Origin of the sequence: Okeania sp. SIO2C9 (genome assembly GCF_010672455.1) — a bacterium.
In the GTDB taxonomy this organism is placed as follows: Bacteria; Cyanobacteriota; Cyanobacteriia; order Cyanobacteriales; family Microcoleaceae; genus Okeania.
Map to the genome: position 1 here is coordinate 1 of NZ_JAAHGO010000054.1, position 57,671 is coordinate 57,671.

General features: G+C 35.4%; 37 protein-coding genes and 2 pseudogenes. 21 read left to right on the forward strand and 18 right to left on the reverse strand.

Translation table 11 applies throughout. From position 1 onward, the window contains the following. Window positions 1–321: 321 nt before the first annotated feature. From F6K23_RS29045 to F6K23_RS29055, 3 genes are all read right to left on the reverse strand, one after another. On the reverse strand, window positions 322–1,776 hold the full coding sequence (locus F6K23_RS29045; protein ID WP_293162221.1) for a hypothetical protein: 1,455 nt from the start codon (window positions 1,774–1,776) through the stop codon (window positions 322–324). 746 nt (window positions 1,777–2,522) lie between these two features. Next, a complete protein-coding gene (locus F6K23_RS29050) occupies window positions 2,523–3,662 on the reverse strand; it encodes a TIGR03364 family FAD-dependent oxidoreductase (protein WP_293162223.1) in 1,140 nt (379 codons plus the stop codon). 417 nt (window positions 3,663–4,079) lie between these two features. Beyond that, window positions 4,080–4,805 carry an HAD hydrolase-like protein gene (locus F6K23_RS29055; RefSeq protein WP_293162225.1) on the reverse strand — a complete coding sequence of 242 codons (726 nt, stop codon included), beginning with the start codon at window positions 4,803–4,805 and terminating at the stop codon, window positions 4,080–4,082. Between the two features lie 489 nt (window positions 4,806–5,294). Here F6K23_RS29055 and F6K23_RS29060 point away from each other — a divergent pair, with 489 nt between their 5' ends. After that, the gene (locus F6K23_RS29060) at window positions 5,295–6,668 is read left to right on the forward strand and encodes a transposase (protein ID WP_293162227.1); all 1,374 of its coding nucleotides are present in this window, start codon (window positions 5,295–5,297) and stop codon (window positions 6,666–6,668) included. Between the two features lie 159 nt (window positions 6,669–6,827). Continuing rightward, window positions 6,828–8,669: a serine/threonine-protein kinase gene (locus tag F6K23_RS29065; protein ID WP_293162229.1), complete on the forward strand. Its 1,842-nt coding sequence runs from the start codon at window positions 6,828–6,830 to the stop codon at window positions 8,667–8,669. A 534-nt stretch (window positions 8,670–9,203) separates the two neighbouring features. Here the strand turns inward: F6K23_RS29065 and F6K23_RS29070 are convergent. Next, a complete protein-coding gene (locus F6K23_RS29070) occupies window positions 9,204–9,809 on the reverse strand; it encodes an alpha/beta fold hydrolase (RefSeq protein ID WP_293162231.1) in 606 nt (201 codons plus the stop codon). 1,358 nt (window positions 9,810–11,167) lie between these two features. Further along, the gene (locus F6K23_RS29075) at window positions 11,168–11,734 is read right to left on the reverse strand and encodes a DUF1802 family protein (RefSeq protein ID WP_293162233.1); all 567 of its coding nucleotides are present in this window, start codon (window positions 11,732–11,734) and stop codon (window positions 11,168–11,170) included. Window positions 11,735–13,297: 1,563 nt separating this feature from the next. Between F6K23_RS29075 and F6K23_RS29080 the strand changes: the two genes are divergently transcribed. The 11 genes and pseudogenes from F6K23_RS29080 to F6K23_RS29135 all read left to right on the forward strand — a co-directional run bounded on the left by F6K23_RS29080 (window position 13,298) and on the right by F6K23_RS29135 (window position 36,623). After that, window positions 13,298–14,425: a calcium-binding protein gene (locus F6K23_RS29080; protein ID WP_293162234.1), complete on the forward strand. Its 1,128-nt coding sequence runs from the start codon at window positions 13,298–13,300 to the stop codon at window positions 14,423–14,425. Window positions 14,426–14,873: 448 nt separating this feature from the next. Beyond that, window positions 14,874–15,788: a transposase gene (locus tag F6K23_RS29085; RefSeq protein WP_293162236.1), complete on the forward strand. Its 915-nt coding sequence runs from the start codon at window positions 14,874–14,876 to the stop codon at window positions 15,786–15,788. Between the two features lie 375 nt (window positions 15,789–16,163). Beyond that, entirely contained in the window at window positions 16,164–23,072 is a 6,909-nt protein-coding gene (locus F6K23_RS29095) for a tetratricopeptide repeat protein (protein WP_293162238.1), read from the forward strand. A 549-nt stretch (window positions 23,073–23,621) separates the two neighbouring features. Continuing rightward, window positions 23,622–24,209, forward strand: a pseudogene (locus F6K23_RS29100) (Uma2 family endonuclease). 13 nt (window positions 24,210–24,222) lie between these two features. Then, window positions 24,223–24,378: a hypothetical protein gene (locus F6K23_RS29105; protein WP_293162240.1), complete on the forward strand. Its 156-nt coding sequence runs from the start codon at window positions 24,223–24,225 to the stop codon at window positions 24,376–24,378. A gap of 1,403 nt (window positions 24,379–25,781) precedes the next feature. After that, window positions 25,782–29,768 carry a tetratricopeptide repeat protein gene (locus F6K23_RS29110; RefSeq protein ID WP_293162242.1) on the forward strand — a complete coding sequence of 1,329 codons (3,987 nt, stop codon included), beginning with the start codon at window positions 25,782–25,784 and terminating at the stop codon, window positions 29,766–29,768. 105 nt (window positions 29,769–29,873) lie between these two features. After that, entirely contained in the window at window positions 29,874–30,785 is a 912-nt protein-coding gene (locus F6K23_RS29115; protein WP_293162243.1) for a Stf0 family sulfotransferase, read from the forward strand. Between the two features lie 65 nt (window positions 30,786–30,850). Continuing rightward, on the forward strand, window positions 30,851–31,852 hold the full coding sequence (locus F6K23_RS29120) for a hypothetical protein (RefSeq protein WP_293162245.1): 1,002 nt from the start codon (window positions 30,851–30,853) through the stop codon (window positions 31,850–31,852). Between the two features lie 510 nt (window positions 31,853–32,362). After that, complete coding sequence (locus F6K23_RS29125; RefSeq protein WP_293162246.1) at window positions 32,363–32,497, forward strand: hypothetical protein; 135 nt, start codon at window positions 32,363–32,365, stop codon at window positions 32,495–32,497. 249 nt (window positions 32,498–32,746) lie between these two features. After that, window positions 32,747–33,616 carry a tetratricopeptide repeat protein gene (locus tag F6K23_RS29130; protein WP_293162248.1) on the forward strand — a complete coding sequence of 290 codons (870 nt, stop codon included), beginning with the start codon at window positions 32,747–32,749 and terminating at the stop codon, window positions 33,614–33,616. Between the two features lie 346 nt (window positions 33,617–33,962). Continuing rightward, window positions 33,963–36,623, forward strand: a complete 2,661-nt coding sequence (locus F6K23_RS29135; RefSeq protein WP_293162250.1) for a tetratricopeptide repeat protein — start codon at window positions 33,963–33,965, stop codon at window positions 36,621–36,623. A gap of 256 nt (window positions 36,624–36,879) precedes the next feature. On the opposite strand, the gene F6K23_RS29140 is transcribed toward F6K23_RS29135, so the two are convergent. After that, window positions 36,880–37,692 carry a Uma2 family endonuclease gene (locus F6K23_RS29140; RefSeq protein ID WP_293162251.1) on the reverse strand — a complete coding sequence of 271 codons (813 nt, stop codon included), beginning with the start codon at window positions 37,690–37,692 and terminating at the stop codon, window positions 36,880–36,882. 363 nt (window positions 37,693–38,055) lie between these two features. Next, window positions 38,056–38,829, reverse strand: coding sequence for an HAD family hydrolase (locus tag F6K23_RS29145; RefSeq protein ID WP_293162253.1), 774 nt, complete (start codon window positions 38,827–38,829; stop codon window positions 38,056–38,058). A 649-nt stretch (window positions 38,830–39,478) separates the two neighbouring features. On the opposite strand from F6K23_RS29145, the gene F6K23_RS29150 reads away from it, so the two are divergent. The 3 genes from F6K23_RS29150 (at window position 39,479) to F6K23_RS29160 (ending at window position 41,071) form a co-directional block, all read left to right on the forward strand. Further along, window positions 39,479–39,778: a hypothetical protein gene (locus tag F6K23_RS29150; protein WP_293162255.1), complete on the forward strand. Its 300-nt coding sequence runs from the start codon at window positions 39,479–39,481 to the stop codon at window positions 39,776–39,778. A gap of 15 nt (window positions 39,779–39,793) precedes the next feature. Then, window positions 39,794–40,015 carry a type I restriction endonuclease gene (locus tag F6K23_RS29155; RefSeq protein WP_293162257.1) on the forward strand — a complete coding sequence of 74 codons (222 nt, stop codon included), beginning with the start codon at window positions 39,794–39,796 and terminating at the stop codon, window positions 40,013–40,015. Window positions 40,016–40,600: 585 nt separating this feature from the next. Beyond that, the gene (locus tag F6K23_RS29160; protein ID WP_293162258.1) at window positions 40,601–41,071 is read left to right on the forward strand and encodes a GNAT family N-acetyltransferase; all 471 of its coding nucleotides are present in this window, start codon (window positions 40,601–40,603) and stop codon (window positions 41,069–41,071) included. A gap of 255 nt (window positions 41,072–41,326) precedes the next feature. Here F6K23_RS29160 and F6K23_RS29165 read toward each other — a convergent pair whose 3' ends face one another. Continuing rightward, window positions 41,327–42,532 carry a peptidase U32 family protein gene (locus F6K23_RS29165; RefSeq protein WP_293162260.1) on the reverse strand — a complete coding sequence of 402 codons (1,206 nt, stop codon included), beginning with the start codon at window positions 42,530–42,532 and terminating at the stop codon, window positions 41,327–41,329. Window positions 42,533–42,899: 367 nt separating this feature from the next. Here F6K23_RS29165 and F6K23_RS29170 point away from each other — a divergent pair, with 367 nt between their 5' ends. Further along, entirely contained in the window at window positions 42,900–43,697 is a 798-nt protein-coding gene (locus F6K23_RS29170; protein WP_293162283.1) for a Uma2 family endonuclease, read from the forward strand. 543 nt (window positions 43,698–44,240) lie between these two features. Here F6K23_RS29170 and F6K23_RS29175 read toward each other — a convergent pair. The 3 genes from F6K23_RS29175 to F6K23_RS29185 form a co-directional block, all read right to left on the reverse strand. After that, window positions 44,241–44,366 (reverse strand): hypothetical protein, encoded by a 126-nt coding sequence (locus F6K23_RS29175; protein WP_293162262.1) that lies wholly within the window; start codon window positions 44,364–44,366, stop codon window positions 44,241–44,243. Continuing rightward, window positions 44,353–45,102, reverse strand: coding sequence for a L,D-transpeptidase (locus F6K23_RS29180; protein WP_293162264.1), 750 nt, complete (start codon window positions 45,100–45,102; stop codon window positions 44,353–44,355). The genes F6K23_RS29175 and F6K23_RS29180 overlap by 14 nt, the downstream gene beginning before the upstream one ends. Before the next feature lie 91 nt (window positions 45,103–45,193). After that, the gene (locus tag F6K23_RS29185) at window positions 45,194–45,625 is read right to left on the reverse strand and encodes a L,D-transpeptidase (protein ID WP_375340795.1); all 432 of its coding nucleotides are present in this window, start codon (window positions 45,623–45,625) and stop codon (window positions 45,194–45,196) included. A 636-nt stretch (window positions 45,626–46,261) separates the two neighbouring features. On the opposite strand from F6K23_RS29185, the gene F6K23_RS29190 reads away from it, so the two are divergent. Then, a complete protein-coding gene (locus F6K23_RS29190; protein WP_293162268.1) occupies window positions 46,262–46,714 on the forward strand; it encodes a hypothetical protein in 453 nt (150 codons plus the stop codon). A gap of 585 nt (window positions 46,715–47,299) precedes the next feature. Here F6K23_RS29190 and psaK read toward each other — a convergent pair. The 3 genes and pseudogenes from psaK to F6K23_RS29200 form a co-directional block, all read right to left on the reverse strand. Further along, a complete protein-coding gene (gene psaK / locus F6K23_RS29195; protein ID WP_124146237.1) occupies window positions 47,300–47,560 on the reverse strand; it encodes a photosystem I reaction center subunit PsaK in 261 nt (86 codons plus the stop codon). A gap of 987 nt (window positions 47,561–48,547) precedes the next feature. Further along, complete coding sequence (locus F6K23_RS42975) at window positions 48,548–48,655, reverse strand: PEP-CTERM sorting domain-containing protein (RefSeq protein WP_375340796.1); 108 nt, start codon at window positions 48,653–48,655, stop codon at window positions 48,548–48,550. Between the two features lie 276 nt (window positions 48,656–48,931). Further along, a pseudogene (locus F6K23_RS29200) lies at window positions 48,932–49,747 on the reverse strand (choice-of-anchor L domain-containing protein); the annotation flags it as partial. Window positions 49,748–51,383: 1,636 nt separating this feature from the next. Between F6K23_RS29200 and crtD the strand changes: the two are divergent. Together crtD and F6K23_RS29210 are read left to right on the forward strand one after the other, a co-directional pair. Continuing rightward, window positions 51,384–52,925, forward strand: coding sequence for a C-3',4' desaturase CrtD (crtD, locus tag F6K23_RS29205; RefSeq protein ID WP_293162273.1), 1,542 nt, complete (start codon window positions 51,384–51,386; stop codon window positions 52,923–52,925). A gap of 455 nt (window positions 52,926–53,380) precedes the next feature. Then, window positions 53,381–53,575, forward strand: coding sequence for a hypothetical protein (locus F6K23_RS29210; protein ID WP_293162275.1), 195 nt, complete (start codon window positions 53,381–53,383; stop codon window positions 53,573–53,575). Between the two features lie 1,283 nt (window positions 53,576–54,858). On the opposite strand, the gene F6K23_RS29215 is transcribed toward F6K23_RS29210, so the two are convergent. The 4 genes from F6K23_RS29215 to F6K23_RS29230 all read right to left on the reverse strand — a co-directional run bounded on the left by F6K23_RS29215 (window position 54,859) and on the right by F6K23_RS29230 (window position 56,386). Beyond that, on the reverse strand, window positions 54,859–55,023 hold the full coding sequence (locus F6K23_RS29215) for a hypothetical protein (protein WP_293155918.1): 165 nt from the start codon (window positions 55,021–55,023) through the stop codon (window positions 54,859–54,861). Continuing rightward, window positions 54,966–55,238, reverse strand: a complete 273-nt coding sequence (locus F6K23_RS29220; protein ID WP_293162285.1) for a hypothetical protein — start codon at window positions 55,236–55,238, stop codon at window positions 54,966–54,968. The genes F6K23_RS29215 and F6K23_RS29220 overlap by 58 nt, the downstream gene beginning before the upstream one ends. 306 nt (window positions 55,239–55,544) lie before the next feature. Further along, window positions 55,545–55,658 carry a transposase family protein gene (locus F6K23_RS29225; RefSeq protein ID WP_293156155.1) on the reverse strand — a complete coding sequence of 38 codons (114 nt, stop codon included), beginning with the start codon at window positions 55,656–55,658 and terminating at the stop codon, window positions 55,545–55,547. A 398-nt stretch (window positions 55,659–56,056) separates the two neighbouring features. Next, the gene (locus F6K23_RS29230) at window positions 56,057–56,386 is read right to left on the reverse strand and encodes a hypothetical protein (RefSeq protein WP_293162277.1); all 330 of its coding nucleotides are present in this window, start codon (window positions 56,384–56,386) and stop codon (window positions 56,057–56,059) included. Window positions 56,387–57,231: 845 nt separating this feature from the next. Between F6K23_RS29230 and F6K23_RS29235 the strand changes: the two genes are divergently transcribed. Then, the gene (locus tag F6K23_RS29235; RefSeq protein ID WP_293162279.1) at window positions 57,232–57,474 is read left to right on the forward strand and encodes a hypothetical protein; all 243 of its coding nucleotides are present in this window, start codon (window positions 57,232–57,234) and stop codon (window positions 57,472–57,474) included. Window positions 57,475–57,671: the final 197 nt, after the last annotated feature.

Here is a 57,671-nt window from a genome sequence, read left to right on the forward strand (position 1 = left end):
TGTAAGACTAGCGCCAAGGTAGCGGCAGCCTGTGTTAGCGGAGCTTTGCGGAGCGCAAAACGTCAACCCACCCAGGAGCTAAGGCTCGGCAGGAATCCCCGTGCCTAACAGCCGGGGAGGATGTCAAAGACTACTGTAGATTCCCCTAGGCACAGCTTCTAAGTGACTATTGACTACTTCTTTCTACTTCCTCAATGATGATTTTTAGTATAGCAATAGACAGATAGGTTAGGACTTATACTGATACTGATAATGGTCTTTAGACAGGGAAATATTTTTCCTACTGTTCCCTGTTCCCAGATCCAGTGTTTCCTGCTTTTTTTAGAAAAAGCTTCCTCCATCAGGAAATTCATTGATTGGCGGATTTCCTGCAACAATTGGATCGCCTACAGTAACTCCTAATCTTACTGGAGCAAGACTAATAAAACCGTCAGGGACACTTGCATTTAAGGAAAAACCTCCAATAGGAATAGTAGGTAGCTCTGTATAAGTCAGGCGCAACAGATATTGAAATTCTGGTGCTAAAGTTAACTCCGCAGGAACACTTATGGGAGTATTGGTTCCTGGTGAAAGAATTGTTACATCTGATGGAACTCCCGGTCCAATTCTAGCATTAACACCACCACCACCATTATCGTTAGCTGCAACTAAAATAGCTTGTTGGTTAGCCTCAAGCACAGGAGTATTTGGAGGAAGTTGATAAACTTCTAATAAGGGGTCAAAACCATTATTTATACCGATCATATCGATTGTTAATGGAGTGCCTGGTGTAGCATTTAAGAGAAAATCCTCTTTAGAAACGAAACTCATGTCTTCACGATTTGTCACAACTTCATCACTTCCATCTATCTGTCCATCAAAACGGATAGTTTGTGGTTGAAGGTTAGGGTTTGGTGGTGTTGGTGGATTAGGGGGTGTTGGTGTTGGTGGATTAGGGGGTGGTGGAGTATTAATATTTGCACTTGCTGGAAACAGAGTTAAATCATAGTTACTGGTAATACCAGGAGCAGTCTGAAAAACATTGATAAAATATTCGCCGGGGGTTAATAAACCTGACTGAAATGCCTCATTTGACGCTCCTAAGTTGTTACCGCGGGCAATTAAGTTACCATTGCTATCTAATACATCTACATCAAGATTGCCAGTAATATTTTGCAAGGCAATTCCTGAAGTTATGGGTTGCTCAACTGTAACGCGATAGTAGTCTGCTGTGTCAAAATCATTAATTGTCGCCGAGCGAGTTATGGGTATTTCGGGAAATATACTACCTAAAGGAGTAGCTGTATTTATACTATTGTTACTATTATCAGTAAGACCAGGAGGATTTACTGGCGGATTGATGGGAGGGTTTACTGGTGGGTTGATGGGAGGACTTACTGGCGGGTTGACTGGCGGATTTACTGGCGGGTTATTGGAACTAATAGAGACTAAATCAAGTTGATAATTTGTACCTCCTAGAGGAAAATCATTAAGTGGTTGAAATACTAATACTTGATAGTTACCAGGATTTAGAGGAATGGTAAAATTTTCTGGGGTAGAAAGTGGTTGACCTCCTGCTCCACCAGGAATAGGATTTCCATTACTATCATTTACTAAGACATCAGCACTGGTGATAATATCGAATAAGTTAACTTCTAATAATTGAGGTTCATTGATAGTAATATCATAAGAGTCGAAGCCATCTGTTGCTCCTACAGTGCCGAATAATGAAACGGTAAATCCTGGTACAAGATTAATTTGATTAGAATCAATTTGAAGTGCTAAAATTTCTTTCATTGTTAATGTTTTTTTCTTTATGTTGATGAATTATCAAGCTTTTTAGGTATTTGCAAAGTCTTTTAAACTTAAGAAGCTACTATTATTATAAGACTTTTTTCTTGTTAAAAAGGTTTCAATGGGGAGATGGGGAGATGTTCAACAATTAATTATTAATTATTAATTATTAATAATTAGGGTCTGCTGATTAAATCTCAAATAATTGCCAGATAAAGGTTTTAGCCTTTTTAGGTATTGAAAAAGTACATGGTTTTCAGCTCTTCATGCTCAAAAAGCTAGCATTTTTAGCGCATAGTTGGGCAAAAAAATTATCCCCTACTCCCCCGCTCCCCTACTCCTGAAAAAAGACTTTTTCAGCAAACCCTAATTACCTCTCCTTGAAAAGAAGAGGATTGACAAAGAGATGAAAATTTTTTCTTCTCTTGGTCTGATGGATATGGCACAGGTTTCCTCGCCATGCTTCGACCGCTGTTTCTCCTTTAAAGGAGAGGCTTTAAACCTTAATTCTTCGGTAATCAAACATAGCATTACTATTCTTGAAGAAGGAGACAGGAGACAGGAGACAGGAGACAGGAGAGAAATTACTTGGGATTCTAACCCCAAGTAATGCGTGAACACCGTGTAGACGGTGGGGTATTAAACCCATAAAGAAAATGATAAATGGTATTAAAAATCAGGCAACGTAAGATTTTTTCTTCTTCCTTCTTCCTTCTTCCTTCTTCCTTCTTCCTTCTTCCTTCTTCCTTTTACAGCATTTTTTCCACTACTTCTGTTGCTAAACCAAAGGATAAAGTCATACCTGCTCCACTCAAAGCATTAATAATTGTGACTCCCGTTTCTGGTTGAGCGATAAATTCAGTTTTGCCTGGAAGTTTGGCATAAACTCCATGCCAAGTTTCCGCAATTTCTAATGTAGGAACCTGAGCAAATTTTTTCAAGTAATCTAATATATATTGATTGATTTGTACTCGGTCGAAAGGTTCTGGGTTCAAACCGTATTCATGGGAATCACCAATAATTAATTCACCTACTGCATTTTGTGACATCATTACATGAATTCCCCACTCAGGAAAATGGGGAGTTTCTGTTTCAATTCTGGTTTTGAGTGCTGCTAAAGATGGGCAGTGTGCAAAGGAAGTGTAATGAGTCAAGGTTAAACCGCCACATAATGCTACACCAGCACACCAGTTTTCAGGTTGAGGAACTGTTCGCATCATTTGTAATTTTACTTTCGTCATCCCACTGTTGGCAAAAGTATCAGGATATAAAGTTTCAAAGTCAGCTCCACTACAGACAAAAATACGATCTGCTTGCCATTTTTCTCCACCTGCTGTGAGATAAGGATGGGAAATTTCTGTGACGACTGTGCCGAATTTGAACTCAACATTGTATTCTGCTGATAAGAAACCTGGTATTTTTTTGATTGCTTCTCTGGGGTCAACTATTATTTCTGTTGCGCTCCACAATGCTCCTAATAAACCATCAGTAATTACGGCAGGAGTTTTTTCTGCTACTTGCTCGGGTGTGAGCAAAGCTAATGTCTCTTGTTCTTGTTGAGTTGTAGTTTCTATGAATTCCTTGATTACTTGTAGTTCATCTTCTCGGTAGGCAAGATGTAGGGAACCACATCGATCTAAATGAAAACCTGCTTTTGCTCCGACTTCTAACCAAATTTCTCTTGATTTGAGAGCGCGATCGCGTAATTCTCCATATGGCTGTCCAATTGGCCAAATCATACCAAAGTTACGAATAGATGCTCCTACTGCATAAGAGTTTCTTTCAAATACTACTACTTTGAGGCCAAGTTTGGCAACTGCTAAAGCGTGAGCTAAACCAACGATACCTGCACCGACAACGATAACATCTGCCTGATGAATTTGAGTCATATTTTATTTCCTACTTTTTCTAATAGCGTTTCTCAAGTTACTGAGATAAATTGGACTTACGCACTGACAATAAATATAGGTCTTTGTGCGTTACGCTAATGCGCTTCACACCCTACTGGACTGACACACTTTTCAAGGAGAGTAATTGTTAATTATTAATTATTAATTAGGGTTTGCTGATTAAATCTAAAAGCATTGACATATAAAGGTTGAGCGCATTTTTTAGTTAAAAAAAGTCCAAGCTTAATGGTCGTAATGGTTCAAAAAATTAGCATTTTAGGCTCATAGTTGTGCAGAATAATCCCTTGATTATTCTTCCTCCTACCTCCTCTATAATTCCCCGTTCCTCCTGTCTCCTGTCTCCTGTCTCCTGTCTCCTACCCTTACCTATAAGACTTTTTCAGCAAACCCTAATTATTAATTGTTGAACATTTTGTCTTTTAATTCTAAGAGTGAGTTGAGTAATCCATCATTGCGGTATTGTGCTAATTGTTCTTTTGTGTGAGTACCATTTGTTACACCAAAAGTATATAAACAGTTAGCATGAATTCCTGCTTCTAAGTCAGAAGGAGTATCCCCAATTTTAATGACAGTTTGTGAGTCTTTTATTCCTAGTTTGTACATTGCTTTTTGAATCATATAGGGTGTGGGACGACCTTCGTTATTATAAATTTCTGTGGGAGTAATAGAGGCTTGAATAATTGATTTTTGGTCTCCAATATAATCACTATTTAAATTTTTATCCCATCCTAAACGGTGTAATATAATGTTAGTTACTTCTCGATAAAATCCAGTTGTTAAAGCTATTTTTATATCTTGCGATCGCAACCAAGTGAAAATTTCTAAACACCCGTTTGTTGGTTCTACAAGCTGAGTTTTGTAGTGATTTTCCAGGATTTCTTTAAATTTAGTAAAAGAGGTTTCAACTTTAGTGGAATAATCAGGATGTTCTTGACCTATTTGTGCTTGCCAAAGTGTTTCAAGAACTAATTTTTTCGACCATCCCATCATTGAATTTACCTGTTCTGCTTTTGCGTCAAGTCCTGTAGTTGCAGCAGCTTCTAAAAAACAATTTTGGACTTCATTTTGGTCTTTGACAGTAGTACCTGCCATATCAAAGACTACTAATTTAACTTTTGACATAAGTAAATTATTTGGAATTAATATAAACACTATAATATACATTTACAGGGAACAGGGAACAGGGGGGAATAATTGATGACCTATCATAATAATTGATTTTATTTTTGATTTATGGAGATGTCTAATAGAAATTATCATAAATTACCGAATAATTAATAATTAATAATTAATAATTAAATAATTCTGGTTTAAAGCCTCCCATTTTAAGGGGAAAAAAAGCGGTTGAGGGATGGCGAGGTCTCCTCGCCATATCCAATCGACCAAGAGAATAAATAATATTTCTTTATCTTCAATCAAGAGCGGTTTTAACCAGAGGTAATTATCAATTATCAATTATCCATTATCAATTATCAATTAATGAAATCAGCCTTTTTTTAATCGTTGTTTTATAGAGTTATCCTCATAAAAGTCTCTTGATTAAGTTTTCATTTGACATTAAAAAATACAGTCATTATAATAACCGATGTAGAGATAAAGGTCGATTCTTCTATGCTTCTGAAATACAAGTACAAGCTAAAACCTCATAAGAGCCAAGCGGTTATTATTGCTAATTGGTTAGAAATGGCTAGAAAGCAATATAACTACAGGTTAGCTGAAAGGTTGAATTGGTTTGAATCAACGCGCACACCAGTAAACGCTTGCCCACTGAATGTTTCAGTAGTAGGGACGTTGCATGCAACGTCCGTACACCGGATTTATCAAAACATTCCTGAGTTTAGAACACAAACACGCGACGGTAGAAAAAAGGACAGTAACGGTAATCCAATAACCAACAAAGGCGATAAACATCCGAATATAATTAATGGGTATGTTTTGTGGGAAACTGTACAACTAGCAGATTTAGCACAAACCAAAAATTTTTTCCCTGAATATAAGTCTATGCATTCTCAGGTTTTACAGGATGTTATCCAAAGAGTACAAACCACTATGGATAACTTCACTAAACCTGATAAAAACGGTAAAACCAGCGGTAGACCTAGATTTAAAGGAAAACATTACTACAATTCCTTTAGCTATCCTCAATTATCCAATACCAACATTGTCAAAAATGCTAACGGTCTTACCAGTGCCAATTTACCAAAGATTGGATTAGTTCCTTTTGTCTATAATCGCCAAATAACAGCAGGTTTCAAGGTTAAGACAGGTACAGTAATTCGAGAAGCAGACGGGTTTTATATTAGCTTCACGATAGAGGATAAGACCGTACCTGTAGAGGTTGCAGGAATTAAACCCACCTTAGATAACTCAAAAGGCATTGATTTAGGATTGTTATACTATGCTGTTACCAGTGATGGTGAATTCTTAGAAGTACCAAAATTTTTCAGAAAATCTGAACATAGATTATCTAAACTTCAGGTTAGATTAGCCAAGAAATCAAAGCATTCTAAGGCGTGGAAAATACTCAAGCGCAAAATATCTAAATTGCACCAACTGATAGCTAGACAGCGTTTAGACTGGCAATTCAAGCTGGCTTATCATCTGTTTTCAGATGTAAGTGTGATTTTTGTAGAAGACCTGCAAATAGCTTCTTTAGTCAGACGTTGCAAAGCCAAATTAGGCAAAAATGGTCAGTTTTTACATAATGGTCAATCAGCAAAATTAGGATTGAATAAGTCTTTACAGGATGCAGCTTTTGGTCAGTTTGTTCAGGTTTTAGAATATGTTGCCTGGAAACTTGGCAAGAGAATGATCAAAGTAGACCCAAAAGGTACATCTCAACATTGTTGGGAGTGTTTGAATAAAGTCTCTAAAAGCTTATCAGAACGATGGCATTCATGTATTGAATGTGGACAAGAGCTAGATAGGGACTATAACTCACCCACCCCTCTAGCTCCCCTCCCAGGAGGGGATGGGGGTGGGTAGGATTGCTATCAACACAGAGGGAGGACATCACCTCTGTCAAAACTGCGGTCAGGGTTTCTCTGGCTGAAGAATCCCGCGTTGTTGTAAGCGCAACGTCGGGAGTATGTCAAGGTTCAATTTTCTGTCCAATGTATCAAAGGTCTAAAAAATTTACTAATTATGACGAATCTACCAGAGTTTTTTAACCAACGTTATCAAGTTCAACAAGAACTAGGTTGTAATCCAAATGGGGGTCGCATTACTTATTTGTCAACTGATACTATGACAAAAACACCTGTTGTAACTAAACAATATCAATTTGCTAATTGGGCAGAATACGATAGTTATCATCGAGAAATTGAACTACTGCAACAAATCAATCATCCTAGTATTCCGCGTTATTTAGATTCATTTGAAACAGAAAATGGCTTTTGCTTAGTACAAGAGTACAAAAATGCCCCCTCTCTTGACCCAAAACAACATTGGACAGTAGCAGAAATTAAACAAATTGCTCAAGCAGTATTAGAAGTTTTAGTTTATCTACAACAGCAAGTACCACCAATTATTCATCGGGATATTAAACCAGAAAATATCTTAGTTGAACGCAACGTTACTCAACTAAAAGTTTACTTAGTAGATTTTGGATTTGCTCGCAGTGGGTATGGTAATGTAGCAATTAGTAGTGCAGTCAAAGGCACTTTAGGATTTATGCCACCAGAACAATTGTTCAATAGGGAACTCACAAAAGCATCAGATTTGTACAGTTTAGGTGCAACTTTAATCTGTTTATTAACTAATACAAAATCCAGAGAAATCGGCAAATTAATTGATGATAGTTATCGAATTAATTTTAAAAAATTGTTGCCAAAATTAGAACCAGCATTTGTTAATTGGTTAGAAAAAATGCTGGAACCAAATTTAAAACATCGCTTCCCCAATGCTGATATTGCTCTCAAAATGCTGAAATCTATTGATGATGCTGGAGATATGAAAACTAAAACAATGCAATTTGGGATGAAAAAAACTAGGAAAATATTTGCTGGGGTGGCAACAATTAGTTTGTGCTTAATAGCATTTTCTAGTACCATAGCAGCACTAACAACCTGGGGTGAAAATAAATGGTTAAATTCTCGGATAGAGCTAGAAATATCTCGTTCTAATGCGAGGAAGCAGCATTTGCAGCAAGTTTTATTGCAAACAGGTCAGTGTCCTCGGTGTGAGTTAAACAATATTAACTTAGCTTATGCAAACTTGAAAGATGTCAACCTCAAAGATGCTAGTCTAGAAGGTGCGGATCTCAATAATACTAACCTTGAAGATGCCGATCTATGGAAAGCAAGTTTGGGAGGTATTAACCTTTCATCTGCTAACTTATCAAATGCTGACTTGAGAGGTGCTAAACTCAGATACGCAAATTTACAGTCTGCTAACCTCTGGAGTGCTAATCTCGGATATGCTAATCTGTGGAATGTGAACTTGAGTCAAGCAAATCTTCGAGATACTAATTTGTGGGGAGCTAACCTTGGTTATGCCAAGCTAGAAAACGCTAACCTGAAAAATGCTAATCTTTTAGGAGCAAATTTATTTAGTGCTGAGTTAGAGAATGCCGATCTCGAAAATGCGAATTTGAAGAATGCCAAGTTAGATGGTGTTAATCTCAAGGGTGCTAAGTTAAAACAGGCTAATCTTAAAGATGCTGTACTTGCAGGATACAAAGGTCATGGTTATCGCAGTGTGAATTTAGAAAATGCCGACCTCGAAAGTGCTAATCTCGAAGGTAGTAATCTCGAAAATGCTAATCTACTGGGTGCTTATTTGAAGAATGCTAATCTTAGGGAAGCTTCTCTCGAAGGTGCGGACTTACGGGGTGCTAATCTTACGAATGCTAATCTCAGCAAAGCTTATTTACGAGGTGCAAATCTTCGTGGGGTCAATCTTAGCGGTGCTAAACTGGATACTGCAAATATTCGAGATACTGACCTCAAAGGTGCAATCATGCCTGACGGAAGTATTCATCCTTAATGAGAAGTCAAAAGTCAAAAGTTAAAAGTCAAAAGTTAGAAGTTAGAAGTTAAGAGGTCATTTCAGTTATCAGTTATCAGTTATCAGTACCTATAGCTTAAGCAAAAGGCTTGAGATCGGGAATATTCTATTTTTTTATCCCCTTAAAAGGGGCTGGATCATAATTTTTTGCTAAAGAAGAAAGGTAAAGATAATTTTAGTATTTCTTAGGTACTGTCAGTTCTTAAATTTTATTTATAACTGACCCGTCCGAACTGGAATTAAAGGTATTTGATATATAAAGAGGCATGATTTAGATATTTTTTATCTATTTTTTCATATTTTTCAAAATTACTTATAATTACCAGGTTAGGGGTATTTAATCATAGAAATTAATTCAGGTTTAAACATTTAAAACTTTATTTCAATTATCAAAATAATTGGATATAAAAACCAGCTTTTTAAGGTTAAATATTTTTGGAGTCTTGCTCAAATCCCCGTTAAAAAAATAACTTCTGACTTCTAACTTCGTTAACCCCTATATATTAATATAAATTACTCACTTCTACAGCTTTCAATAAATTTCATGAAATGTTCGTGAAATTCTTCGGTTTCTTTCATATAACAAGCATGACCAGCATCAGTTAAAATAACTTTTTGAGAATTTGGCATTAGTTTGACTAACAGTTCTGCTTGTGCTAAAGGTACGATACGATCATTACTTCCCCAAATAGCTAATGTGGGTAATTCAATTCCTTTTAATTGATTCTGAAAACGTTGAATTCCGACGGTTGCAATTGCTACAAAACCTGCTAATTTATCTCCATGATTAATGACAAAAGGTAAGCTATAACTTCCACTCATAGAAGGAGACACTAAAACTGGAAAATTTAATTTTAAAATATTTAATAATTCTAGTAAAAAACTTAAGCTAGAAACAGATGTTCTTTTAGAACGACCATACCCGGGAATATCTACAGCAACTGCTCGATAACCTGTCATAGCTAAAAGTTCAAGAGTCCCAATTTCTTGCCATGTCTGAGCACTAAAACTTGCCCCATGTAACAAAAGTACACTAACCGAATTTTTTGGGCCTGTTTCAAGATAATGAATCCGAGCGTTTTCCAGATTTATATATTGAGAATTAATATTGGTATTCATAATTTGATTGATAATATTTCATTATCTTACATTAGTTTGTAACTTAATTAGGTACTAGGTACAAAGTTATATCTGGAGTTTGAGGGAACAAAGATTAAGATTAAGAGTAGTCCTGTAGATGTAGTAATATCAGTTACTATAACCTTCTCTGCATAAGGAGAGAAAGGAGAGATATGGCAAAAATCACTATTTGTACACCACTACCCTTAAATTATCTATTTGACTTTTTTTAATAAGTTTTACTCTGAGTATTAGACTTCAGAAACATCTAGTACATTAGATGTTGTTTTCATCAAAGATAAGGTTTTGTATATTTTGTGGAGCTATTTTACGCGATCGCACTTGATAAATTGTAATCAACCTGCAATATCTCTCAAGTTTTGCTTTTATTATTGGGGTTAAGCTTAATAGATCGGGACTTACGCAAAGGCACTACATATAGTATATAAAAGCTATAGCACTATGGTATATATAGTGTTTATTTCGGAAAAATGCGTAAGCCCTGTAAATATCTTGATTGTGCTATTATTATAAGTAGAAATGAGTTCTCTACTGCAATAGAGAACTCATCTTCACAAGCAAAATTTTACTTGCTTAGGAAAGGCATCAGTAAAATTTTTTATTTAACTCAACCCTTAATTTCTATTTCAAAGATTACACTTGAGGGACACAACAACAAAAGAAAAGGTATAACCAGCCTATAGTAGCATATTAGGCTGGTTTTTTTTGCGTTCACTTTAGATGTATTCACTTGGTTTCTGGTATATACTTTCTCTTTTTCAATCAGTTTTTTAGAGGCAATATTTTTATTTCTAGTCATCAATAGTCTGCCATGATTCACATCATTAATTGTATCTTTTCATCATAAACTTTAATTGCCCAAAATCTTGTTAAATTTAAAAAAAATTACAATAAAAATATTCAAAATTTTGATGTTAATTTATTTCAAAAAAATCTTACTTATGAATATATTATAGTATTGATTTTTTTTGAAAAAAAATCTTATTTTTTATCCGGATAGGAAAATCCGGATAAAAAGTCTCAATCAATATAAATATATTTTATTTTGATCGCCAAAAAATATTGCAAATTTTGAATTTAATTTATCCGGATAAGAAAATCTGGATAAAAAGCTTCAATCAATATAAATATATCTTATTTTTGTCAGCAAAAAATATTGCAAATTTTGAATTTAATTTGGGAACTTGGTTTAGGAAGACTGTTATTAATATAATAACTATTCTTACCAGTAGAATTAGAAGAGAAAATTTTATTAAACCAGTATAATTAGAAAAAAATTGTTTTTGACAGATAAAAACCGCTAATTAATAGTGGTATAAACCCGCTATTAATTTTAATTATTCTGTAAAAATCTGACAAATTTTTGCCGAGAGTATCTGATAATTATTATCAGTAAAAACAGGAACTGAATTAGCAGTACTAATTGGTTGATTTAACTCTATCCAGGAACGACATCCTCCATACTCGCGACGATAAAAAATCTCATAGTTCTGGGAAATTTGATAAGTTCTTAAAAGTAAAATATAAAGTGGTTGTTGAGGTTTCCATTTTAGGCGATCGCTGACAAATTTTTCATTCCAAATATGATAGACAAACAACTTATTTAAGATAGATTCATCGCTGACTGGCAAAATATGAGTAATCTCAGCAAAACTACTAATTTTAATTTTCTCAGGATGCCAACCTGAATCTACAACTTGCACCTGAGTTGCATATTCTGGTTTCAGTAAATCTGGCTGTTGATGTTCAAAAGTTGGATAGAGTAATACCTGTTTATACGCAACAGCAAAACGACCGCCCTGTTCCCGAATACCACCCTTTCTTAACAACATAATTGTGTTGCCTTTTTCTAAAGCATTAATAGCAATATTCCACTCCTTAAGAGCAGCAGTAATAGTTTCCATAATTACCTATTTCTAGCAATTGATAGTGATATGCAATCTAGTTAATTATTTATTATAAAACTAACTTTCCTATTTCTGGCTCCTAGAATTATGTGAAATAGAGACTTTGGAGAAACACTTTATGAGTTCAAATAAACTTTTCTGCTTTAATAAAAGATTAGACCTGTTATATAGTATCCAGATAATTAGTTATCGTATGATGAGCGGAAGACCGAGTCAGGAAGAGGAGTCCTCGGATTAGCGATCTACAGGAGAAAGGAAAGATGATAGTGGGAATTATCTGGAGATATTCCGGAATTTTATGTCTGCATTGAATGGAAACTGCTGCAAAGTATAAGAAATCTAAATAATGACTTTTTTGTATAACTTAAATAAATTAACCGGAAATTACGAAAAATCTTAGAATAATGATCAGAGGAGATTTTTAAGCATCTAGAAAATCTACTGAAAAAATCTTTACTCCCATTTTAAAGTGGGGTAAGGAGAGAACAATTAAAGAATAGGAATGTATCTACAAGTTTTATAGACCACTTTAAAAAATCTGATCTAAATATTCGGTAAATCAACTTCAAACTCTAAGTATATTTAGGGCAGTTTATCAATTTCCTAAATACCTAATATATAAGTCTTGTTGTAATTACAAAAGCATAGGTACAAGAAATATAGATATAACTAATCGCTTCTACCAAAAAGGTTCATCTTGCAACTTATAAATACTGAAGTTAAATGTTAATTGTATTTGACATTCTGCACTTCAAGGGTACTGCAAGAGATTTTCAACGAATAAAGTTGATTTCATTCTTGATTCTTGAGAATAGAGTCAATAAGCTTGTGTAGTATTATAATTAATTCTGACAGTTTTAGTTTTTGTTATATAAAACTCTTGGCCATAAATAATTTGTACTACAAAATTAAGTGCGGAATGTGACCGATATAAGTACCGAAACAAAATAAGATGATTAAACGTCTACTTGACTAAGTTAATATGTAAATAAAATAGGTCAGGTCAGGTCAGGTCAGCTTAAGCAACAAAAGCAAATAATATTTTTTGAAATTAATTTTCAACTTGTAGATACTGAAGCAAAACTAGGACATCAAACATCTATTCTACAAACATCATAGATTAGGCTTAATCAATAACTAAGAAGATATTTCATTAATGAATAATGGATAATGAATAATGGATAATGGATAATTACCTCTCCCTTTTAGGGAGAGGATTGACGCTCAAGGAAAAAATTTATTCTCTTGGTCAATTGGATATGGCGCAGGTTTCCTAGCCATCCCACCCTACGGTTCGCTTTGAAGATCGACCGCTTTTTTCCCCTTGAAAGGGGAGGCTTTAAAGCGTGAATTATTTAATTATTTAATTATTAATTATTCGGTAAATATATTTGTGTTATTTTATTTGAGGCACAGAATTTTGATGTCTAAATTATTGCACGAATATACTGTGATGAATGTTATGATTCGATATTTTTTGCCTAATTTATAGTTGAATTGATTTTACTGTTTGAATCCAAAAAGTCAATATTAGTTAATGAAAATCAATAAAAATTTACTATGTCAGAAATTACTCCTAATCCAATTATTCCAGATTTCGGCGACGAGGAACCTATTATTAATCAACCACCAAGCGATCCTGCTGAAATTGGTGATAATGTAACAGCTATAATTGACTCTCCTAACAATAACAACGAATCGTTGTTTGGTGGAAATGATAGGGATTTGATCCTAGGTCTTGATAGAGATGATTTGATAGAAGGTAGAGGTGGCCAAGAAACTATATTTGCTGGAAAAGATAACGATACTGTCTATGCAGGAGGAGATGATGATTGGGTTAGTGGAGATAAAGGAGATGATGAACTTCACGGTAACCGACAGTCTGATACTATATTTGGCGGTGAAGGTAGTGATACGGCCTACGGAGGAAAAGATAATGATTGGGTAGATGGTGGAGAGGACAATGATGAACTTCATGGTAACCGAGGGTCTGATACAGTTAGAGGTGGTGAGGGAAATGATACTGTATATGGAGGTAGAGATAATGACTTGGTGAGAGGTGAGGAAGGAGACGACCAAGTTTTTGGAGGTCAGGGGTCTGATAATGTCAGAGGCGGTACTGGAAATGATAGTGTCTACGGTGGTAGAGATGATGACTTAGTTGCTGGAGAAGAAGGAAACGATCTAGTTTCGGGAAACCGCGGTAATGATACTGTGCTTGGTGGAGCAGGTGATGATATGGTTTTCGGAGGTAAAGGGGACGATATCATTGAGGGTGGTGCCGGTAATGACATCCTAGAAGGCGGTCAAGGAGAAGATATTTTCCATTTTGAGTTTTTCGAGTCAGAGACATTGATTCCAGATGGCACTCAGATGTTTGGTTTAGATACTCTCAACAATTTTGTTCCTGGAGACTCTGGAGTAGACACTCTCACTGACTTTACTCCAGGAGAAGACAAGATACAGCTTGATGCTAATAGCTTTGACGAGTTAATTGGGCCTGGTGGTACTTTCAACCCTAACGAATTTACTACTCTTGATGAATTCGATCAAAATCAAGATGCCAACCTAGTCTACGACTCAGACCAAGGTTTGATGTACTATATTGACGCAGACAATAATTCTATACAATTCCTGGAATTAGACAGTAATTTAGATATTACTGGTGATGACTTTGAAACTATCTAGTTATAATTTGAGAAAAAGCTGAAACTAGCTAACCATGCTATTGAGTATCTGTGCAAAATTATTTAACACTTGATTAGTAGGGGACAGAGAATAGGGAATAGGGAATATGAAATAAAATATACTTTTGTGCTTGGGCAGTAGATATAAAAAAATTTCCTACCTATTTATCTGATCATTAAATATACAATGAATGTTGCTTGACTATTGAAAAGGCAATATTTATTCAATCTGAAATCCTAAATCTGGTAGTGTTAATGATTGGGAATAACGATTATTTATAATAGTTGTAGTTGACCTGTTATATCATGTCCGATGGAATACTTATAAATCTCTTAAGAGAGGGGATGAAAACGGACACGACGGGATTTATCCCGCAGTCTCTACGCAATCTTAACATTACAAATACACAATCAGGAGATAATTCATAATATATATTAAGGATAAGGAGGTGATTTATTTGTATGGTTGTCAGCAACATCTAATCAAGCCCGATGGTGACTTAAAATCAATTCTGGAGTTTATTTGTTCCGGGTCTCACAAACTAACCAATTGTGGTATTTATTATGGTCGTCAATGGTTTTTCAAATCAAAAAAAATAATTGGCAAGTATGACCTAGAAAAAGAGTACAAATCAAATAAACATGTGTCAGCTTTGTATTCACAGGCAGCGCAGCAAATATTAAGGTCTGTCGCTGAATCTTTTAAGTCATTTAAAGAGTTAAACAAAAAATACAACAAAGGCAATCTGCATTTTCAATCAAGAATTCCTAAATACCGAAAAAAAGATGGTTTAGCAATGGTGACTGATCCCAAGCAAGGTTTAAGACTTATTGAGGATAATATAAGAATTCCTCTGGGAACAACGATAAAACGATGGTTTAAATTAGACAGCTTTTTAATACAAATGCCATCTAATCTACAGTTTTCAGATATCAAAGAACTGCGGATACTACCACGCAATAAATGTTTTTATGTAGAGTTTGTCTACAAGAAAAAAATTGTAGTTCCAGAAGTTTTAAACCCTAAAAATGTCTTGGGTATAGACCCCGGAATTAATAATTGGTTAAGTTGCGTTTCTAACCTTGGTACTAGCTTGATTATTGATGGACGCAAGGTGAAAAGCCTGAATCAGTGGTATAACAAACGAGTTTCCATACTAAAAGAAGGTACGGCCCAAGGTTATTGGGATGAGAAATTAGCCCACATCACAGAAAAGCGTAACCGTCAGATGAGAGATGCAGTTAACATTCGCTGCAAAAATAGTTATCAATCATTGTCTGAAGCATCAAATTGGTACAGTAGTTTTTGGGTGGAATCAAGGACAACGACAAGAGTTCAACAATTAATAATGAATAATGAATAATGAATAATGAATAATGAATAATTACCTCTCCATGAATTGAAGAGGATTGACAAAGAGATGAAAATTTTTCTTCACAGGAGTCGATGGTCGGACAGCGAAAAGACCTCGCCATCCCATCCTAGGTCATGCTGCGCAAACGACCGCTTATTATCCCCTATCCAAGGGGAGGCGCATACCCACAATTTTTCGGTAAATTTAGGCAAACAGACTCAATCATTCGTACAAATACCCACAGCTAAACTTAAGCAACGAGTCAAACAATTGTGTGAGGAACACAACATTAAATTTATTGAAACAGAAGAGTCATCAAACCCAAAATTCCAAATTGTATAAACTCAAAGTTCAAAACTCATCACAATGCACTACTATTCAAATATGAGCAGCGAATCCTCAAAAGTATTGAAGTTAGCTGAAGAAAAAGCTTCAAGAGGATTGTTATATCAAAAGCAGGGAAAACTAGAAGCCGCCATATTGTTATACCAAGAAGCATTAACTTTAGTACCAGACCTCCACTACATTCAGTATAACTTGGGAATAGCTTTTCAGCATCAAGGAAATCTATCAGCAGCTTATATTCATTATCAACAAGCGATCGCTCATCATCCACAGCATATTCAAGCTTACTATAATATTGGCATTGTTTTACAACAACAAGGTTTACTAGATCGAGCAATTTCCAGTTATCAAAAAGTCATTAATTTATCCCAAGGTAAGGCGGAAAATATTTTAATTCAAGTTCAAGCTTATAGTAACTGGGGTAGTATTTTAGTTAAGGAAGGTAGAGCTAAGGAAGCAATCGAAATATTTCAACAAGCTATTAATTTAAAACCAGATGATGCTTCTCTCTATAATAACCAAGGCCAAGCATTTTTAGAGCTTGGGAAAGTAGAAAAAGCTATTACTAATTATCGTCAAGCACTGGCACTTAAGCCTCAATTAATAGTAGCTCGTCATAACCTCGGAAAAGTTTATCAACAACAAGGTTTGCACTCAGAAGCTATTGTTTATTTTCAGGAAATAATCAAACAGTATCCAGAAAATCTTTCTGCTCATAGTAACTGTGCTTTTTCTTTTTTGGAGTTAGGAAAGTTGGCAGCAGCAATACCCCACTTAAAAAAGGTAATTAATCATAATTCCTTTGTGGAAAGTTATTGTGAAAAAGCAGATTTTTTAACAGGGTTAGATGAATTAGAAAAAGCGAAAAGAGCTTGTGCTAGATTTCTCGTCACATTACTTGAAGAAGGAAGATGGAAGATGGAAGATGGAAAATGGAAAATGGAAGAGGGGAGAAGGGAAAAGGAAGAAGTCAAAAGTAACAAGGAAGAAGGAAGAAGGAAGAAGGAAGAAGGAAGAAAAAAGGAGTGGATGGGCACTGAAATTACTACCAGTCAAAATTCTGTAGAAGGGGGGATATTAAACTCAAAAGAAATAGATAATTTATATTTAGCACAAGAAGTCACAACTCAAAACTCACAACTCAAAACTCAAAATTTAAAAGGAAGAAAAAAGGAGTGGATGGGCACTGAAATTACTACCAGTCAAAATTCTGTAGAAGGGGGGATATTAAACTCAAAAGAAATAGATAATTTATATTTAGCACAAGAAGTCACAACTCAAAACTCACAACTCAAAACTCAAAATTTAAAAGGAAGAAAAAAGGAGTGGATGGGCACTGAAATTACTACCAGTCAAAATTCTGTAGAAGGGGGGATATTAAACTCAAAAGAAATAGATAATTTATATTTAGCAGAAGTTAGAAAAAATTTAATCTTAACTTACTCAAGTTTGGGAAATGTATTATTTGAATATGGCGAATATTCACAGTCAGAGAATTATTATCAAAAAGCATTAAAATTTCAGCCATTAAATGTTGAATTGCATCTCAAATTAGGCAATAGTTTAGCAAAACAAAAACGCTTCAATACGGCTATTATTGTTTACCATTTAGGGTTGGCAGTTGAACCAGATAATTCTGCCATTTCTCAAGCATTAGAAAAAGTTTTAGCAAAACGCAATAACTCTGAAGAAATAAGAAGGAAGAAAGAAGAAGGCAGAAGTAGAAAGGAAGAAGTAGAAAGGAAGAAAGAAGAAGGCAGAAGGAAAAAGTCGATGGATACTCAAATCCTAACCCATTGTCAAAACCCAGTAGATGGCGAGATATTAAACCTAAAAGAAGAAGACAAAAATAATCAAGTTATTTGTCAAGGCTTAAACTGCCAACCTTGTCTCAAACGAATATTTAAACAACTTCAACCAATTAATTTAGGAAATGGTATTCATAGTCTTTCTAGGGAAAAAACACAAACAATAAATATTGACTTTCCAGAAACACCAAAATTCGTCACAGAAGTAGTAAATGGCAAAGCATGGATAGTTCCTCAAAAAAATAATTGGATGATTTGTAATGCCATTGCCATTATTAATCAAGAGAATCAATTATTAGCTGAAGTCTCCCGTGAATACCCAGGTCAGTTGCCAGGATGTGACAAATACGATATTAATAACCATCGATTTTTTAGTACCGAAGAATTACCACCTTTAGAGCAAATAAACGGTACAGTAGCAGTTTTATCTGGATTGTCAGGAAATGTTTATTTTCATTGGATGGTAGACATATTGCCCCGGATCGAAATATTGCGACGCAATGGCATAAATTTTGACCAAATAGATTGGTTTTTAATTAATAGTACTAAACAACCATTTCAACAGGAAACTCTCCGGATTTTAGGAATTCCAGAAGATAAAATTATAGAAAGCGATCGCCATCCCTATATTCAAGCTAAAAAATTAATAGTTCCATCCTTTTCAAGCCATTTAGCTTGGGTAGAAAAATGGGTCTTAGAATTTCACCGTCAAGTATTTTTAAACCGATCAATGTCTACTCTGCTTAAAGATAGGTTTAAACGAAAAGAAAATCAGCATAATCAAGTGATTTATTATCCTGAAAGGATTTATATCAGTCGGAATAAAGCTAAATATAGAAGAGTTATTAATGAAGAAAAAGTAATCGATCTATTAAATCAATACGACTTCATAAGTATCGAACTAGAAACTCTTTCTGTTGTAGAGCAAGTAGCTTTATTTGCCAATGCCAAAGTCATAGTTTCTCCTCATGGTAGTGGATTGACAAATATTATGTTTTGTACTCCAGAAACTACTGTTATTGAGTTAGTTTCTCCTAACTATATTAAGCATTATTACTGGGCGATCGCTCAAAAATTAGGATTAAAGTATTACTACTTAGTAGGAGAAGAATTTACCTATTACCCAATCCGCCAAATCATGTATCCTAATTCCCTAACTGAAGATATTATAATTAACCTTAGTAAACTAGAAAAAATGCTATCGCAAGCAAGTATAATAAAAGTAAATTCCCATCCCACAGTAAAATTTCTGAGTGAGGAACAAACTTCTCAGGAAAAAATTCTTCTAGAGAAGAAACTCTCTAATTCTCAAGTTGATGTATTAACCTTTTCCCAAAAAGGTGAAGAAGATAATGTAAGTCGAACTGCAGTAAGTAATCAAATGGCACCTAAAGTTAATCAAACAGAAGCGGCCACTCACTTCCATAAAAAAGCTCTATTCTATTTAGATCAAAAGAAATTAGACGAAGCTAAAGCAGCTTGTGAACAAGCTCTAAAAAATCAACCAGATTTTGCCGAAGCCTGCAAAACAATGGGCATTATTGTGCAAAAAGAAGGTCAAATAGAAGCGGCTTTTGAGTGGTATTCACGAGCTATTAATATTCAACCAAATTTTGCCGAAGCCTATGTTAATATAGGCACTTTATATGCTCGCAAACAACAGTGGCAAGAAGCAATTGAGTACTATCAAAAAGCTATTACTATTAAACCAGATTTAGCCCCAGCCTACCGCAACATAGCTAAGGCATATCAGAAAGTTGGCAAAGTAGTAGAAGCAGCAATTTTTCAATATAAAGCCTACTGTCTAGAACCCACAAATATCAAAGAAAAAGAATATATAAACCTAGGCAATACTCTCTTAAAAAATCAGAAATTAACAGAAGCTATATCTTGTTATCGTAGCGCTATAAAATTAAATCCTAATTCAGCAGTAGCTTATCAAAATATCGCCGAAGCATTATCCCAAACAGGTGATTTTGAAGAATCGAATACTTGTTATCGCAAGGCGATTAAATTAGGAATAACAAACCTCTCCAATGTCAATGGTAACTTAGGTAAAAAAATATCTAATTTATCTGCCAAAAATACAGCAAATCAAATAAATTCAACAATAATTAACCAGGAAGAAGGAAAAAATAAAAATTCAAAAGTCAAAAGTCAAAAGTTAAAAGGAAGAAGTGGTGCGACAGATAATCTTTCTGTAGAGCGAGATCATGTAGAAGCTTATAAAAGATTAGGAAAAATGCTGCAAAATCAAGGTCAGGCAGCAGAAGCTTGGCAGTGGTATACAAAAGCGATATCTATTGCACCAAAAGATCCAGAAATTTATAGAGATTTAGGTAGTTTATACGGACAACAACAACAATGGCAAGAAGCAATCCAATGTTATCAAAGAGCAATTGAAATATGCCCAAATATGGCAGATGTCAACCGTTATTTAGCAACAGCATTAACTCATGTTGGTCAGCACGCAGAGGCCTCTAAATTTTGGGAAAAAGCTTATTCTCTAGAACCAGAAACAGCAACAGCAGAAGAACATTTGCTCTTAGGTAATACCCTGTTACGAATGAATTTAGTAGAGCAAGCAATATCATGTTATTATCATGCTATACAAATTAATCCCAAATTAGCAGTAGCATATCAGAACTTAGGGGAAGCTTTGAAACTTCAATCTAATTCCCAACTCTCTCATCCACAAGTTGAAGAAGGAAGAAGAAATACCGAAGTTGAAAGAAGGAAAAAGTCGATGGGGACTCAAACCCCAACCAATTCCAATTTTCAACACCCTGTAGACGGCGGGGTATTAAACCCAAAATCAAAAGATCAAACTTATGTAAATAATAGCGATATAAATCATCATATCTATAGTTTTAAACCAGATATTACACATAAAATTGATGGAGCAATAGATCAGGAGCGGGTCAGTAATTCGGATATTCAGTTAGTAGGAAATACTGGTACTTTTCAATCACCATTAAAATATTTTGAGCAATTTTTCAAGCAGTTATTTTATGGAGTAGCTGCTGTTTTTAATTTCCATCATCAATCATCGAAAAAATATTTACAACCATCTAAAAATATTCCCATACTTCAGGGTACAAATAATTACTTCCCTTTAAAACCAGAAATAGATTTTAATATCAAATATACAACAGAAACTGCTGGTGAAAACTTATTATTTCCTGTTGAAGTAAATTTAACCAATACTGATAAAAATGAGCAAAAAAAAGCATTAATAAAAGATGCAAGTAACGAATTAGAAAAAATAGAAGAAGCATTACCAAAAATAGATAGACCACAAATAGAAAGCAGCATTGTCAAAAGTCAAAAGTTAAAAGAAAGAAATCAGAAGTGGATGGGGACTCAAACTCCAACAAATTTTCAACACCCTGTAGACGGCGGGGTATTAAACCCAAAAGATAAAATAGATACACAAATCAACGCTCAATATGTTGATGTCACAAAATCAGCGGTCGTACTACCCGATGTTTATATTCAAAAAGCCATAGCATACAACCAAGAAGGGTTATACGAACAGGCGATCGCCCAATGTCAGCAAGCTATAGCAGTACAACCAGAGATGGCCATGGCATACAAAATATTGGGTAATGCTCAACAAAAAATAGGCAGTGCTAGTCAACTCCAGGAAGCCAAACAAAATTATCTCAAAGCTATATCCCTCGATAGTCAAGATCCTTCAATTCATGTCAACCTAGGTAGTTTGTACGCACAAGAGGAATTATGGGAAAAAGCAATACCCTGTTATCAAAAAGCGATTGCCATCAAACCAGACTTTGCCGGAGCATATCGCAACTTAGCTAAAGCATGGACTCAAGTTGGTAAACAAGCAGAAGCAGCAGACTGTTGGTATGAAGCATACACTCTAACCCCGGAAAACATCACTCCCGACCAACATCTAAATCTCGGTAATACCCTCTGTCGTCAAGGTCAATTAACTAAAGCCATATTCTGTTATCAGAAGGCGATAAAATTAAACCCAAACTACACTGCTGCTTATCAAAATTTGGCTACAACTTTGAAACGTCAAGGCAAGGTAAATGAGGCTGCTATTTATGCTCAAAAAGCTCGGGAAATTAGTAATATTTCAGTGAAAAAACAGGTAGAAGTGAACGGCAAGAAACTTCAATATGTTAATCCTGAAGATGTTTTGCAGTCATATTCAAATTCAATGGAAGAAGTCGAAAGTCAAAAGTTAGAAATCAAAAGTCAAAAGTTAGAAATTGAAGAAGTCAAAAGTCAAAAGTGGATGGGAACTCAAAACCCAATCAATTTTCAACACCCTGTAGATGGCGGGGTATTACACCCAAAATCAAAAGATAAAAAAGAGAAGGAGAAGTTGCCTCAAATTAATCAAGCAGATTTAATTAAACAAGCCGAAGCATATTTTGTCAATAGTAAATTCTATGACGCTATCGCCACTTGTGAAGAGGCAATTTCCATAAAACCCCATGCAGTAGCTTATCAAATAATGGGTAAATCTTGGGTAGAAATAAATAAACCAGACGAAGCGATCGTCGCTTATCAAAAAGCAATTGAAATCAAGCCAAACTTTGCCGAAATTTATGTCAGTTTGGGAGAATTATACGTTCAACATCAACGACAAAAAGAAGCGATAATTGCCTACAAAAAAGCCATCAAATTTGCACCAGACTTAAAAGATAGTTATCGAGGTTTAGTTGAAGTCTTGCTAGACCAAGGAAAAGTTGATGAAGCAGAAGAATTATCTTACAATGCACTCATGCAACATCCCGGTTGGGCAACTGCCCAAGAGTTTTGTACTTTAGGTAGTGGTTTAATAGCAGAGAATAAAACACAGCAAGGGATAGCTTGTTTTTATCAAGCAATTGAATTAGACCCCAAATTATTAGAAGCTCACTATAGTTTAGGCAAAGCTTTAGCAGAAAAAGGAGAATGGTTAGAAGCCATCAATTGTTATCAGCAAGTTATTGAATTAGAAGCGAATGAAACTCAAGAAAATTATTCTGAAAGTGAGATAAATATAGATATAGGAGAAGTTTACCATCTTTTAGGAGATGCCTTACAAGAAATAGGTAAACTTGATGAGTCTGTGGCAGCTTATCAAGGCGCTATTGAAATAACAGGAAATGAACCATATTAAGGATTATTGTTTGTAGTTTTACTCTAGTCATTTCAAGAAATTTATCGGTAAGCATTTCCTCCGGAATGCTGCGCAAACAGCAGTCAGCCATCAGCTAGCCTCCTGCGGAGGAACTACGTTAACAGCTATTTGTTATTAACTCATTATCATACTAGAGGGAAATTATCCACCAAAGAGCAATTTTAATTCATTAATGAAATTGCCTATAACCTAACCTTATATCATGTCCGGTTGAACAGTGATAAATAAATAACTACGGAGTCCTCAGGAGGACCGAGTCAGTCCTCAGGAGGAAAGAGGGAAGAAAGAAGAAGAACTGGAGTTGAAGGAGAAAGTTTTTTTATAACTAATTATCCGGACATGATATTAGCTCTTGCTTGAATATGTTCGTACATCTGATTGCTTTTTGCGGAGCATGACAAACGGAAATGCTAATAGCTGAATGCTTACATTTATCGACTAAAGCTGATAGCTGACGGCTGTTTGCGCAGCATTCCGGAGGAAATGCTTACTAATAGATAAATTTTGAATAATATTCGAGAAATAATTATGGAAACTCCCGCAATTTATTTACCGCCAAGATTAGAATTAAAAATTGAATTAACAGACGAACAATTTTGGCAACTTTGTCAGGAAAATGACGACCTCAGATTTGAAAGGAGTGCCACAGGATAACTAATTATTATGTCACCTATCGGAGGAAATACAAGCAAACCCAATATTAAAATTAATACTCAATTAGATATCTGGAATTCTGAAAATAATCTGGGGGAAGTATTTGATTCTAATTGCGGTTTTCTACTTCCAAATGGTTCGCAACGTGCCCCTGATGCTTCTTGGGTAAGTCGTCAACGTTGGGATAATTTAACACTAGAAGAACAAGATAAATTTCCACCATTATGCCCAGATTTTGTAGTAGAACTCATGTCTCCTAGTGATACTTTAGAAAAAACCAGAGCTAAGATGAGAGATTATATGGAAAATGGGGCAAAATTAGGCTGGTTAATTAATCGAAAAAAACGACAATTAGAGATTTATCGACCACAGCAAGATGTAGAAATATTAGAAAATCCTCGGACAGTGTCAGGAGAAAATATATTACCGAAAAATTGTGGGTATGCGCCTCCCCTTGGATAGCAGGGTCTATTTATTGTCACCAGAGAAAAAAGGAGGGGGGTGGGAAGTGTGGGGAGTGTGGGGAGTGTGGGGAGTGTGGGGAGTGTGGGGAGTGTGGGGAGTGTGGGGAGTGTGGGGAGTGTGGGGAGTGTGGGGAGTGTGGGAAGCACAGGATATCAAAAAAATATAGGGTTGTAAATATTCTCTGACGACAAAGAATTAGCCCTGCCCCTTGGATAGGGGATAATAAGCGGTCGTTTGCGCAGCATTCCGTAGGATGGGATGACGAGGTCTCGGAGCCATATCCAATCGACTCCTGTGAAGAAAAATTTTCATCTCTTTGTCAATCCTCTTCAATTCATGGAGAGGTAATTATTCATTATTCATTATTCATTATTCATTGTTGAACAGGATTTGTTCTGGATTTAACATTGATTTGATAATAGTTGAAGAAGGAAGAAGAAAGAAGAAAAAAGTGGATGGGGACTCAAACTCCAACCAATTTTCAACACCGTTCCTTCCGTGGTTCCTGACTCCTAAAAAAAATACAACCCTTTTCAAATCCCTGGAATTTATTTATAGGAATTTTTTTCTATGTTGTCCACTCCCTTTTCCTTTCTTATATCATGTCCGGTAGCATCGGTCTTGTATAGTCAATAGGCAACAGGCAACAGGCAACAGGCAACAGGCAACAGGCAAGAAAAAAACTTAAATTTCCTGCAAATATCCACGCCAACTTTTACACAAACGATTGCCTTCGGACATGATATTATACCTATTTAATAAATGTTTGTTACAAATGGTAGGGACGTTGCATGCAACGTCCCTACGAAAGAAGGAAGAGGAAAGAAGGAAGAAGGGATAAATATTGAAAAAAAGGGAAAAACAATATAAATAACTATCTAAAATGAACTAGACTAGCTATTTTTAAGCATATTCGAGCAAGGTATACCTTTTTGTAGCATTCTTTTTTCAAATTGGTATTAAAAAATACAGTCCTTTTCAACTCTCCTCAATTTATTTAATTTCCTGTTCCCTGATTAATCAATTATTTCCGGATTCTATTGTAAATTCGTGTTTTTAGAATAAGAGCTGATTATACATTCAAAATAGGCCTAAATTAGCCTAGTTAATTAATCGCCAAAAGCGATGATTAGGGATTTATCGACCAGAGTAGGGTGTAGAAATATTAAAAAATCCCTAGACACTATACAAAAAAAATATTTTGCCAGGATTTGTTCTGGATTTAATAGTAATTGCTTAAGAGGTAACTTTTTGAAGATATAGGGTGCGTGAGGCGGAGATCACCTTCGCAGTTAACTATTGAACTTACCGAATAATTAAGGTTTAAAGCCTCTTTCTTAAAGGAGAAAAAAGCGGTCGATCTTCGCAGCTTCCCGTAGGGTGGGATGGTGAGGTCTCAGAGCCATATCCAATCGACCAAGAGAGAAAAAATTTTCATTATTAGTCAATCCTATCCGTTTTCAAGGAGAGGATATTCAATAATTATTAATTATTAATTATTAATTATTAATTATTGAATATCTTCCTTAACACACCAATAACAAATATTTAAGACTGCAGATAGAGATTATGCCAAAAACTCCCACAAATTTTTCCCAACTTACACAACAACAACAAACTAATTTTAAGCAGGCAAAACATTTTTTTAGCTTAGGAAAAGTTTTCGCAAAAAAAAGTGAATGGAAAAAAGCGATCGCTGCTTATCGCAAGGTAATTGAATTAGATCCTGACTGGAAAGAAGCAAGACAGTCTTTGAAATATGCAGAAAATCAACTTCAGGAAAAAACAATTAATACTCAACAGCAAATAGAACCTAGTAAAAATTTGAAAATCGCCGATCGTCCGTTAGATAAAATAGCTACACAAGAGGAGCAGATATCAGCGATCGCTACTGCTAATAATCCAGTTATAATCAACTCTAATTTGGCAGATAATTATCACCTTAATGGCGATAATTTAGTAGAAAAAGGAGAGAAAAAAGAGGCAATTAAGTCTTATATTAAAGCAATTGAAATTAATCCTGAATTGTGGGAAGTACATCATAAATTAGGTAATTTATTGCAGGAAAAAGAGGAGTTAGAAGAAGCAGTTGCTGCTTATAATAAATCGATAGAATTAAAGCCTGATTTTTGTTGGTCTTATAATAATTTAGGAGATGTTTTAGTTAGGTTAGAGAAATGGGATGAAGCGATTGTTTCTTATCAAAAAGCAATTGAGTTAGAACCAAATTTTGCTTGGTCACATTATAACTTAGCAGAGCTTTATTTCTTTTTAGAAAAATGGGATGAAGCAGTGAATGCTTATCGTCAATTTATGGAAATTCAGCCTGATTTTTCTCCTAAAGTAGAGGAAAAATTAAATCAGGCATTGCATCAACAAGTTAAAGGGAAATTAGAGAAAGCATTAAGTCATTATCGGCAAGCAATTGAGAATGACCCGACAGATGTGGAAAGTTATCAAAAAGCTTTAGAGATTAAGCCAGATGATGCTCATTTATACTTAGAATTGGGTAATGCTTGGTATCAGAAAAGCGAGTATCAGAAAGCTATAAATGCTTATCAAAAGGTACTTCAGATTCAACCTGATTTAGTAGAAGTTGAGGAGAATGCAATTATTCTTGAAGCTTGTTGGCAAGCAGTAAAAATCCAGGCAGATGTGTTGGAAGTAGAGGAAGAAAAATTAGGTAACAATGAAACAACAGAAAACTGGCAATATGATCCAATTTTACCTACAGCAAAACTTGAAACAGGGAATCAAGAAGAGATAATGGCTATTGATGAACAAACCATTAGTTTCAACCTTGAAGAATGTATAGGTAATCGTATTAAAGGTTGGATATTTAGAGAGCAAGATTTAACCGATTCAGTCACAATAGGTGTTTTCATTAATAATCAAAAAAATAGTGAAGTTATTTGTAATATTTTTAATGAAAAAAAGAAAAAAAATGGTTTAGAAAAAAGCAAGTATGGTTTTGATTTTACTATACCTGATGCTTACTTAGATGGAAAAGAGTATACATTAGAAATAAAAACTTTAGATAATCAACAAATAATTTTTCACAAAACTTTTAGCTTGCAAATCAAAGGCAACATTGATGTGGCAGATCATACACGAATAGAGGGGTGGATAATTGATACAAATTCACCTCAGAATAGTTTAGAACTAGACGTTTATATCAATGGCTTAAAATATCAGTCAATTGTAGCAAATTTTCAAAGAGAGGATGTAGGAGCAATTTTTGGTTTTTCTAAATTGGGATTTTTTGTTAATTTATTAGAGGAAAGACTGCGAGGTAGCGAAATAGTATTAACCTTGAAAGATTCCTATTTGCCAATCCTTAATACTCCTATTATGGCAGTTTCACAAGAAGCAAAAACTCACACCATTTCATTATTAAACCAAAAAGTATCAGGATTTGATTTCTTAACAGATGGTGAAAAACAATGGCTCACAAAAGTGGTATTTCCAAATTTAAAGAATTTCGCAAGACATCAACAAGAAAATGAACAGCAATTATTTAATGCTAAAACATATCACCAACTATCATTGTGGCGATCGGTTAAACAAGAAGCTCCACTAAATGTTATTGTTCCAGTATATAGAAATTTAAAAGTAACACAACAATGTTTAGAAAGAGTAATTCAATCTAAGCGAAACCGTCCATATCATATCACAGTAATTAATGACTGTAGTCCTGAACCAGAAATTCACACTTATTTAGATGAATTAGCTAATTCAGGTCAAATAAAATTGATTAAACACGCTGAAAATGAAGGTTTTGTCAGGTCTGTTAATAATGGCATGATGTCCGATACAAACTCAGATGTTGTCTTGCTCAACTCAGATGCTTATGTCACAGATTATTGGCTAGACTATTTACGAGAAGCTGTCTATAAAGAAGATAGAATTGCCACAGGTACACCTTTTAGCAATAATGCAACAATCTTTAGCTATCCTATTAATTGTCAAGAAACTGAAGATATACCTAAAGATTTGACTTTAGAAGAATTAGCTCAAATATGTCGGCAAGTTAATCAAGATGTGACGATTGAAGTTCCTTCAGGTCATGGTTTTTGTTTGTACATTCGCCGTGATGCTTTGAGAGAAGTAGGTTATTTTGATGCTGAAACATGGGGTAAAGGATATGGAGAAGAAGTTGACTGGTGTCAGCGAGCTTTAGATTTAGGTTGGCGACATATTGCAGCAACAGGAGTATTTATTCAGCACGTTGGTAGTCAATCTTTTACTGGTGATAAAACTGATTTACTTAATCGTAGTCTTAAATTAATTAGTGAAAAATATCCTGAATATGATTTAGTTATTCAGCAGTTTATTAAATCAGATCCTTTTGCTATTGCACGGAGAAATATTGATTTAGCACGTTTAAAACGTTGTGGCGATCGCTTTATTTTAATGATTAATCATAACTTGGGAGGTGGAACTGAAATACATTTGCAAGATTTAGTTTCTATTTTAGAATCAGAAAATATAATTGGTCTAATTTTAAAACAAGATTCAGAATCAAAAGATTGGGTTGAATTAACTTATCCAAAGTTGGATTTATTAGCACGATATAATGTGAATCATGATGAGCAAGCTTTAATTCAAGATTTACACGATTTAGGAGTATTTCATGTTCATATTCACCATACAATAGGTTTTTCCAAAAGTTTTCTTGATAATTTATTGAAAGGGTTAGCTCTTAGTTATGATGTTACTCTTCATGATTATGCCTCAATTTGTCCCAGGGTGACTCTGAGTCAGAATAGAGGTAAATATTGTCAAGAACCACCTGTTAAAGTATGTGAATTATGTATTGAGGAACATGGTGCCCATAACAGTCTACAAAAATTATACGAAGAAATAGACAGCATGGAAATCTGGCGTTCAAACTCAGAAAATTTATTAAAAAAAGCCAGAAAAATCTTTGTTCCTAGTCAAGATATGGCTACAAGAATAAGCAAATATTTTCCGGAACTAGAGTTTACATTAAGGTATCATCCTGAAGTAGAACAAACTGTTACTTTGCGGTCTCAAAATGATAATGAATCTACCGTTAGAATAGGTTTAATTGGTGGTATATCACAAATAAAAGGTCTAAAGACTCTTTATCATTGTGCCAGTTATGCTTCTAAAATTAAGAAGGACATTGAATTTATTGTCATTGGTACAACAGCAAATAATAATTTGTTTAAAAAATTGTCAAATGTTACTATTTATGGAGCTTATAAACCAGAAGAACTAAATGAGTTAATTAGTAAAAGTCAGTTAGATTTTGCTGCTTTCTTTAGTACATGGCCGGAAACTTATTGCTATACTCTTAGTGAAGCATTAGAAAATGGTTTATATCCTTTTGCTTTTGATATTGGAGCAGTAGGTGAAAGAATCAGCCAATTAGGAGTAGGTTATTTAATCGAGCCAAATATCAATGTTGCTTCTTTGGTTGAGGCATTATATAGTTTTGCTAGTCAATGCCGTCAGCAAGAGGATACTGTTAATATAGGAAATGATTATAGTGATTTATTTACGAATAAATATTATAACTTACAACTATAAAAACTTACATTATCAAATTAGTTATTTAGCTAAATATCAATAATTTTTGTACTTATTAGAATGTTAACTATCCATACTGAATCTAAATAAAATCAAGAAATAGCTATGACTCAAACTATAACTAAGCAAACTCAAAATAAAATCTTACAAGTTTTAAGTGATTTTCAAGAACTAGCATCACTGGATAAGAGTCGAAATCTCATAAAAAGTTATCAACAATTGTCTCTTCCCATTAATGAATATACTATATGTATCACTCCTAGAAGTGGTAGTTCTTGGTTAACAGAAATGTTATCAGAGACAAAAATTTTAGGAAACCCAGAAGAGTGGTTTAATCCAGGTAATTTACCTGGCATTATACAAAACCGTTATCCTTGCCTAGATGTAATAGAGTATTTTGACTGCATAAAAAGGACACAATGTACAGAAAATAAAGTATTTGGAATGGAATTAAGCTTTTTTCAACACCAACTGGTTTGTGATGCTCTGGAAAAAACAAAAAAAGATTCATCCTTAAGTTTATTGAACCCAGAAAAAAATAAGTTTATTTATCTTTATAGACTCGATCTAGTTGCACAAGCAGTTTCGCTTTATAGAGCAGTAGAAACAGGTATGTTCCATTCAGCACAAAAAAATGCTTCTGAAAAAGCTCTAGTAGATTTTAAGTATTCGGATGATCGAATTTGGCATTGGTTAATTCATATTCTACAGCAAGAATTTGGATGGCAGCAAAACTTTAGCAAAAAAGGTATTTCGCCTTTGTGTTTAACTTATGAGGAAATGTGGTCTAATCCTAATTTAACTAAATTAAGAGTTATTAATCATATTTTAGGAAATTTAGATCAAATACATGAAATAGATGAATTATCTTCTTACAATCACACTAAAATTGCTAATTCCAAAAGTCATGAAATTATTACTAGGTTTTATGAAAATCATGCAAAAAAAATTGATTTTTGTTTAAAAAGAAGAGGAAAAATTGATAGTAACCAAATAAGAAAAAAATTAAAACTATAAAATAGTATTCATTCAAATCAATTTGAAATTAAAAAAAATTTTGATATCTACAAAGGAGTAAAAAAATGGAAACTGTTTATCTTCATATAGGTCTTAATAAAGTAGGCTCAACATCACTGCAAAATTTTTTATCTAAGAATAGAGATATTTTGCTATCTCATGGATACTTATATCCAATAACAGGGACTTTAGATAATAAGAGAACTCATCATAATTTAGCTTGGAGTTTTCCCAATCACTTTCAGAAGTATAATCCTCAACTTGGAACTTGGGATGATTTATTTGAAGAAATAAATTCTTCTATAGCTGATAAAATAATTATAAGTTCTGAATTTTTTAACACATTGAATGAATCTCAAATATCACAGCTTAAGCTGCAATTAAATAAATTTAAGATCGTTAAAATAATTGTATACATAAGAAGGCAAGATATTAGGATAAAATCAATGTACAAACAAGGAATAAAGGCTAATGGTTTCTCCGAAAAAATAGAAAAAAGATTAGATATTTTCAAATCCAAAAATGATTACTATAAGCTGTTAAAACCTTGGCGAAAAGCATTTGGATTAGAAAATATAATACTCAAAAATTTTGATCAGATAACTAAAAGTAAAAATAATTTATATTATGATTTTTTAAAAACTCTAGAAATTGATAGAATCGAAGATTTTAAAATTACAAATATTCAGAACATGAGTCCTGGATATAAAGTAGTAGAAGTTATGAGATTTATGAATGAAATTATTATTGATAAATTAGGATACTCTAAAGAGTATTGCTTAAAAAAATATAAAACACCAATTATGAAAGCACACTTTAATCAAAAATTTTTATTAGATGATAAAAAATATGACCTACTTTCTACATCTTTAATCCTAAGTTTATGGAAAGAATTTGAAGCTTCTAATAAAAAGGTGTCTCAAGAATATTTAGGTTTAGACAACGAGCCATTATTCTCGCCACCATCAACATCAGAAAGAGAAATATTTAATATTGATTATTTAACTTCGTATGAGTGGCAGCAAATGATGAATCTTACTTTAGAAAATGTTGAAAAAAACATCTAATGAATGGGCTAAAAGTTAAATAAAATATAACTTGGGATAGAAAGCGATTACCATTCAATTAATCTTGATTATTAGTGAGTAATATAATGTCCGGATAAGAGCGTGATCAAAAAACTTTCTCCTTTTCCTCCTCTTCTTTCTTCCCTCCTGACTCCTTTACGGGCGAATGCCATTCGCCCCTACGACTCCTGACTCCTCCATCGTTTATTTATAGAATCCCTAACCGTATCTTTGCAAAGGTACAAGTTTTTGGCAAAGGAGTCAGGAGGACCGAGTCATATAGAATCCGGGTAATTAGTTATCGTATTACTGAGGAGTAAGGAGTAAGGAGTAAGGAGTAACGAGTAACGAGTAACGAGTAATATCAAATCCAGTTGAATACTTAATTGTATTGTTGGGGGAGATGGGGAGATGGGGAGATGGGGAGATGGGGAGATTGAATAATGAACATATACTATATAACCGGATTCTATATCAGGAGTTCCAGAAATAGGATAGGAGAAAAAGCGGATGCGACCCCGCGACGACCCTAGCGCAGCTCCTCTGAAGGAGGCAAGTCGCAAGCGGTCATACCCCGCGTTGCCGTCAGCTCCCTTGAGGAATGCTGACTCCTTTTCGGGAACGCGCACCAAGCAGGTAGAATAATGCTTCCATCTCCCCACACTCCCCACCCTTCCCACACTTCCCACACTCCCTTTTAAATAGATCCGCTTAGGGGTTCTATAAGTATTCAACCGGACATGATATAAATCCTTCCAGTCCAAAAGGAAGAAATAGTAAATGCTAGAATCAGGGTTTTTAGCCGTTTTCCTCAAAACTTTCCTGACTATTGAATTGAATATAGTAAATATCTAGTAATGTCACATTAAGTAAAGAAATTCTCAAGGCTTAGTTATGTCCTCATCTTTCAAAGAAGCCGCTGCTGCCAAGAAAAATGTTGAAATTGGCAAACAGCTTAAAGATCAAGGTTCGCTCCAAGAAGCGATCGCCAAATACAAGATGGCCCTTAAACTGACTCCAGACAACATACAGGCTTTGACTCAGTTATCTTCAGTTTATGAAGCTCAAAAAAACTGGGAAGAAGTGATCAAATGTTGCAGAAAAATAGTTGCTCTCCAACCTAATAATTCTAGAGCATATATCCGACAGGCCAGAGCTCTAAAGCAACAAAATAAAATCTATGGGGCAATAGCTGCATTTCAAGAAGCCATTGAAATGGACAAAAATGTACTTAGAGCCCAAGATTACAAGGAATTAGGAGATCTGTTGGTTCAACTAAAAAGCTCTGAAAATCAACAAGCTCAGGCTAATGATGCGATCGCCGCTTATCAAAAAGCTATTGAACTGAAACCAGATTTTTCCCACAGGGTTTATATTAGTTTGGCTGACACTCTGCAAAAACAGGAACGCTTTGAGGAAGCTATTGCTTCATATCAAAAAGCGTTACAAGTAAAACCAGATTTGGGTGCAGGAGTCTATGCTAAGTTAGGGAACGCCCAACTCAAACAGGGGCAACTAGATCAAGCTATCACTACTTATCGAAAAGCAATTGAGTTAGATCCGGATTCTGTAGCTGCCAACCAAAATATGGGCAATGCTTTACAACAAAAAAGCTTGTTCAATGATGCAATGAATTGTTATCAAAAGGCGATAGAACTCAATCCAAATGCTCCCGGTTTATATCGTTTAATAGGTGATACTTTAACAAAACAAGGTAAAACTCATGAAGCTTCTCAATATTACCAGAGAGCTGCTTCAATGTAGAAGTTTGCTTTTATTGTCGCTGTAACGAACTATTACAGTTTCAATACATTTTGCTCTGACTCTCGTTTTTACTGCTTAGTTTTTAACAAAAACGGCGTTGGTGAAGCGCGTGTATGATATTAATCTTAATTATTGAGTCCTCAGGAGTCAGGAGTCAGGAGTCAGGAGGGAAGAAAGAAGAATAAAGAGGAATATAAGGAGAAAGTTTTTTGTTCGCGCTCTTATCCGGACATGATATCATACCTCTTTTCACCAACGCCACAAAAACTAGGACATGACAAACGGGAGTTTTTCTCTGTTTGTCATTTTTTTGCTTTTTATTAATCTCAAAACTTGAAGAACTCAAATGGAACTCGCAGAAACTTATTTGGAATATGCAAAAAATTACTCTTCTCAAGGAAACTGGAAAGAGGCTATTTCTTTTTATCAAAAACTTACCGAATTGCAACCTAATAACTGGGAAGCTTATCAAGATTTAGGAAATGCTTTTTTTGAAATGGAAAGCTGGCAAGATGCTGTTAGTGCTTACCGTCACATTATCAAAATTAAGCCAGATTTTGATTTGTCTCATTATCAGTTAGGAGAAGCATTGATAAAATTAGAACAGTGGCAGGAGGCGATCGCCTCTTACCAAAACGCCCTCGAACTTAACCCCAACTTCCCAGGAATACATCAAAAAATCGGGGATGCTCTACAACAACAAGCAAAAGCAGAAAAAACCAATCTGCTTAACTATTACAAACAGAAAATTCAACAAAACTCAGACGATCTACAAACCTACTATCAAGCATTAGAAATTTCTCCCAATGATACCGAAATTTACCTGGAGTTAGGAAAAGCGCTTGCCAAAAAAGGATTATTTGACCGCTCTCAACTCGCCTATCAAAAGGTTCTCCAACTGCAACCTAACCATCCCTTAGCAGAAAGTTTTCAATCTACTCAAAATCCCAATCTCTTATCACAAAACCCATCCTCTCCCCAAACTCCCCAACTAGACCAAGCAAAACAGACTCTTGATACTCTTAACCAAATCACTCTTGATAGTTTCCTCAATACCAACTCTCAACTTAATTTCCCTAAAGTTCAAAATCCAGAAATTAGCATCATTATTATTCTCTATAACCGAGCAGAAATAACTTTAAGCTGCTTATACTCCCTTCTGAGAAACCCCTTTCAATCTTTTGAACTGATATTAGTCGATAACAACTCCACTGATACCACCCGTCAACTGCTACAACAGATAAACGGGGCAAAAATTATCCTCAATCATCAAAATTTTCATTATCTCCTGGGATGTAACCAAGGTAGCAAAATTGCCCAAGGAAACTATATCCTATTTTTGAATAATGATACTCAAATTCTCGGCAATAGTATCCCCTCTGCTCTCGAAACCATTAAATTTTCAGATGATATTGGTGCAGTAGGTGGAAAACTAATCCTTCCCGATGGCACCCTCCAAGAAGCAGGAAGTATCATTTGGCAAGATGGAACTTGCTTAGGATATGGACGTGGAAACTCACCCACTGCACCAGAATATCAATTTAAACGTACTGTTGATTATTGTTCCGCAGCTTTTCTCTTAACTCGACGGGATTTGTTTTTACAATTAGGAGGATTTGATGAAGATTATCAACCAGCTTATTTTGAGGAAACTGACTATTGTGTGCGACTGCAAAAATTAGGAAAAAAAATTATATACGACCCCAATGTAAATATTCTCCATTATGAATTTGCTAGTTCCAGTAATACAGGTTCCAGCAAACAGGCGATCGCTCTGATGAAAAAAAATCAAAAGATATTTCAACAAAAACACAAAGAGTGGTTTTCGTCTCAATATCCTACCGAACTGAAGAATTTAATATTTGCTCGCACTCAAGCTAGAGAAAAACCAAAACGCATATTATTTATTGATGATAGAATTCCTCATCCTTGGGTAGGTTCGGGTTATACCCGCAGTCATTCTATTCTCTGTAATCTTGTTAAATTAGGCTATTTTGTCACCCTTTATCCAGGGGATCTGCGTCATCTCGAAGATTGGTCAACTATTTATTCCGATCTTCCCCAAACTGTTGAAGTTATGCGCGGATATGGATTAATTATGTTAGAAGATTTTTTAAGAAAACGCAAAGGATATTATGATTTAGTTTTTATTAGTCGTCCCCATAATATTAAACATTTAAACTCTATTTTAGTGAAAGAAAATCTTCTTAAATCAGCCCAAATTATTTATGATGCAGAAGCAATTTTTAGTATTCGAGATTATGAATATAAACGTTTAAATCAAATTAATTTTACGGAAATAGAACGTCAAAAAGCTATAACAGAAGAAATTCAACTAGCTAAAAATAGCCATCATATTATTACTGTTTCCTCCCAAGAACAACAACAATTTCTTGCACAAGGTTATACCAATATCAGTTTATTAGGTCATTCTCTATCAATTAATCCTACACCTAAAACTTTTGCAGAAAGACAAAATTTACTGTTTGTTGGTTCAATATATGAAAAAAAATCTCCTAATGCTGACTCTATTTTATGGCTAACTTCGGAAATATTTCCCCTGATTCAAGAGCAACTTGGTTTAACAGTGGAATTGATAATTATTGGGAATAACACAGTAGAAGAAATTGAACAAAAAGTAAATAATTTAAACAATCAATCAATCAAAATTTTGGGAAAAGTAGATGATTTAACACCATTTTATAATCAGGCAAGATTATTTGTAGCTCCCACTCGATATGCAGCAGGAATTCCTCATAAAGTACATGAAGCAGCAGCTTATGGTTTACCTATTGTTACCACATCTTTAATTGCTCAACAGTTAGGATGGAAACATGAATCAGAATTATTAGTTGGCGATCGTAATGTAGATTTTGCTCAACAATGTATCAAACTTTATCGAGATTTTACTTTATGGAATAAACTTAGAAAAAATGCTATAGAGCGAGTTCAAACTGAATGTTCTCCTCAAGTTTTTTCACAAAGATTGAGTTCTATTTTTAAATAATATCATGTTCGGATAATTACTTATAATAAAGTATATGGTTTGTAGTTGGGCTTTAGCCCTTACAATGCTTAGTATTAGGACTAAAGTCCAACTACGAGCCTAATTATAACTGTTCTACCGCAATTCGTAGCTCCCCCGGAGGGGGAACATGATATAAGCCAAAGATTTTAATCCTTGGCTAATAGTTTAAGTCATCTTTAAGATGACTCTTGAGGAGTATCCACCTTTTTCATCTTTAGTAAAAGCTAATAGCTATTTAACTCAACTCATTAGGATCAATACCTAACTCTCGTAGTTTCGCAGCCAAGCGATCGGCCTGTACCTCGGCATTGGTAGCCCGTTCCTCAGCATTAGTGGCCCGTTCCTCGGCATTGATGGCCTGTTGTTGAGCTGCAACTGCTTTCTCTTCTGGGGTTGGAATCAAATCTCCTTCCATACTCATCCAACGTAACCAAAGTCGCTCTATATTACTGTAACTCCCCTGCCATAAACCCAGACTGAGTTCGATACTAGGAATTAATAAGCGTCCATTAGTCAACTCTGCTGTTTGGTAGCGATCGCCTACTAAATGAAACCCCTGCATTTTATTGGTATAGCGACTGAAAGTCACATAATAAGGAACTCGTAGAATTTGCTCGTAAACTTCCCACTTCGTAGCAGGTTTTCCCAGAGTTCGTACTTTCTGTCCTAAATCTTCATCTTCCGTTCCTGGGGATAACAACTCCACTACCACTAAAGGGTTAACTCCTTCTTGCCAAACTACATAGCTCAAGCGCATATCTTGTTCTTCGTATAACCTGGGCACTCCCACTACTCCAAACCAATCTGGGCGTTTATACCAACTGGGATGCTTGACATCGTAGTAGAGATTCATATCGCTGCCACAGAATAATAAATTGGGATACCAGTTGTGAGGTTGAAAAGTTTGGCGCAACAATTCTGGTTGCAAGTAGTGAAATTCGTCTGGCAAACCTGCTTCCTCCTGATTTTCACTTGGTAGATCGTACATTGTGGGCAGAGTTTGCTCTGCTGAAAGTGGTGGATCTGATTGAATGGATATATTTGTCATATCGGTTTATTTCGCTATCGACATGGTTGGGTTTGAGCGGCTGATCGCAAAGTAGTGCGGAATACTATCATTTCATCTGACTGAAAAATAATGTTTTTTTATACTACTAATAATAACGACACTATTTGCGTCTATATTTATTCGTACTTACAGCTTAACATAGAATTTTGACTAAAGTAGTAATGACAGTTTCTATAGATTGACGTTGTATAAAAAATATTTTTTTTGCTTGAATCAGGTTAATTTTTTCCTAATATACACCTCCAGAAAATAAACTAAAAAAATAATTTTTCATATTTTTTTCCTAAAAAAATATTTCCTGTTCCCTATTCCCTACCTTGACCAAAATTCTATATCTTTTTACTAAATTTCTAATAATAACTCTGCCAATTCACAAAAACCTTCTGCTTCTTTTTCGTTGGTAATATAAACTGGCTGATGATTCAATTTATCGGCATATTCTCGAATATTTGCTACTCCCACAGACAAAGGGAATTTAGTTTCATCAAATAGAGTTTCATCATTAGGACTATCTCCAACTGTAATAATTTTTTCTGTTGTTAATTCAGGAAAATATTCTGACAAAACTTGCAATAAACCTGTAGCTTTATCCTGTTCTAAAGGTTTAATATGACATTGTACAGTACTATAGGTAAAACCATAACCTTTGGAGTGACAGATATCTGCCATTTTTGTCAGTTCAGATAAACTTAAGTCCTGAATATCAAAAGTCCAATCTGTGAGTCTAAACTGATTATCAACAGATTCTTCAATCCGAGGAAATAGACTTTTTAAGTATTGGAAAATTTCAGCTAAATTTTGTCTATGTAGATTAATATATGGTATAAAGGTTAAAAATTTAGGTGCTTCGCTATGAGTAGGATAAAATAAACCTCCATTTTCAGCGATCGCTCCTACTACTGGCAGATAATTTTTAATAGCTTGTACCCAACCAGCAGAACGACCCGTAATTACTAATACCTGAATTTTTGCTGCTGCTAATTTTTCTAAACTGAGGAAAAGATTAGAAGAAAATTTACTATTTTTAGTTAATGTACCATCCATATCAGTAGCTATAAATTGAATATTTTTCAGGCTTGTTTTTGCTACTGCTTTAGAGAGAGGAGTCAAAGGCATAATTAATATTTATGGTTGATAATTTCAAAACTTTTGAGATTATACCAGTTGGTAAGTTATATTTTGCTGCTTCTTCAGTATTTTTAACTAGCTATCAGCTATCAGCCTAAAAATTTGTGCATAGATGATGGTATCTGTTTGCGGAGCATTCCGGAACGTCCAAACTTGGGTTTAAATCCCCGACTTTTAGCTTATAGCAATTTCATAAAATATTGCTACAGTCACGGCACAGGAAATAGGGAATAGGTATGGAGGGAAAGAAAAACAGAAATATTAAAGAGGAAAAAAGGTTGAATTGTTAGAATTTATGGGATTTATATTTTTTTATTGTAGGAATAAATCATCAACTAAGATGTAACTACCTTTTTTGAATTTGGTATTATAGTTTAATTTTAGAATGAAATTACTATGTAAGCATTTCCTGCGGAATGCTGCGCAAACAGCTATTAGCTGTTATCTCTCAGCTCTCATGAGGGGATTTTAATGAAAATAGACTGTTTCAGCCAGCTAGAGAGGGTAAATATAAATTCTGACTCAATTAGTAAAGCTTTTATCTAAAACTAAAAGCAATAGCTGATGGCTGATAGCTGACGGCTGAATGCTGACATTACTATAATAATAATGTATTAAATCAAGAATTATTCTTATTATGTTTGAAACAATTACAGCTACAAACCTAACCTTATATAATATTGAAACCAAATTCAATTTACAATTTTCTGAGGATGAGCAATTTTTTCGAGAATGGCTTGATGATTTACCAATAATTAATGATTTAGAAAGACAAGGATTAGATAAACTAAAAGCTGGCTATCTCAACAATATTAAATATCAAATGTTAGAAAATACTGTCAAAATGGTGGTATTAGCACCGTTATTATATTTAGCAGATTTATATATTCCTCCCTTTCATATTGAGTCTGAAAAATCAGTAGAACTTGTACTATAAGATGAGGATAAAATTGTGAGAGGAAGTATAGATATTTTGGTCTTAAAAGAAAATTTTTGGGTAGTTGCTATTGAAGCTAAACGGTCACAATATTCTCTAGAAGTAGGATTGCCTCAATTATTATTTTATATGTTAACTAATCTGACTCCAGAAGTACCGACATTTGGATTATTGACAAATGGCAGTAATTTCCGATTTGTTAAATTAATGAAGGGAGATAATTTACCGAATAATTAATAATTAATAATTAAATAATTCGCGCCTTGAAGCCTCCCCTTGGATAGGGGAAAAAAGCGGTCGAGGGATGGCGAGGTCCCCTCGCCATATCCAATCGACCAAGACAGCGGTCGTTTGCGGAGCATTCCGTAGGATGGGATGGCGAAGTCCCCTCGCCATATCCAATCGACCAAGACAGCGGTCGTTTGCTTTTGCTTCGCAAAACTGGCGTAACGCAACGCTGTCGCGTTTCGCGTCAGCGGAACGGAGTTCTCTCTTCAAAGCGAACCGTAGGGTGGGATGGCGCAATTCGGAGCGGCTCTGATAAGAGCGGGTCTCGGAGCCATATCCAATCGACCAAGAAAAGAAATAATATCTCCTGATATTCAATTCCGTAGCGGTTAAAACCCGAGGTAATTATCAATTATCAATTATCCATTATCCATTAATGAAAGTATTCTATATCTCAAATTTTTGATATTCTTAATCCTGGAAACGATTTACATCAGGTTTTTCAAATTTTAAAGCGTTTATCTCAATTAACTGAAAATTAGGCTCGAAAATAATCATCATCAACAAATAAATGAACTATCAAAAAAGGTGAAAATGACAGAAATATTATTGCCAAATCCCTGTACTCTCAGACCTGCATCTGCCAAAGATATTTGGTCTATTCGTAAAATAGTTTTTACTGCTAAACTTGACCCAACTCAATTAATTTGGCAACAATTTTGGGTGATTGAATGTGAAGAAAAATTAGTAGCTTGTGGGCAGTTGCGTAATTTTGAATATGCAGAAGAGTTAGGTAGTTTAGTCGTTATCAAATCTTGGCAAAAACGTGGTTTAGGAACAATACTAACCAAACATCTGATTCAACAATCAACTAAACCTTTATATCTAGAATGTCTGGGGAAAAAATTAGAATCTTTTTACCGTCGTTTTGGTTTTGTACCTATTTCTTTAACCGAATTACCTCAATCTCTAAAGTTCAAATTTGGTATATCTCAATTAGCTAGAAAAATCTTCAAAGTTCCCGTCATAATTATGCAGTATCAAGGAAAAAATTCAAGAATTTAGAATTTAGAATTTAGAATTTAGAATTACCTCTTCTTATAAATAATACCAATTTGAAAAAAGAATGCTATAAAAAGTGTCTTTTGATCGGAATGGATAGCGTTAAATTATTAGGGAGGTGGCGGGTTCATCTAATAATTTGTAACGCCATTAATTTAACGTGGAACCCGCCCTTACTATTGCAACATTTTAGGTGTGTCACACCACTACTCCTAATCTCCCCACCTTCCCCACACTCCTCACACCTCCCACACTTCCCTACTCCCCACTTACTGGTGGGATTCTAACTATATTTAATTTTGCTACATTATTCAAGATATCTGGTGCTGCAGTTTTAGGAATACAAACAACATTACCAGCACGCATTTTCTCCAGGCGATCGCCTACCACAGAAATAAGCTGCCTAACTCTCCAACGCACTATCTCTCCAGACACAGGAATAATCTCGATTTCATCTCCCACTTCTACAGACTCAACCAATTGCAAAATAATATTTTCTGGTGTTGTCTCCATCACAATACCAAGATATTCGTGAGTCCCTCTACTACTTTCCAACTGCTTATATACAGAATCATTTCCAGCAAGAGTTTCCAATGAAGCAGAAGTATAGTCACGGTGAGGCACAGATTCTAATTCACCACTAATCTGATTAACTAACTCTGGAGTCAACCTCCCCTCTGCATAAGCATCGATCGCTTGTCGATAAGCTCTACAAGTCACCGCCACATAAAACGATGATTTCATTCGCCCCTCTATTTTCAGAGAACAAATTTGATGCTCAAAAAACGCTTCTACTTGATGAATACCCCACAAATCTTTAGAAGACATAAACGTTACTGGTCGATCGTCTGTTTTTGCCTCCAACTGATAGGGAAAACGACATGATTGAATACATCCACCACGATTAGAATCTCGACCTGCAGTAAAATTGGAGATTGTACAATTCCCGGAAAAAGCCATACACATAGCACCGTGAATAAACATCTCCACATCAATACCAGTTTGTCTACGAATCAACCCACCCTCTGCAACACTGACTTCTCGCCCCACAATTAAACGCTTCACAGCAAATTCTTTCCACATTTGTCCTGCATAAGAATTAAGACAAGATGCTTGAGTCGAGAGGTGAATGTCAAGATTAGAACTATTTTTCACGACTCGCAAAACCCCCAAGTCGGAAACAATAACACCATCTACACCAATAGATTCGAGAAATTGACAATATTCGGCTAATCCTTCAAAGTCATCATCGTGGAGAAAAGCGTTCAGAGTGAGGTAGACTTTAGCATAATTTTCGTGGGCAAAATTGACTCCGTATTCTAAGTCGTAGTCAGAAAAATTATCTGCTCGCGCCCGCAGACCGTATTTTTGCCCACCTACATAAACAGCATCAGCACCATAAGTAATAGCAACTTTTAGACGTTCGAGATTTTTAGCAGGAGCTAACAATTCTGGTTTCCACATAATTATTATTTATATACTGATTAACTTATTTTAGCTTGATCGCTCAATGATGGTTTGAGGAATCAGAATCAACGATATAATTGAAATATAGCAATGTGCGCTGGCTTATGTACAAATTACAAGAACTGTCCAATAGCTAAAAGTCTTGAACCTATCCCACTATTTTTAACCAGCTTATTTGTTTAAGTAAAACATGTTTGAAAAGCTTGATTTTTCGTTTTTAACTCTCAAAATATTTAGGGTTTTTAGCAAAAATCTTATTAGTGGGATAGGTTCTTATATTATCAGTTTTTTATTTCCCCAGATGAACTGTTGCCTGCGCACAGCGCTATACAGAGGTTTTGCGGAAATTTTGAGGAAAGAAATGATGGTTAAACAACTCGAAACCCAAACCCATCGAGAAATTGTTTATCCCGATAGTGACGGCCAACCAATAGCAGATAATACAGTTCAATTTCGCTGGATCATGGTTCTTTATCATAATCTAGCTTGGCTATTTGCTGAAAATCCTGATGTCTTTGTAGCTGGAGATTTGCTTTGGTATCCAGTACAAGGAGATAATAAGTTGCGTCAAGCACCAGATGTCATGGTAGCGTTTGGAGTACCTAAAGGAGATCGAGGTTCTTATCAGCAATGGAAGGAAAATAATATTGCTCCCCAAGTGGTGTTTGAGATTCTTTCTCCAGGAAATACTTTGAAGGAGATGAGCAAGAAGCGCCTATTCTATGACAATTATGGTGTGGAGGAGTATTATTTGTATGACCCAGAAAAAAATGATTTGACGGGATGGTTGCGTTCTGGGTCGTTACTAGATGTAATTGATGAGATGAACGGTTGGGTTTCCCCAAGATTGGGAATTCGCTTTGAGGTCTTGCCAGAAACTTTGCAATTGTATCGTCCAGATGGTCAATTATTTGCGGATTATCTGGAGGTTCAACAACGGTTGAAGGAAGTTCAAGAACAATTAGATAATGTCCAAGAACAATTGGATGAGGAACGTCAGGCCAAAGAAGTTGCTGAGTCAGAACTCCAACAGGAACGTCAGGCCAAAGAAGTTGCTGAGTCAGAACTCCAACAAGAACGTCAGGCCAAAGAAGTTGCTGAGGAACGTGCTAAACGTTTAGAACAGTTACTTCGAGAAGCAGGAATAGATCCACAGAAGTAACATCAAATCCGGCGGCGATCGAGAGTGTGGGAAGGGTGGGGAGTGTGGGAAGATGAGGAAATAAAGAAAGCAGGACTTACGCATAACCACCACATAAAGTAGGGGTTAACAGCCTCTACAAATGGCGCTTTCTTCCTTATGTTATAAATTATCAAAATAATTGGGTCGCGCAACTCTGCCAAGGCGAAATATTTTTGGAGAGCTGCTCAAATACCCGTTACCGAAAAGTAACATTGAAAGTCCCCGTGTTTTAACCGGGGGATGAAAACAAGCGAGTCGTTTAGACTAGACAACTTTAGCTTTGACATCCTCCCCGGCCTAAAGGCACGGGGATTCCTACTGAGCCGTAGCTCCTCGGCGGGTTGACGCTTTGCTTCGCATAGCTGCCGCTAACACAGGGTGCTGCTTCCTTGTCGGTAGTCTAACGCTTCCCTCCACGTCCGCGCACGAGTTTCCGAGTGCCCCCCGACAACTAATAACACTGTACCACATATTCAATTCACTTGCACATAAAATAAAAAGTCGCCCTACAAGGGCGAGGCTTTAAACCCAATTTTTCGGTAACTTCTGAACTTCTAACTTTTTATTTCTTCCTTTTGACTTTTGACTTTTAACTTTTGACTTCTTCCTTCTTCCTTCTTCCTTCTTCCTTCTGCTATGGTTCCACAACCACAGTCGTACCCACCTGTACTTTCTCAAATAAAGCAATCACATCTTCATTCCGCATCCGCACACAACCGTGAGACGCAGCATATCCAATAGATTCTACAGTAGGAGTACCATGAAACCCAATCGTATCTCTTCCATCTGTCCAAAAACCAATCCATCTCAATCCTAAAGCAGTATTTGGCCCTGCTGGCATTACCTCACCTGTCCAGGGGTTTTGCCATTGCGGATTTTCCACCAGTTGAATAACTTTAAATTCACCCGTTGGTGTTTCCCAACCTGGTTTACCCACTGCTACAGGATAACTAGCTATTTCCTGTTCTCCTTCATACACATATACTCGTCGTTCCCCTAAGCGAAGTACCACCTGGATTAACTTTTCTACTTCTATTCTTTCTATTCCCAAATATTTTTGAAAGTCTTTAACAGCACGTTTCAGGTTTGGCATTAAGCCACCAAATGATGGATTAACTGATTCTCCTTCTGTTAGTAAATATTTTTGGAGGTCTTGAACAGGAGGTTGTCGCTTTGGCATCAAATCATCAAATGCTAAATGAGCTTCCTTCTGTATTTGCTGATTATTATTAGTTTTCTCAGCCGTATAAACAGAAGCTATGGATAACTTTTGACCAGATAATATAATAATTGCTGTACTTAGGAAGATTGCTGTTAAATTATATGCTCCCTTGTTGATTTTCAACATAGAACTAAGCCATTTATTTATGGTAGATTCGATCATTTTTCACTCCTCAAATATTAATGATATAGATATTATCAAAAACTAATATTATTAGTAGCTGAATTTATCAATAAACTCTGCTCATATTCTTTTAAGGTTCTACGATGACAGTTGTACCAATTGCTACTTTTTCAAATAGGGCTAGTACATCTTGGTTTAGCATTCTAACACAACCATGAGAGACAGCTTGTCCTACTGTTTCTTCGTTGGGAGTTCCATGAAAACCTATATAGTTTGTGCCATCTGTCCAAAATCCAATCCATCTTTCCCCTAAAGGATTTTCCGGACCTGGTGGTATTATTTCTCCAGTAAAAGGATGTTTCCAGGATGGATTTGGAATTTTTTGAATGACTTTATATTTACCAGTGGGAGTTTCCCATCCTTCTCTACCAATAGCAATGGGATAGCTGGTTTTTAATCGGTCGTCTTGATATATATAGACACGGCGATCGCTTAATTTTATGACTAAATAAACTTTTTCATTTTGCTGAATATAAAGTTCTTTTAGTATTTTTTTTGTAATCGGTGATTTTGATTTTATTGGAGACTGAATTTCTATTAAGTCTGTAGCATTAGTAGAAGCTTTTTGATTTTGAACAGGAGTTGAGGCATGAGCTTTCCGTTGTAAATAGTTCCAGCTAATGACTATACTTATGCTTAAGAGTATTAACAGATGAAAATCACTAAAAATATTGTGGTTTTGACTACTATTTCTCCATCTAGATAAAGATTTTTTTCTGACTTTTTCATTCATTTAGTCAATCCTTAACTACTGAAAATATGCTGGTTTTTGATTATACAGTAGTTTTTATGATTCGTAGACCACAGTAGAGACGTTTTATGGAATCTCCCTACAATGGTTTTGGTGCGCGACTATGTGGTTCATCCATTTAAAAATCGCTCTACTTATCATGTCCGGTTGAATACTTTTGAAGAAGGAGACAGGAGACAGGAGACAGGAGACAGGAGGAAAATTACATGGGGATAGTCAACGACCTGCCGCTCCGCGTCTACGCTCCCCCAAGTAATTTTGAACACCCCCGTTGACGGTGGGGTATTAAACCCACAAAGAAAATGATAAATAAACGACGGAGTCTCAGGAGGACTGATTCAGGAGTCAGGAGGGAAGAAGAAAGAGGAGGAAAAGGAGAAAGTTTTTTTGTTCTATCGCTCATTATCCGGACATGATATAACTGCAAATCCACTACAGCGTTATAGCATATATAGCAGAAGGAAGAAGGCGTTTAGTTGTCTACAACAGAAGGAAGGAGGAAAAATCTGGCGTTGTCTGAGTTTTCAGCTTTTGATATGTCAAATACATTGGAGTCAGGAGGACTGGGTCAGGAGTCAGGAGGGAAGAAGAAAAAGTAGGAAAAGGAGAAAGTTTTTTTGTTCTATCGCTAATTATCCGGACATGATATCACTGAAAATTCAGTACAGTGCTATAGCATATATAGCAGAAGGAAGGAGGCGTTTAGTTATCTACAACAGAAGGAAGGAGGAAAATCTGGCGTTGTCTGAGTTTTCAGCTTTTGATATGTCAAATAATACATTAATAGGCTGGAAAAAACCTAAAAAAATAACGGGAGGAAGTACGCAGCGCCTGTTTTAACGGCTGGTTGAATAACGACACGCGGATTTTAACCCGTAGTAAAAATCTGCTATACATGCTATGCTAGATATAGCAAGTAAGAACAAGGTTTGTCGCCATGACCTTTAGCTAGTGCGGTGAAATTCCGGTGGACAGGAGACGGGGAATTAATTTCCTACGACGGCTGAATGCGAGCGCATTCCGCAGGAAAAGCAAGCAGGCAGCTAAAGCAGCGATTTATTGCTCCAACATCTTGAGTAAAACCACTCGTGAAAGCTAAAAAAAGTAAGCTCACAGCTAGATTTTGGTCTATGCCGAGGAGTTTAGAAGTCTGCCCTTCAGGCTGTAAGCAAATGTGGATTGATCCCATTTGCGGTGGGTAAACCACGGAATCCAGGGTGTTTCAACCCCTGGAGATGTCAACTATCTTCTCCCTTTAATGGTAAATCTCTTGCCTCATCAAAAAGCTGGTTGTTTGGTTCCGATGATTTATTACTATTGCGCAATAGTAATGTAAACAAATAAAGCAACTTTTAGGGAAGTTGCCATAAATAAATCAAAATTCAATTAACAATTTTCTGCTAATAGTTATAGTTGAGGGAAATGTTACAGAGATCCTATATTTGCCAAACCAAGAATTACACCTGCACCTAAAATGTGACCAAAGCTAGTAGTTGCTAAAACTCCAGCTACACCAAAACCACCGAAAAAGTTAGATCCAGGCATTGCCGGTCCAACGCTAGGATATTTAACTGTAAACTTAGCGAAGGCGATCGCTACAATATTACAAATAATCATAATTAAAGCAATTTTGGGACTCCAACTAAAAGTATTAGGGCCAACTGCTAGTAAAGTTGAGTAAAGCATTTTTTCTTTTCCTTAATTATATGTAGTCAATCAAAAACCTAAGTGGCATCTTTATACCAGAAAATAATTGTATTTTCTCTTCTAGAGTAACTTAGTAATAATTCTTTACAAATCCAGCTTTAGATTTAAGAGGACTCTTACAGAAATTGGGAGTAGGAAACAGTGGAAGGTATCAATAGAGTTTTTGTGATGAAAAAAAATGACTATAGGCGTTTCAAAATTTATGGGGTAAATCATAAGCTAGTGCCGCTACGCGGAAGTCAGAAGTCAGAAGTCAGAAGTCAGAAGTATTGATTGGTAAGGCTTTTAGGATTTTGTAACTGGTCAGTTATTTCCGCCATTCTGCACTAGGTGATTTTATTTTATCTGGTTAATTATTGATGAAAAATATTTAAAAGTTAATAAATAGGTGATTTTTTTTTAACTTCCCGCCAGGGAAGTCCCGCGCTCTCCCGTTGGCGGAGGATGGTGGCGGTAGCTATTAGGGGAGCGGAGGGATGGTCAAGCCAGGGCCAATAGTCGGATGCCTCCACAAATAAAACCTTCCTATACCCTTGACAAGCTAGGAGGTATGCATGTTATCGTCAAGGTCAACATAGGGGGAGGACATCACCTCTGTAAAAACAGCGGTCATTTTTTTCATAATGTAAGAATCCCGCGTTGTTGCGCTATGCGCAACGTTGGGAGTATGTCAATAAAAATATAATTACTATTAAGAGCTGATTTGTAAACTGAGCTGAAATCCCTTTCTAGCATGGGTTTTTCAAAAGTTATGCCCTTGGGACTTAGATAGTGTCAAACCCTTACAATGTAAAGTATTTATCCTCTTAATGTTTACTTTATAAATCAGCTCTAAGAGCGATTGGATAAAATTTTAAATATCAAATTACATTAAATAAATATAATTCTGAAGTTAGAAGTAGGGAGTTAGTAGGAGCAAGGTTTTAACCATCAAGTTCAATACATGAGGTTGATTTTTTTGAGAAATTAGTTATTACACTTTATTGATTTTTTTCTTGAGTAAAGTCCAGCAAAACCAACTCCTAACAAACCAATAACTACAGAAGGTTCAGGAATATCTTGGGCATCTTTAATAGAAGTATCAGGTTCTGGGGTAGGTTGTGATTTTGGTTGAAAGTCTGGGGTAAGTTGTGATTTTGGTTGAAAGTCTGGGGTAGGTTGTGATTTTGGTTGAAAGTCTGGGGTAGGTTGTGATTTTGGTTGAAAGTCTGGAGTAGGTTGTGATTTTGGTTGAAAGTCTGGGGTAAGTTGTGATTTTGGTTGAAAGTCTGGGGTAAGTTGTGATTTTGGTTGAAAGTCTGGAGTAAGTTGTGATTTTGGTTGAAAGTCTGGAGTAGGTGGTGATTTTGGTTCAGGTTCTTTAAAACTATCTGAAAAACTATTTGCCTGGATAAATACAGCAGAATCGAGAAAAGCATCTCCAGCATCAGCGATCGCTAATCTAATATGATGAGTTCCAGCATTAAGTCCTAGTGCCTGGGCAGTAAATACATTAGTAAAACCATCATATTCTAGGTCGAAAAATGGTCCACCCTCACTAGGGTCATTATTGTTGAAAAATTCAGGGTTACTAGCATCAGTTCCTAGTGGCTTACCCCCATTAACTGTATTAATAGCAACTGGAGTAGATGTACCAGGAATTAGAGCAATATTGGTTCCATTGAGAAAGAAACCGAAAACATCATTGAATTCAGAGTTTGTCCATTCTACATATTCTTCAGAGGCAAATACATAATTGAAGAAAACATCGCCTCCTTCAGTTTGAAAGTCAAATTCCAGAATAGTTGCATCCTCAGTAGCAAACCCAGGAATCAACTCATCCAAATCAGGATCTCCAGGAAATTCATTGTCGGTAGTTTTCTTATCTGAATCATTAGGACCTTTAGCATCGGTAGCTGTACCTGTAGTCAGAATAATACCACTATCCATGCCAATACCAGATGATAATCCATTGGTGAAAATTCCAGAAGCACCAGAAGCACCTGTATAGTTGATAGAATCTGGTGCAATGGTAATCCCACTGCCGAGGATTTCATTGAGCAAATCATTGCCATTACTGGTGGGAGTTATAGAAATTGCCTGAGTTGCTGTGGTACCACTAAGAGTAACGAAAGCTGTTCCGGCGAGAGTGGTGGCAAATTTTTTGATAAGTTTGGAAATAGTCATAGGTTGATGTCTCCTGAATAATAAAATGTTTAAGTTTGTGGAAATAGTTAATATTTGAGCGCTTTGTTGAGTTTTTTTTGGCCTTATCCTCAAGGCATTACGATAGTCTGTGCTTTTCAGGCTTATATTGCTGTCTTGAGAAGATGCCAAATTTGCCGCCGACTTAGTTAATAAAACATATCAGTAGCAATGATAAATATAGTTAGATTTTTGATGACAGCTGTAAAGTTTCTGTATGATTAATAGCTATTTTTAGAGTGATCGGGCATTGCTGTAACTGCAAAGACCGCGAACTCAATTTTAGTACTTTGAAAATAGTCTTACAGAAGAATTTGGGAGTGGTGGGGAAGGAATGTGTTGTGCTGTATCTTGATAATTACAAAAACCTAATCCTCTAACCATCCCTGGGAGTAGAGTTATAGAATTCAGTAAGTATAAGATATCAGCTTAATCATTAATATTTTGGTCTTCTTATTCTTCTTAGCATATATACGGATAAACTCAATTACTTTTGACTAAATTTTCAGTAGCTTTACAGAATCTTCATAATAAGCTGCTAATCTAATGAAAATAATCGTAGGATGCACCGGGAAAAATATTTAAGCAATCGTCATCAATATTTTGATTGCTTTATTCTTCTTAGCATATATACGGATCAACTCTATTACTTTTGACTAAATTTTGAGTTGCTTTACAGAATCTTCATAATAAGTGCTAATTTAATGAAAATCATCGTAGAATACACCGGGAAAAATATTTAAGCAATCATCATCAATATTTCGATTGCTTTATTCTTCTTAGCATATATACGGATAAACTCAATTACTTTTGACCAAATTTTGAGTTGCTTTACAGAATCTTCATAATAAATTAGTTAGTTCGATCAAAATATTTTTGTACTTATGCGGATGTATAAAATAAACTTTATTGTTGATATTCTGTTGTTTCAGCTTGAAGAGAGTCTAAAATGTTTGAGCAATTATTATTTGTGAACATTTTGAATGGCTTTACAAAATCTTCATAATAAAAAGCTATTTATATAGCAGTACTTTGTTTGGTTAGGACTATAAATTTGAGTGAAAAGGGATCAGGGAGTCGCGGTGCGACCCCGCGACGACGACAGCTCGCTTGCGGAACGCGCACTCCTGTGAGGGAATGCTGACTCCTTTTCGGGAACGCGCACCAAGCAGGTTGAAAAATACTCCCTACCCTCCCTGTCTACCCATCTACCCATCTCTTTTTAAATAGATATCAAATGGGTTCTATAGCAGGGAAAACCTGATCTGGGAACAGATGGAAAAACATTTCCCTGTCTAAAGATCATTATCCGCATCAGTCCTCACCGCTCTGGCTATTTCTATATGATATTTCCTCGCTTCAGACCAGGCACAGCCTGAAATTTTTAGCAATTAAGCGACTATTAGTTATCTGAATTTGTCTAAACTTGAACTAGCAATACTTTTGAAATAGCAATACTTTGAAAGAGGTATAAATAACAATTGACATAAAAATAATGCCTAATGTTTTATAGGCATTTTCTCCTTGTTCTGTTCTGGCCTTGTCCAAAAAGCCGATAAAATTATAGATTATCGTTTATTATACTAATATTTAATTAAGAAATATTAATATAAATTCTATGTTTTCTAAACAGACTATACAAAAATCAAAAATTGTGGTATGCGGTGCAGGTGTTGGTGGCCTAACAACAGGAGCATTACTGGCCCATAGAGGCTATCAAGTCCACATATTCGACCAAGCGATCGTTCCTGGTGGTTGCGCTTCTACTTTTAAACGACGCGGTTTCACTTTCGATGTTGGTGCTACTCAAGTAGCAGGTTTAGAAACTGGTGGTATTCATCACCGGATTTTCTCTGAGTTGGAGATTGACATTCCGAAGGCTACCAACTGCGATCCTGCCTGTGCCGTATTTTTACCAGGAGAAACTCAACCTATTAATGTTTGGCGCGACCCCAAAAAATGGCAACAAGAGAGACTTAGTCAGTTTCCCGGTTGCGAACCTTTTTGGCAACTAATGACAAAATTATTTGAGGTAAGTTGGAAGTTTCAAGGGCGAGACCCAGTGTTACCACCCCGTAATATTTGGGATATGTGGCAGTTAGCAAAAGCAGTACGTCTGGATACTTTGATTACAGTTCCATTTACTTTGATGACGGTGGCAGATGCGTTACGCTTGTATGGTTTGAATGATAATCTACGGTTGAAAACATTTCTGGATTTACAACTGAAACTTTACTCTCAAGTAGGTACAGAAGAAACAGCTCTACTTTATGCTGCTACCGCTTTAGCTGTTTCCCAAGCTCCTCAAGGTTTGTATCATCTTCAGGGAAGTATGCAGGTATTAAGCGATCGCCTGGTTGCAGCCTTAGAAAGAGACGGAGGACAACTCTTGATGGGTCATACTGTAGAACAGATATGTATAGATAAGGGTAAAGCTACTGGTGTCAGAGTCAAAAATCAAAAAACTGGAGAAACTTGGGTAGAAACTGCCGACCATATTGTGGCTAATGTCACCGTGCAAAACTTAGTAAAGTTAGTGGAAGATGAAAATCAGACCTCACACCCAATACCTGGTTACAAACACCGAGTGAATAAACTCCCTTCACCATCGGGTGCATTTGTGATTTATTTGGGAGTAGATGAAAGTGCTATTCCAGCAAACTGTCCGCCTCATTTGCAGTTTTTCTACAATTATGACGGCCCCATTGGAGAAAATAATTCTTTATTTGTATCAGTGAGTCATCCGGGAGACGGTCGCGCTCCCACAGGCAAGGCAACAATTACAGCTTCCAGTTTTACCAATACTCAAATTTGGAGACATTGCAAAGATTATCAGGGGTTGAAGCAGCAATATACAGAGGAGGCGATCGCTCGTTTGAGTGAATATTTTTATTTAAAACCAGAAACAATAGTTCATCAAGAAGCGGCTACACCTCGTACTTTTTTTAAGTTTACGGCACGGGAGGAAGGTGTTGTGGGTGGTGTCGGTCAGCGTCTTTCAACTTTCGGACCTTTTGGATTTGCCAATCGTACTCCCATTCAGGATTTATGGTTGGTAGGAGATTCAACTCATCCAGGAGAGGGTACGGCAGGAGTGTCTTATTCAGCGTTGACTGTGGTGCGACAGATTGAAACTGAGGGTAATATTATGTCTGGTTGAATACTTATACAAGGAAGGCAGAGGGCAGAACTCAGAAGGGAAAGAAAAGTTCAAACAGTACCGAAGAAATACTGAAATTATCTTTACTTTTGTTCCTTCTTTTTTTCTTCCCTCCTGATATTATGTCCGGTAGCATCGGTATTGTATAGAGAAGGTCATTTCAGTTATCAGTTATCAGTTATATCATGTCCGGTAGCATCGGTCTTGTATAGTAAATAGGCAACAGGCAACAGGCAACAGGCAACAGGCAAGAAAAAACTTAAATTTCCTGTAGATATCCACGCTAACTTTTACACAAACGATACCAACGGACATGATATTAGTTCTGAGTTCTGAGTTCTGACTCCTCGCTAAGTTATTTACTATTGAAAAAAGTGTCTTTAATTGAATAAATAACAGTTCAAAATCTCGACCACTTAGGAATAGTAGCATGACTAATTGACGAGATAGGAATTGTGGAAATAATTAACCAAAATTTAGGAGTAGACAATCGAAAAAAAGAAAGCATTAAAGCTAGTAAAACAGTTGAAAAAACTGGATTTTATACAGTTCCTCAGGCTCAAAATTACTTGAAATTCATCAACAAAAAACTGAAATTATGGGCTGAAATTCTGATCGCGATTCATGTATCTTTTTGTGCTACATTATGAAGTGCGGAATGTGAGTTTCAAGATAATTGAGAAGAACATTTTTATTATATCAAATCCGGTTAAACAGTTATAGAATGGTTAAGTCAGGAGGAGTCAATCCACCCCTAATATCAAATCCGGTAGCATCGGTATAAAATCTTTTGAAGTAGGAGTCAGAACTCAGAACTCAGAACTCAGGAGGGAAAAAATTTATCAGGACTTACGCATGCTTCACCTTGAAAACACCATATGTAGGGGCGCCATTCGGAGCTTTGCGTTAGTAAATGGCATTTGCACCTTACCGATTGTATGACGAGCAACAGAATTATATTACTCCGAAGCTAACGGATTTGATATAATATCATGTCCGGTAGCATCGGTATTGTATAGCAAAGGTAGGCAACAGCTCCGGAAGGCAACAGGGAACCCACCCCTCGCCCCTCCCCCTCCCCCTCCCAGGAGGGGAATAATTGATAATTTATGGATAAGAATTGATTTTATTTTTGATTTTTACTAGATGTCTAATAGCTTGCTTTAATTTTTTTGTCAAATAATCAATATTTTATAGATTTTTTCTTATCCTATATTCCTATATACACAGGACTTACCCAGAGACTCTACATATAGCGAGGGCGCCATTCGGAGCTTGGCGGAACGCCAATACCATTCGCCCCTACAAATGGTGCTTTAAAAGTCAATTTGCGTAAGTCCTGATACAGCATCTTTCATATCCGTGGGGTGCATCTGTTGCGGGCAAGATGCACGCACTACAAAAATCATTAATATGGCGTTGCTGATTATGGGTATGATTTTGCCCCCCTAGCAGGCCAAAATTGGGGGGAATAAAACTCTAAAAGTCCCCCAAAATTGGGGGATGTGCGGGGGCTTTACCAGAACCAAACAATCGCACATTCATACTTCAATTCAGCAACGCCATTAATATTTATACCTCATATATCTGCAATCTGCTATATATATTTTATAATATCTGATTTGTAAACTTAGATAAAACCCTTATTTCATCTAACTCTCAGGGATTTAGGCATTATTGGACTATAACTCCCAAGACCCTGGTATTGCCAGAGATTCAGCCTCTTAATAGACATCTCCAAAAATACTCAAACGCCTATCCTAACTACCTTTTTCCAGAGCTATCGCCATAGAGAAAAGTAGCCAATTTCTACCGTGTCATCAGTTCTTAGAGTTATTTGTTGTTACTAATCAACTTTTTGATTACACTTTTTTCCTCATTTTTTTTGTGTTCAATCCGAATTTATACTAATATTAATTCTCCAATTCTTAACCTAACTAAACCACATATTGTTAGAATTACTTTTTCGTAATTTTTCTCTTTTAATCTCAATCTTTCTCGCGCCACACGCGCATATTTTTATCAACCTTATTACCTGTTCTACAAATATTCTTTTTTGGGCTTTCCGTTTATTCTCTTCTTTAGTTTCTGGTGACATTTTTGGGTTTTTAGTTTTTTTTGTGTAGAAACTCTTGCTCCACCTTGATCTCTTTTATCTCCTTTGAATTTTTGTTCATCATCAAAATTTTTTTGTTGTTTCTTCAGTAAATTAATCTCACTTTCTGGCCTTCTTTCTCCCACTATTACCGAAAAATTCTGGGTATGCGCCTCCCCTTTTAAGGGGATAAAAAAAGAGAATATTTCAGATTTCAAGCCTCCTTATTGCAGAGGTACTGATAACTGATAACTGATAACTGAAATGACATCTACTATTTCTTGTCCTGTCTTGAGTGCTTCTTACATTCGCCGTGGGACGGCGAATTAAGCACTCGCTTTTTCTGTGGTAATTATTTGATTTTTCAAAGTATGTTTTTTGTTTCCCTGAGTAATATTTTTTTTGTTTGTGGTCCTCACCAGGTCTTTCTCTACAATGTTGCTGTACTATCTACAATCAATTCTAGTTCTGTTAATATTTCTTTAATCCATAAATATTCTGATTGTTTTTTCCTAAGCTTGTTCTCATAAACTTGCTGGTAATAATTCCCGAAAAATATCTATCCAATAATGAAATATATTATTTGCTGTTGATTCACTTACTCCAAAAATTATCCCTAGTAATTTCAAGGTAGGCATATGATGCAAATAATACAAGGTCAAAATTATTTCTTCCCTATGATTTAAAGATTTTTTCCTTCCTCCTCCTTGTTTGATTAATCTTTTTTCCTAGGCTAGCCATCGCTTGTCTTTTCTTTTATTCAATTTTTTGAGCATTTTCTATTAATTTTATTAGTTGTTTGTCTGTAATGCCAATAATTCTCTTTGTTTATGAGTGGATGGTTATAAATATATTCTAATACTTGGTTCATTGGCCACAGCGTATATATAATTGGCTACTACAATTTTACATTAAATTTTATTTTGGAGATGTCTAATATTTACTTTATAAATCAGCTCTAAATCTCCGAAAAATGGTAATAGTTAATAACTTTAAATAAATAACTTGTTTTTCCGAAAAGCTAATAAATTATTGCTTATTCCATCTGAAAATGATAACTGGTATGACTGCCATTTGGATATAAAAAAGTACAGACCACAGCAACTTCTGGATTATAATTATTAATCAATTTTCCTAAACCAGCTTGTTGCCAATCACTAATCATTGTTCCTATTTGACTCATCGGTTTAAACTTAACTTGCCAGTCTGCTAAAACGGTACTATTTTCTTCTAACTGTCTAAAAATTATTACCGTGCCTTTTTCGGAAAGTAGTTGATATCCTTGATGGGCGATCGCTCCTATTTTTTCAGCATTTGCTTCTATTACTGCTAGTTGTTGTTCTTTTGACTCTAGGGCATTTTCCATTCTATTTATTCTCTTTTGATGATTTAATTTTCATAATTTATCATATAGCACTCCTCAATACAATTATATTTTTCATCAGCGTTATCTTCTAAAATATCCGCTTAATATAATCCTACAGGCCAAAACTTTGATGTAGATTTTTCTAATTCCATAAATGTTTTAGTATAATTTGGTTTGCGATTAACCATCTTATTTTATTTTTCCTAAATTAAATATTTTACAACAAATCAATAATTAATTACTTAAGTGATTTAAGGAAAAGTAAAAAGCGATATTTTTATCTATAAAAACTTGCATATTTTACCATTTTACAGTAGATTAATTTTAATTAAAATTAATCAGAGATTATCATTCATTAATTGATAATGGATAATTACCTCTGGTTAAAACCGTTCTTGATTGAATGTAAGGAAGTATTATTTATTTATTTTTCCCGTGAAAGGGGAGGCTTCAAGGCGCGAATTATTTAATTATTAATTATTAATTATTCGGTAATATCATGTTTGGATAATTAGTTATTATTCCTTTTTACCTTGAACATTCCATAAATATTATCAATATTCAATCAGACATAATATACAGCAAATTCGGTGGTATATGAAGTGCAAATATTAATGATAAAGTCTTTGTAGTGTAGGCATCTTATCCACTACAGATTTACCTCACTGATATGAAACATGACATTATAGCGGTTTTCACAAAGGTAGACTACAAAGCTTCTGCCTTCTGCCCTCAGCATAGCTGCCTTTAAGCCAAAATCTCTGTATTCTATGTTAATGAAAACTGCTATAAGTACCACTAAATTAAGAAAACTAAAATCCTGAATTTAATTAAAGAGGTTTGATGTGAATAATTTATTACAACAACTATTGCAAAGACCAGAAATTATAACTCCAATTGCTATTATTTTAGGAGCGATATCTAATGCTTTGAGTCGGTATTATCTAAGTAGATTTATTTCATATTTTCTCGCTTATACATTCCCTTATGGTAATCTTTTTGTTGATTTAACTAGGAGTTTTGGCATGGATTTTTTTTCACTCTATCTTGATGAGAAACCATTTTTATTCCACCATATTTTAGATTGATTATAGCTGTAGAATTCCTTGGCTATTACACTACTTTCTCTACTTATGAGTTATATCATGTCCGAAGGCAATCGTTTGTGTAAAAGTTAGCGTGGATATTTGCAGGAAATTTAAGTTTTTTTCTTGCCTGTTGCCTGTTGCCTGTTGCCTGTTGCCTATTTACTATACAAGACCGATGCTACCGGACATGATATTAT

What these genes read in the sequence shown, in the direction of transcription:
- F6K23_RS29125 (WP_293162246.1), top strand. Translation starts at nt 32,363, where the DNA reads ATGCGACCCCGCGACGACCCTAGCGCAGCTCCTCTGAAGGAGGCAAGT.
- F6K23_RS29080 (WP_293162234.1), top strand. Translation starts at nt 13,298, where the DNA reads ATGTCAGAAATTACTCCTAATCCAATTATTCCAGATTTCGGCGACGAG.
- F6K23_RS29135 (WP_293162250.1), top strand. Translation starts at nt 33,963, where the DNA reads ATGGAACTCGCAGAAACTTATTTGGAATATGCAAAAAATTACTCTTCT.
- F6K23_RS29115 (WP_293162243.1), top strand. Translation starts at nt 29,874, where the DNA reads ATGACTCAAACTATAACTAAGCAAACTCAAAATAAAATCTTACAAGTT.
- F6K23_RS29180 (WP_293162264.1), bottom strand. Translation starts at nt 45,102, where the DNA reads ATGATCGAATCTACCATAAATAAATGGCTTAGTTCTATGTTGAAAATC.
- F6K23_RS29075 (WP_293162233.1), bottom strand. Translation starts at nt 11,734, where the DNA reads ATGGAAACTATTACTGCTGCTCTTAAGGAGTGGAATATTGCTATTAAT.
- F6K23_RS29165 (WP_293162260.1), bottom strand. Translation starts at nt 42,532, where the DNA reads ATGTGGAAACCAGAATTGTTAGCTCCTGCTAAAAATCTCGAACGTCTA.
- F6K23_RS29150 (WP_293162255.1), top strand. Translation starts at nt 39,479, where the DNA reads ATGTTTGAAACAATTACAGCTACAAACCTAACCTTATATAATATTGAA.
- F6K23_RS29230 (WP_293162277.1), bottom strand. Translation starts at nt 56,386, where the DNA reads ATGGAAAATGCCCTAGAGTCAAAAGAACAACAACTAGCAGTAATAGAA.
- F6K23_RS29215 (WP_293155918.1), bottom strand. Translation starts at nt 55,023, where the DNA reads ATGTCACCAGAAACTAAAGAAGAGAATAAACGGAAAGCCCAAAAAAGA.
- F6K23_RS29120 (WP_293162245.1), top strand. Translation starts at nt 30,851, where the DNA reads ATGGAAACTGTTTATCTTCATATAGGTCTTAATAAAGTAGGCTCAACA.
- crtD (WP_293162273.1), top strand. Translation starts at nt 51,384, where the DNA reads ATGTTTTCTAAACAGACTATACAAAAATCAAAAATTGTGGTATGCGGT.
- F6K23_RS29050 (WP_293162223.1), bottom strand. Translation starts at nt 3,662, where the DNA reads ATGACTCAAATTCATCAGGCAGATGTTATCGTTGTCGGTGCAGGTATC.
- F6K23_RS29070 (WP_293162231.1), bottom strand. Translation starts at nt 9,809, where the DNA reads ATGAATACCAATATTAATTCTCAATATATAAATCTGGAAAACGCTCGG.
- F6K23_RS29055 (WP_293162225.1), bottom strand. Translation starts at nt 4,805, where the DNA reads ATGTCAAAAGTTAAATTAGTAGTCTTTGATATGGCAGGTACTACTGTC.
- F6K23_RS29095 (WP_293162238.1), top strand. Translation starts at nt 16,164, where the DNA reads ATGAGCAGCGAATCCTCAAAAGTATTGAAGTTAGCTGAAGAAAAAGCT.
- F6K23_RS29160 (WP_293162258.1), top strand. Translation starts at nt 40,601, where the DNA reads ATGACAGAAATATTATTGCCAAATCCCTGTACTCTCAGACCTGCATCT.
- F6K23_RS29225 (WP_293156155.1), bottom strand. Translation starts at nt 55,658, where the DNA reads ATGCCTACCTTGAAATTACTAGGGATAATTTTTGGAGTAAGTGAATCA.
- F6K23_RS29140 (WP_293162251.1), bottom strand. Translation starts at nt 37,692, where the DNA reads ATGACAAATATATCCATTCAATCAGATCCACCACTTTCAGCAGAGCAA.
- F6K23_RS29065 (WP_293162229.1), top strand. Translation starts at nt 6,828, where the DNA reads ATGACGAATCTACCAGAGTTTTTTAACCAACGTTATCAAGTTCAACAA.
- F6K23_RS29060 (WP_293162227.1), top strand. Translation starts at nt 5,295, where the DNA reads ATGCTTCTGAAATACAAGTACAAGCTAAAACCTCATAAGAGCCAAGCG.
- F6K23_RS29045 (WP_293162221.1), bottom strand. Translation starts at nt 1,776, where the DNA reads ATGAAAGAAATTTTAGCACTTCAAATTGATTCTAATCAAATTAATCTT.
- F6K23_RS29145 (WP_293162253.1), bottom strand. Translation starts at nt 38,829, where the DNA reads ATGCCTTTGACTCCTCTCTCTAAAGCAGTAGCAAAAACAAGCCTGAAA.
- psaK (WP_124146237.1), bottom strand. Translation starts at nt 47,560, where the DNA reads ATGCTTTACTCAACTTTACTAGCAGTTGGCCCTAATACTTTTAGTTGG.
- F6K23_RS29130 (WP_293162248.1), top strand. Translation starts at nt 32,747, where the DNA reads ATGTCCTCATCTTTCAAAGAAGCCGCTGCTGCCAAGAAAAATGTTGAA.
- F6K23_RS29110 (WP_293162242.1), top strand. Translation starts at nt 25,782, where the DNA reads ATGCCAAAAACTCCCACAAATTTTTCCCAACTTACACAACAACAACAA.
- F6K23_RS29170 (WP_293162283.1), top strand. Translation starts at nt 42,900, where the DNA reads ATGGTTAAACAACTCGAAACCCAAACCCATCGAGAAATTGTTTATCCC.